The following is a 55,045-nucleotide window of genomic DNA, read 5'->3' as shown; positions in this document are numbered from 1 at the left end:
TTCAGCAACGCGGGCAACATGGGCGTGATCCGCCCGCTGGCGGCGTTTCCCGAGGACGAGTTCGACCGCGTCATGGCGGTCCATGTGAAGGGCGCCTTCCTGTGCTGCAAGCACGGCATCGCGGCGATGAACGATGGCGGGAGCGTGATCATCACTTCCAGCATCGTCGGTGTGCGCGGCGACCCGGGCGCCTACGCCTACATCACCGCCAAGCACGCGCAGGTGGGCCTGATGCGTTCGGTCGCCAAGGAGGCGGCGGCGCGCAACATCCGCGTCAACACGATCCACCCCGGCCCCATCGCCAACGATTTCCAGCGCGAGGTCGAGTCGGAACTGAGCGTGGTGATGCAGCGCGATGCCGGTGCCTTTTTCGACCAGATGATTCCATTGCGGCGGCATGGAAAGCCGGAGGAAATCGCGCGCTCCGTGCTGTACCTCGCTTCGGCGCAGAGCAGCTTCGTGACGGGCAGCCTGCTGATGGTCGACGGCGGCATGAGCGCCTGAGAAGGCGCCGAATTCAGGAGGGGGAGGACGCGGTGCGCCTGCCGCGGCGTGGCGGCGCCGGCTGCCGCTCGGGCCGGACATCGGCTTCGAAGGCCGCCCGCACGGCGTCCAGGCTCAATTGCGCGACGAGCAGGGCTTCGGCGAGGTCGGGGGCCGGCGCTCCCGGGATGTTGGAGGATGGATGAAGCACCTTGGCGAGTCGCTCGCAGGCGGTGTCCCACATGAGCCGTGCGCGTTGCTGGGCTTCGGATTTGGACATCGACCTCGTCTGTCTTGGCTGGGCCCTGCGGGCGTAGGCTTCCACTGTAGGGCGAGAAGGCCACGGTCGCAAGCGCATGAACATGGGAGCGGCTCTTTCCTCGCTTCCCCCGCCGCCCGCGTCCGCCGCGCGCCGACCGCGCCTCAGGCACATTCCATGCGCGTGATCACCTGCCCGTTGCGGGCTCCGGTGTGCGCTCCGTGCCGCCAGGTGATCGCGCCGTTGACGATCACGGTGTCGATGCCTTCGGCCGGCCGCGTCGGCGTCTCGTAGCTGGCCGCGTCGCGCACGGTCGCGGCGTCGAAGACGACGAGATCGGCATGGTGGCCCGGCTTCAGCGTGCCGCGCCCGTCCAGGCCAAAGTTGCGTGCCGTAAGCCCAGTCATCTTCCAGACCGCGGTTTCCAGCGGAAAGAGGCCGATGTCGCGGCTGTAGTGCCCCAGCACGCGCGGGAAGGTGCCCCACAGGCGCGGATGCGGGCTCTCGCCGACCGGGATGCCGTCCGAGCCGATCATGGTCTCGTCGAAGGCGAGGATGCGCTGCACGTCGTTCTCGTCCATCAGGAAGTAGATCGCGCTGCCGGGCTGCAGCCGGCGGGCGGCTTCGTCCTTGGCCACGCCCCATTCCTTCGCGATGTCGTCCAGGTCGCGGCCCGCACATTCGGGGTGCGGCTGGCTGGCGGCGATCAGCACGCGGCCTTCGAGCATGCCGCGGTCGGTGCGGATCATGGTCGAGCCCGCCGTGTAGGGGTAGCAGTCGAGCGACACGCACTGGTGCTTCATCGTCTCCCGGATGAAGGGCAGGGTGACTTTCGAGCGGCCGAAGTTCGGCGTGTTCTGCACCTTGTGGTGCGACACCACCACCGGCACGCCGAGTTCGCGGCCGATGCGGAAGGTCTCTTCCAGCGACTCCATCACCTTGTCCGATTCGTCGCGCATGTGCGTGACGTAGAGCGCCTTGCGCGCGCTCAGCGGCCGGCAGACCTCGATGATCTCCTCGGTCGTCGCCTTGGCCGCGGGCGGGTAGAAGGTGCCGGTCGACAGCCCGATGGCGCCCGCCTGCATGGCTTCCTCGACCAGCCCCTGCATGGCGGCGATCTCTTCGGCATTGGCCGGGCGGTCGAGCGCCGACATGGTGACCGCGCGCAGCGTCGAGTGCCCGACCATCGCCGCGACGTTGACCGAGGACGGGGTGGCGCGCAGCGCGTCCAGGTAGGCCGCGAAGGTGGTGAAGCGGCCTTCGGCGGGCGAGTCGATCAGGCTCAGCGGCATGGGCAGATCCATGTCGGGCCGCAGCGGCGCGGCGCTGATGCCGCAGTTGCCGGCGACCACGGTCGTCACGCCCTGCGAGACCTTGAAGGGCATCGCCGCCTGCGACAGCACGGCCTGGTCGTCGTGCGTGTGCGAGTCGATGAAGCCGGGCGCGACGATGCGGCCCGTGGCGTCCAGCGTCTGCGCGGCGGTGCAGGCGCAGAGGTCGCCGATGGCGGCGATGCGGCCGGCCGTGATGCCGACATCGGCATCGAAGCGCGGCGCCCTGGTGCCGTCGATGACGGTGCCGCCGCGGATGAGCAGGTCGAAGTGGGAGGGTGTCGGCGACATCGGGATCCTTTGTTGCGGCTATCGAAAATGGCAGGCCACCCACTGGCCGCCGGGCGAGGCCGTGGGCCGCTCGGTCAGGGCCGGCGCCTGTTCCTTGCACACCGGCTGCGCGAGCGGACAGCGGGTGTGGAAGCGGCAGCCCGAGGGCGGGTTGGCGGGGCTGGGCGGGTCGCCCTGCAGCAGGATTCGCCGGGCGGGCGTGCGCGGGTTGGGCACCGGCACGGCCGACAGCAGGATCTCGGTGTAGGGATGGCGCGGCGCCGAGAACAGCGTGTCGCGGTCCGCGAGCTCGACGATGTGGCCGAGGTACATCACGGCCACGCGATGGCTGATGTGGCGCACCACGGCGAGATCGTGCGCGACGAAGAGGTAGGCGATGCCCAGCTCGGCCTGCAGGTCCATCAGCAGGTTGACCACCTGCGCCTGCACCGACACGTCGAGCGCCGACACCGGCTCGTCGCAGACGATGAGCTTGGGATTGAGCGCGAGCGCGCGCGCGATGCCCAGGCGCTGGCGCTGCCCGCCCGAGAACTCGTGCGGAAACTTCTTCGCCGCCTCGGGCCGCAGGCCGACCTTGGAGAAGAGCCACTGCACGCGCTCCTGGCGCTGGGCGGCCGAGCGCATGCCGAAGTTCCTCAGCGGCTCGGCCACGATCTCACCGGCCGACAGGCGCGGGTTGAGCGAGGCGTAAGGGTCCTGGAAGATGATCTGCAGATCGCGCCTGCGCAGGCGCATCTCGCCGGCCGAAAGGCCCACCAGCTCCTGGCCTTCGAGCTTGACCGAACCGGAGGTGGGCTCGACCAGGCGCATCACCGATTTCGCGGTGGTGGTCTTGCCGCAGCCCGATTCGCCCACGAGCGCCAGCGTCTCGCCGCGCGCGACCGTGAAGGAGACCCCGTCCACCGCCTGGATCGCGGGCCTGGGCTTCGACAGCCAGCGCCGCGGCGAGAGGTAGTGCTTCCTGAGCTTGTCGACCTGCAGGAGCATGTCGGGAACAGGGGCGGGAACGACGGCGTTCATGCGGCCACCTCCTCCGGCCATTGGACACGGCCTTCTTCGACGGCGAAGCAGGCCACGGCATGCCCGCCGGCTTCCTCGACAAGTGCCGGCATCGCGGCCACGCAGCGCGCGTTGGCATGCGGGCAGCGCGCGGCAAAGGCGCAGCCGCGGCCCAGCGTGTGCGGCGATGGCACCATGCCCGGGATTTCGGCCAGCCGCGTGCCGGTGGAATTCATCGAGGGCATGGAGGCCATCAGCGCGCGCGTGTAGGGGTGCAGCGGCCGGTCGAAGAGTTCGATCACGTCCGCCTCCTCGACCTTGCGCCCGGCGTACATCACGATCACGCGGTCGCAGCTTTCGGCCACCACGCCGAGGTCGTGGGTGATCATGACGACGCCCATGCCCAGTTCCTTCCGCAGGCGCTTGATGAGGTCGAGGATCTGCGCCTGGATCGTCACGTCCAGGGCCGTGGTGGGTTCGTCGGCGATCAGTACCTCGGGGTTGCAGGCCAGGGCCAGGGCGATCATCACGCGCTGGCGCATGCCGCCCGAGAGCTGGTGTGGGTATTCGTTGACGCGGCGCTCGGGCTCGGGGATCTGCACCACGCGCAGCATCTCCACCGCGCGCGCCAGGGCGTCGTCGCGCTTGAGCTTCTGGTGCAGCCGCACGGTCTCCGCGATCTGCCGGCCCACGGTCAGCACCGGGTTCAGCGAGGTCATCGGCTCCTGGAAGATCATCGAGATGCGGTTGCCCCGGATCTGTCGCATCTCGCGCTCGCTCAGCTGGAGCAGGTCGGTGCCGCGCAGGCTGATGCTGCCGCGCAGGCGCGCCGGCGGCGAGGGCACCAGCCGCAGGATGGACAGGGCAGTCACGCTCTTGCCGCAGCCGGATTCGCCGACCACGCCGAGGGTCTGGCCGGCGCGCACCGTCAGCGAAACGCCGTCGACCGATCGCACGGTTCCGGCCAGGGTGTCGAAGTGCGTGCGCAGCTCGCGCACTTCGAGCAGCGGCTCGCCGGTGGGGAGGGAAACGCGGGACATCTTCATTGCGCGCTCACAGCTGGCGGGCCAGGCGGGGGTCGAGCGCATCGCGCAGCCCGTCGCCCAGCAGGTTGATGGCCAGCACCGTCAGGGCCAGCAGGATGCCGGGGTACAGGATGATGTGGAAGGCCACGGCCACGAAGTTGCGGCCCTCGGCCATCATGTTGCCCCAGCTGGGCGTCTGCGCCGGCACGCCGACGCCGAGGAAGGACAGCACCGCTTCCGTGAGCACCGCGGAGGCGGCGACGAAGGTGGCCTGCACGACCAGCGGCGCCACGATGTTGGGCAGCACATGGCGCAGCAGGATCACCGGCAGCCGCGTGCCGACGGCGTGCGCCGCTTCGACGAAGAGCTGCTCGCGCAGGGTGAGCGCCAGCGATCGCACCAGCCGTGCCACGCGCGGAATCTCGGGGATGGTGATGGCGACGATGACGGTCGTCAGGCTGGCCTGCGTCACCGCCATCAGCGCGATGGCGAGCAGGATGCCGGGGATCGCCATGAGGCCGTCCATCATGCGCATCACCGGGGTGTCGGCCCAGCGCACGAAGCCCGCCACCAGGCCCAGCAGCACGCCGAGCACGGTGGCGAGCAGCGCGACCGACAGGCCGACCACCAGCGACACGCGGCCGCCCCACACGGCACGGCTGAACACATCGCGGCCGAGCGCGTCGGTGCCGAAGAAGTGTTCGGCCGACACGGGCTGCATGCGCGCGATCGGGTCGATGTCCTGCGGGTCCTGGGTGGCGACCCAGGGCGCGGCGATCGACAGCACGGCGATCGCGATCAGCAGCAGCGCGCCGATGATGAGCGTGGGGTGCTTGCGCACCCATCGCCAGCGCGGCGGCACGAAGGGCGCGTCGTCTGCGGGCGGCGCGTCGTTCAGAGGCAAGGTGGTGGACATGATCGTTCAGTCGCGCCAACAGAGTTAAGCATTCCGTCCCCGCGCCCGAGCGCCATTCCAGGAACACCGCGGAACCGGCTCCGCCGGTCCGCCGGTGTTGCCCCCTGCAAGGGGGAGGGCGAAGCGACACGAAGTGCGCGCAGCCTGGGGGTGAGTCATAGGTGTATTCGGGGGTCGAACAGGCGATAGCTCAGGTCGATGAGCAGGTTGATCAGCACATAGACGCCGGCGGAGATCAGCAGCACGCTCTGGATCACCGGGTAGTCGTGACGCTGCACGGAGTCGATGACCAGCCGGCCGACGCCGGGAATGGCAAACACCGTCTCCGTCACCACCACGCCGCCGATCAGCAGCGCGATGCCGACGCCCATCGTGGTCGCGATCGGGATCGCCGCATTGCGCAGCGCGTGCATCAATACCGGCAGCACGCCCAGGCCCTTGGCGCGCGCGGTGCGGATGTAATCCTCATGCAGCACCTCGAGCACGGTGGCGCGCGTCATTCGGGTGATCAGCGCGATGTAGACCAGCGCCAGGTTCACGCTGGGCAGCACCAGGCAGCGCAGCCAGCCCATGGGATCTTCCGCGAAGCGCACATAGCCCTGCACCGGGAACCACGGCAGCCGGATCGCGAAGCTGTAGATCAGCAGGTAGCCCACCAGGAACACCGGCACGGAAAAGGCCAGCACCGCGAAGAGCATCACCAGCCGGTCGATCCAGCTTCCCGCGCGGTGGGCGGCCAGGGTACCCAGCGGCACCGCCACCACCAGCGTGATCAGCATCGTGAACGCGGCGATCGACAGCGTCGGCTCCAGCCGTTGCGCGAGCAGCTGCGACACCGGCACTTGCGTGAAGATCGAGGTGCCGAGGTCGCCGGTGGCGAGCTTGCCGAGCCACAGCATGAACTGCTGCCACAGCGGCAGGTTCAGCCCCAGCGCCAGGCGCAGATTCGCGATGTCCTCGCCGGTGGCGAGGTCGCCCGCGATCAGCGCGGCCGGATCGCCGGGCGACAGGTGGATGAGCATGAACACCACCACGGCCACCACCGCCATGACCGGGAGCGTCGAGAGCAGGCGTCGAAGGATGTAGCCCATGAGCGTGACGTGTGCGTGCGTGGCTTACTTGTCGAGTGCCCAGAAGACCGGCATGCCGGCCCACAGCTTGTCCAGGCCCTTCAGGCTGGCGCGCGCGGCGAAGGCGGCCGAGTACTGGCCCGCATTCACGTAGGGCACGGCCTCGTAGGCGCGCTTCTGGAAGGCGTCGAGCAGTTCCTTGCGTCGGGCCGGCACGGTCTCGCGGATCCAGGCGGTGCGCAGTTCGTCCAGCGGCTTGTCGCAGGGCCAGCCCGGCAGCGAGTTGCCGCAGGCCGCGCTCAGGTAGGCATTGGTGATGGGCGAGTTCACGTCGAACTCGCCGGCCACCGTGACATACATGTTCCAGCCGCCGGCCTCGGGCGCATCCTTCTTCGCGCGGCGCGCGCCGATCGAGGCCCAGTCCATGTTCTGCATGTCGACGTTCATGCCGATGCTGCGCATGGTCTGCGCGGCCATGAGCGCCTCGGCGTTGAGGTAGGTGATGTCGCTGGGCACCAGCAGCACGACCTTCTCGCCCTTGTAGCCGGCGTCGGCCAGCATCTGTTTGGCCTTGGCCACGTCGGCCTTGCGGTAAGGTTCCGCGCCGGCGGCCGTCTCGTTGGGCCTGCCGCAGATGAAGTAGGTCGCGCAGTAAGTCACGCGCATGTCCAGCGGGTAGCCCATGGCGGCGGTGAAGCGATCCTGGCTCACGGCCTGCAGCAGCGCCTGCCGCACCTTCGGGTTGTTGAAGGGCGGGAACATCTGGTTGAGCACCAGGAAGCCCTGATAGGCGCCGCCCGAGCCGACCTTGATGTCGGGGTCGGTGCGCAGCGGTGTGATGTAGTCCGGCGGAACCTGCTCGACCAGGTCGACCTCGCCGCGCTTGAGCGCCGCGATGGCGCTGTTGGCATCGGGCAGGTAGAGCCACTCGACGCGGTCGAAGTGGCTCTTCTTGCTGCCCGCCAGGCCGCTCGGCGGTTCGCTGCGCGCCACGTAGTTGGGGTTGCGCACGAAGACGGCCTTGTTGCCCGGCACCCATTCGTCGCGCTTGAAGATGTAGGGGCCCGAGCCGAGCACCTCGGTCAGCGGCGAGGCCGTCGGCATCCTGGCCAGGCGCTCGGGCAGGATCACCGGCGGAAAGCCCGAGGGCTTGGCCAGCGCATCCAGCACCATGCCGAAGGGCTCGTTGAGGCTCAGGCTGAAGCTTCGCTCGTCGACGGCCTTCCATTCGGCGCCGGCCGCGGCCATGGCGCGGCCGAGGCTGTCGCGCGAGCCCCAGCGCTGCAGGGACGCGACGGCGTCGGCCGAGGTGACGGGCGTGCCGTCGGAGAACTTCAGGCCCGGGCGCAGCGTGAAGCTCCACTGCTTGCCGTCCTTGGAGGTGCTGTACTTCTCCACCATCTGGGGCTGGGGCTTGCCGTTGGCGTCCTGCGCGAACAGGGTGTCGTAGACCATGTAGCCGAAGTTGCGCGAGATGTAGGCGGTGGTGAAGGTCGGGTCCAGGATCTTCACGTCGGCATGCGCGACGACCTTCAAGGTCTTGGTCTGCGCCAGCGCCGGCAGGCCGAAGCCGCCGAGGCCGAGGGCCAGTGCATTGGCGCCAAGGGCGGCGAAGGCGGCAAGCGTGCGTCGTTTCATCGTCGGGTTCTCCGGTGAGGTAGCTTCAGGAAAGAGTCGTCGGGCGTTCAGGCGGCCACCGCATCCAGGGGCCACTTGGGGCGCCGTGCCTTGCGATAGGGCAGGGTGGAAAGATCCAGCGTCACGGCGCCGGGCGCGCCCGCGTAGATCACATGCCTGGCCACCTTCGAGAAAGAGGCCTGGAAGTGCTGCGAGGACTTCACCACGATGATCTTCTTCGCCGCCAGGTCGCAGCCCAGCTGCGTGAAGACGTCGGTGCCCATCGCCTGGTTGCGCAGCGTGATGAGCACGATCTCGATGCCCTCGGCTTCGAGCAGGGCGCAGTCGCCCAGCGGCACCGGCGTGTTGGCCAGCCCGGTCATCACCATGTCGGCATGCAGGGCCTTCACGGTGCACATCAGGTCCAGCGGCTGGCCCGAGAGCGGGCTGATCTTGCCGCCGATGCGCATGGCCAGCCGTGCCCCCGCACCCGCCTCGAAGGCGATGCGTACCGCGATCGGGTCCCACATCGGGCCGATGGCGGCGTTGCCGATGCCGCGCTCGATCATGCGGCGCAGGATGAAGGTGGAGTCGCCCGCGGCGCCGCCGCCGGGGTTGTCGGCGCCATCGGCCAGCACCACGGGGCCGCCGTCGAAGGCCAGGGCCTCGTCGAGCGCGGCGTCGATGCCGGGGTAGCGCACGGCGAGCCGCTCGCGCATGCCGATCAGCTCGTTGGCGAGCTGGCGCGCGAGCGCATTCGCCTTGGCCGGATCACCGTCGGTGTAGACCAGGAGCTTGGTGCCCATCTCGGGCACGTCGCCCCAGGAGAAGCCATGGGAGACAGAGATGGAGAGCACGCCGTCCTTGCCTTCGAGCGCCTGCAGGCGGTCGACGAAGCCGCGCGCCGGCTCGCGCGAGGTGTGCATGGTGACGATCATCTCGCAGTCGACCACCGCGGCCACGGGCCTGATCTTCTTCTCGACCATCGCGGCGCACAGGTCGACCAGTTCGATGCCGCGTTCCAGCACGTCGGTGTGCGGATATTCCTTGAAGGCGATCAGCAGGTCGGCATTGGCGACCATCTCCGGCGTGAGGTGGTTGTGCGGATCGAGCTCGGCACCGACGACCACATCGGGCCCGACGATGGCGCGCACGCGCTGGAGCAGATCGCCTTCGCAGTCGTCGTAGCCGTCGGCCACCATCGCGCCGTGCAGGCCGAGCACGACCATGTCCACCGGCAGCGCGGCGCGCAGGTCGGCCAGCAGCTCCTCGCGCAGGCTTTCGTAGGCATGGCGCGTGGTCGTGCCGCTGGGCTGCGCGCCGGCCACCATGCCCTCGACCAGATCCCAGCCGCGCTCCTTGCCGCGCAGGCGCGCGGCCCACAGCGGGCCGGAGAAGAAGGTCATCTGGTCGGGATGCTTGCCGGCGGGGAAATAGCCGCGGTCCCGGAAGGAGGCGAGCCCGGTGGGCATCGGGCCGAAGGTGTTGGTTTCGGTGGCGAGGGATCCGCTGAAGACACGCACGGTGAGGCGCTCCTGGATGAATGAGAGGTGGGAAGAGATTCAGTTCGATGCGGCGGCGGCGGCCTTGCGCAGTCGCGCCGGCCCCAGCATCGCGGCCGTGATGCCGAAGGAGGCCGGATGCGCCGGCACCGGCAGGCCGCGCGCGAGCGCGGCGCAGGTCTCGCCCATCGCGGCCGAGGTCTGGATGCCGTAGCCGCCCTGCGCCGCGATCCAGAAGAAGCCGGGCACGGCGTCGTCGAAGCCGCCGACCAGGTCGCCGTCGGCCACGAAGGAGCGCAGGCCGGCCCAGGTGCGCGTGGGCCGCCGGATGGCGAGCGTGGTCGCTTCCTCGATGCGGTGGATGGCGATGGCGATGTCCATCTCCTCGGGTTGCACGTCCTGCGGCTCGACCGGGTCGGCATTGGCCGGCGAGCCCAGGAGCATGCCAGCGTCGGGCTTGATGTACCAGTCCTCCTCGGCGCCGAAGGCCATGGGCCAGCCCGCGACCTCCATGCCGACGGGCGGCGCGAAGATGAAGGCGGAACGGCGGCGCGGCTCGATGCCGATCGGCCGCACGCCGGCGAGCCGCGCGACGGCATCGACCCAGGCGCCGGCGGCGTTGAGGACGACCCGGGCCTCGTACACGATGCCGCCCGCCTGCACGCGCCAGCGCTCGGCGATCCGTTCCATGGCCGTGACTTCGGCATCGCACACCAGCTTGCCGCCGGCCTGCCGCATGCCGCGCAGGTAGCCCTGGTGGATGGCATGCACGTCCATGTCGGCGGCATCGGGCTCGTACACGGCGCCGATCACCTGTTCCGGCCGCAGCACGGGGACGAGCGCGCGGGCTTCATCGCCGCTCAGCCGCCGGGCGTTCGGCGACATGGCGCGCAGCACCTCCCAGTGCTCTTCGAGCTGCTCGAGCTGGCCCGGGCCCGCGACCATCATCGCCCCGCGCGGCGTGAGCAGCGGATGCTCGCTGAAGCCCGCCGGCGGGTGCTGCAGGAAGGCGCGGCTGGCCATGGTGAGGGCGCGCACCTGCGTCGTGCCATAGCTTTCCATGAAGAGGGCGGCCGAGCGGCCGGTCGAGTGGTAGCCGGGCTGCGCCTCGCGTTCGAGCACGGTCACGCGGGCATGCGGCGCAAGCCAGTGGGCCACCGACGCGCCGGCGATGCCGCCGCCGATGACGAGGAAATCGGTCTGCGCCGGTGCGGAAGAAGAAGTTGTCGTGGGGCTCATCGGAAACGGTTGCTGCCTGCGCGTTCGTGGTGCGTTCGGGGTTGGGAGTGCGGCGCAGTTTAGATAGAAATTTGCGGATACGCAAAACTATCCGCCAGTTCTCCGGGTAAGTCCCACTCTGGGGCGTCGAAAGAATTTGCGTTCATGCAATTTGCGGATACGCAACTTCCGGGCCAGAATAGTTGTCGCCCAGCGACGGCCCGGCTTCCGCGGCTGGCAGAATCCGGCTCCATATCCAGGAGGACCGCAGGCTTGAAAGAACACCCCGGAACACGGCAAGAGACCGAGCCCACCACGCTCGACCGCGAGACCTTCGGCAAGCGCCTGCGCACGGCGCGCAAGGAGTTCGGGTGGACGCTGGCGCAGCTCGCGGAGCTGTCGGGTGTCTCGATCACCACCATCTCGCGCGCCGAGCGCGGCCAGCTCGCGCTGGGCTACGAGAATTTCGCGGCGCTCGGCCGTGCGCTGCAGATGGACATGAACGCGATGTTTGCCGGCGCGGGCGTCAAGCCGGCGCAGCTCGACGGGCCGGTGGTGACGCGCGCGGGCAAGGGCGTGGTGTATCGCGGGCTGTCGTTCGCTTACGAGTTTCTCGGCACGACCGTGGCGGGCAAGCAAATGAGCCCGGTGGTGGGCACGGTGCATGCGCGGCGCATCCACGGACCCGAGGATTTCTCGCGGCACGCGGGCGAGGAATTCGCCTATGTACTGTCAGGAGAGATCGATGTGCACTTCGAGAACGGCGATGTGGTGCGCCTCGCGCGTGGCGATTCGCTGTACTTCGACAGCCGCATCGGCCATGCCTACGTGAGCGTGAGCCGCCAGCTCGCGAAGATCGTGGGCGTGACCTCGACCGAGAGCAGCTTCATGCAGTCGGCGCGTGAAGGGGAGCGGCGAGGAGTCGCGCGGGCCTCGGCTGAGGTGCCGGCGCCCAGGCGGGCGGCGGTGCGGCGCGCGCGATAGGGATCGCGCTCATGCGCGAAGCCGGGCCTCGCATGTGCCAGGCTCGGCTTCTTTCGGGATGGGAAAGCGCGGATGGGTTCGCCACCCGCGCATCCATGCGACTACCGAGCCGTTGTCACGGCTTGGTGGCGGCCGCGACCGCAGCGGCCGCGTCGACGATGCCGCTGCCGCAACCCTCGCAGGCAGCCGGGACGGCGCTCGCCGAGGCTTGCAGCTTGGTCTTCACCTGGGCGGGCGTGAGCTTGAGGTTCTTCGACAGCATCAAGGCCGCGACGCCCGACACTTGGGCGGCTGCGATGGAGGTGCCTTCGAATGCGCCGTAGCCGGTCGAGGAGTACCTGGCGTCCAGCGTATACATTATGTCGAACGCGCCCCCGGTGTACATCGTGGCCCAGTTGCCGCCGGGCGCGGCGATCGCGACGTTTCCGCCATAGTTCGAGTAGGCGGTTCTTCCGCCGTTTGTAGTGACCGCTGCGACCGAGATCACGCCAGCGCAATTCGCGGGTGCGAAGTTGGCCACCGTTTCCTGGTTACCGGCGCTGGCGACCACCACCGTCTTGCGCAGGCCCGCGGCCTTGATCGCATCCTGCAGGCTCGTCGAGCACACGCCGGAGTGGCCGTTGTTCAGCGACATGCTGATCACGCGAGCGGGCTTGGCGTTCACCGGGACGCCGGCCACCTTGCCGCCGGAAGCCCAGGTGATGGCATCGGCCAGGTCCGAGGTATAGCCACCGCACTTGCCGAGCACGCGCACGGGCTGGATCTTGGCGTTGAAGGCCACGCCCGCCAAGCCGACGCTGTTGTTGCCCACGGCGGCAATGGCGCCGGCCATGCGCGTGCCGTGCGCGCAGTTGCGCTGCATACGGCCCGCGCTATTGACGCACTCGCCGAGGGCGAAGCCATCACCCGGATCCGTGGCATCGGCGTCCCAGCCGTCGCCGTCGTTGGCTGCGAAGGTGTCGCTGACGAAGTCATAGCCCGGAACCACATTGGCGTTCAGGTCTTCGTGCGCGGTATGGCCCGTGTCGAGCACGGCCACGACCACGCCGGAGCCGGTCGACACATCCCACGCGGCAGGCAGCTTGATCAGTTCGGATTTAGCACTGGTGTAGGGGAAGTAGGGGTCATTGGGCAGGAAGTCCTGCCGCACCACCATGCGGTCGGCCTCAGCGTAGGACACCCCGGAAACGCTGGAGGCAATGTCCTTCGCCAGGGCTTCGAACTCGGCGTCACGCAGGTAGCGGTCGAGCTTGAGCACGTTGGCCTGGGTGCTGGTCGCGCGCAGGAGGCTGAGCTGCACGTTGTGGCGCGTTGCCACTTCCTGGAGCGCCAGCAGGCGGGGTTGCGTCGTCGTCTTGCTCAGGTTGTCCAGCGTCGAGAGGTCGCTGAACTTGACGATGATCCGGTTGGTCTGTTCGTTCTCCTTGGCGTCCGCGATGGTGGGCACGGTCAGGAATTCGGTGCGCATGCCTGCAGCGGCAATGGTCGAGATGCCTGCGCAGCATGCGACCAGCACGCCCATGGTGAACGGAATCCGCTTGCCCGCCGCCAAGCGCCTCAGCGCACTTTTCTTGATCTGTTTCACTTTGCTTTTCCTAAGCCATTCCGGCCTTGTTGAGGGGACGTAATTACAGCGGCGCGCGGATGCAGACGGGCGAATTGGCGACGATAGTTCAGGATTGAGATCTCCTCGATCCGAGGCGCCGGTGTTCCTCGCGCCGGGGCGATGCGGATGCCCTGACGGTTGTACTCATGAAGCATTCGTCGCAGGTCGGGATGCGCGTTCGGTTCCGCTTTTCGCTACCCTTGCACCATGACAGCCGCATCTGCTTCCGTGCGCGCCGGCGCGGGCACGCCCATCGGGCCGCCGCCGCCCACGCCTGACGTACCCATCGAAGTTCCGCCGGGGCCGCCACCGGCCCCGTCGCCCGAGGTCGATCCGCCGCCGGCCGATCCGCCCTTCACGGAGCCCGGCGCGCCGCCGCCCGTGACCGAGCCGCCACCCGCCATCGGCGCGCTCGGGCGCGTGCATGCGCGGCGGCTGCGCGCGATGTATCGCTCGGCCGGCTGGCCTTGCTGCGATGGCATCGAGGTCGACCTGCTGGCGGCCGGGCTGCTGGAGCGCGTGCGTTCCGCGCAGGGGCACGAGACCTTGCGCGTGACGGATGCCGGCATCGCCCACATCGCCGGCACGCTCGTGGTCAACCGCGCCGCGATGTCGAAGCACGAAGCGCTGGTGGAGCAGGTCGCGCGCGAGATGACGCGCGCCGGTCGCATCGCGTGGCGCGGGCTGAGCCTGCGCGCGCGGTTGCCCGCCGCGAGCGAGGGTGACAAGGCCCGCTGGTGTGTGGCGCGGCCGGATGTCTTCTCGATCCGCAACACCAGCGTCGAGGCCTATGCGCAGCCGATCGTCCACGAGGTCAAGGTCAACCGCGCCGACCTCCTGAGCGATCTGCGCAAGCCCGACAAGCGCGCCGCCTACCTCGACCTGGGGGGCGAGTGCTGGTATGTGCTGGGGTGCGACGCAAAGGGCCGGCCCATCGGCGAGCCCGACGAGATCCCGCAGGAATGCGGCGTGCTGGTCGCGCGGGAAGGGAGGCTCGTGGTCGCGCGCGCGGCGGCGCATCGCGCGCTGCCACGCATGCCCTTCGCGGTGTGGCTCGCTCTGGCCAAGGCCCAGCCGGTGCCGGGCTTCGACCACGAATCGCAGGAGCTGTTGCCCGGCCTCGACGGTTGAGGGCGCCGGCCGCGCCGATCAGGCGGCGGCGTGCCCCTCGAGCGTCCATTGGCGCTGCAGCCGGTCCTCGCGCAGGTGGTCGCGCACGCCGGGTTCCTCCATGGCGATGAAGACCTCGCTGCTCACCTGCCCGAGGGTCTTCAGCTCGCCATACGCGGGCGAGCGTTGCCAAACCGCGAGGTCCGCGGCCGACGACCAATGGGTGATGAGCGAGTAGGTGGGGCCCGAGAGGGCGGGAAAGATCTCCAGCGGCCCGACGAACTGCCAGGGCTGATTCTCGAAGTTGCCCGTGAGTGTCTCGAAGGGCCGGGCGCCGGCGGCCGAGAGTTCCTTGAAGAAGGGTTGCAGCGACTGGCGCCGCTCGTCGTCCAGCGCGGCGGCCGTCGTCAGCCGGGTCTCGCACATCAGGCGGCTGCCGAGTGTCTCGCCCGGCGCGGGGCTGCGCCACTTGCGGATGTACACGGCGGTCCACCACTTCGCGTACGCCATCTTCTGGACGGCCTGGTGCTGTTGCGTGTGGAACCAGGCGTCCATCTGCGCGGCGCTCTCGAAGCGCACGCCGAAGTACAGCCAGCTCGAATCGAGGATCGGCCCGCCGTAGACGGACACGAAGCCCGGCTGGCTCGCGCCGACGGGAACCATCTTGGCCTGCATGGACAGGAAGTCGGTTTCCTTGCCTGGAATGATCTTGAATCCGGCTTCCATCACGGTGAGGGTGCTTGCGGCTTTCTCGGGGGTCATGGCTCTTCTCCTGCGGGTGCATCGGGGTCCGTCGACGGCCGCTGGGGGCCGGATCGGCGGTGGCTGTGGAGCGCCGGGTCGTGGTCCGGCTGCTCCGTGGGCCATCGTGCGCGGCAAGTCCGGTGGGAGAAAGGACGATTCGCGAACGGCTGTCCGTTTCGCGAAGCCGCATGCCGGGGAGGGCGCAGGCGGCCCTAGTGTTGCCGGCCGCGGCGCAAGGTCATGACTGGCGTTTCGCCGAACGCGGCCTTGTAGGCGGCGCTGAAGCGGCCGACGTGCGTGAAGCCGATCCCCAGCGCCACGTCGGTCACCGACTGCGCCTGCGTGCCGGTGTTCAGCGCGCGGTGCGCGGCCTCGAGTCGCAGGGTGCGCAGGAAGGCCGAGGGCGTGGTGTCTCTCGACCGGCGGAATCCGAGCTGGAGGCTGCGCACGCTCACGCCCAACGCGCGCGCGACTTCGGTCACGGTGATGCCCGATGCCGCGCGCTCGCGAAAGATCTCTTCGGCCGCGAGCACCAGCCGGGGTGCCGCCGCGTCCACCGGCCGCGACAGCTCGGCCGAGAAATTGTGCGGATGCCCATGCAGGATCAGCGACAGCAGGAATTCGTCGAGCGAGTCGCACGCGCCGCGCGGGATCGCGGCGCCGGTGGCACCGAGGGTGGAAACCATGCGCATCGCCTCCTGCCAGACTTTCTCGAAGGACGCATCGAAAGGCTGCAGCCGGAACTGGATCGACCGCTCCAGGGGGTGCCCGAGCCACCGCGCGCACATGCGTTCGAGGCGTTCGATCTCCACGCGCAGGGAGGTCTGCGCGAATGCCCGGTCGAAATTCAGCACCGTGTCGCGGCCCGGCGAGAGCGGCATCGTCTGGCCCGCGCGCCAGGCGCAGGCACGATGGCCTTGCTCCACCCTGGCCGCGCCGGCACTGGCGGACATCATGAGAAGGAGGTCGGGAAAATGCCCCGCGTCGATCGTGACGGGTGTCGAGTAGCGCAGGTACACGATGGGCTGGCCGCCGATGCGGTTCACGGCGAGTTCGGCGTCGACGTTGCGCACCATGCCCTGGGGCATCACGCGATGCGGGCAGTAGACGCGCTCGACCGCGGCGATGGCCTCGTCGATATCGCGGGTTCGCACGATGTCCGTTTGCATGCGGACATCTTGGCACGCGCGCCGGATGGGGCGCAAGCGCGCGCGCCTACCAGGGCCAGGAAAGCCGCGTCCCCACGCCTTCGGCCGCCGCTCGGCGCGCGATCTCCCGCGCGGTGCTCAGGTCCTGCAGCGCCAGGCCCGTCATGTCGAAGACCGTGATGTCGTCGGCGCCGCGCACGAAGTCCGCGCTCGTGGCCAGCAATTCGCCGATCTCGGTGCACGGCAGTTCCGCCTCGCCCCACTGCAGTTCGCCGATGCTGCGCGACTGGGCTCGGTCGTCCACGAACAGGCGGGCGCGCTCGAACAGCGTGTCGGGCAGTTCGCGCTTGCCCTTGGTGTCGGTTCCCACGCTGTTGATGTGTGTGCCCGGCCGGACGGCCGAAGCGGAGAACAGCGGGCCCTGGCCCGGCGTGGCGGTGATCACGACGTCGCTGTCGGCCACGGTGGCGTCGGCGTCCGTCGCATGGCTCAGATCGCAGCGGCCCTTGAAGAGGGATTCGAACTCCGCGCTCGGGCGGCCGGTCGAGGTGAGATAGCGCACCCGGCGCAGCCCCGGTCGCACCTTGAGAGCGAATTCCAGCTGGATGCGCGCCTGCACGCCGCCGCCGAACACGCAAAGCCGCGTGCTGTCCGCGCGAGCGAGGAGGTCCAGGCCCCAGCCACCGGCCGCGCCGGTGCGCATGGTAGTGACCGCGTTGCCGTCGAGGATGCAGGTGGGGCGCCCGGTGGCCGGGTCGATCAGCACGATGGTCGCCTGGTGCGGTTCGGCGCCGATGGCGCGATTGGTCGGCCAGAAGCCCGCCGCCTTGAAGCCCAGCAGCGCCTGCGAGGCGACATCGCCGGCCTTGATGCCGAACACGCCGCCCGTGGCCAGGCGTTCGCGCACGACGGGAAAGACGCGGCCCCGCGCCTCGCTGTGCAGCACGAAGGCCTCGCGCACGGCGGCCATGGCCATGTCGGGGTCCAGCAGCTTCGCGACCTGGGAACCGTCGAGCAGCAGCAATTCGTCCTTGTTCGTCATGATCGAATTCTGCCCGAGCGCGTCATGGGTGGCGTGCGCGTTCGGGGGGCAATCGACGCGAGGTGCGCCCGAGCCTGGGCGCCGTCCATGTGCGGAGCGGCAACTCGATCTACTTCGACGACACGGCGCGGAAGATCGGACCCGAGCGTGGAGGCCGTGCGCGCGCAGTTGACGCACGAGCCGATCGGCATCTTCCACCTGATCCATCGCGACAGGCCTTATGAGGTCGAGCTGAAGGACTACGAGTTCTCGCGCGCCACCGTGGAAGATCACTGGACTGCCGGCGCGAGCGCCATGGGCATCACGCTGAGCCATCCGCAAGCCCCTCGCAGCGATGCGCGGCCCGACGGCGTCACCACGTTCGACCTCGGCGATGCCGAAGCCATCAAGGTCAAACGGCCAATCACACAGGAAGACCCTCGATGAACATTGCAGACGTCAAGCGCACGGCCTTCGCCATGCCCCTCACCAGCCCGGCCTTTCCGCCCGGACCGTACCGCTTCCTGCAGCGCGAATTCGTGGTCGTCACCTACCGCACCGACATGGACGCCCTGCGCGCGGTCGTGCCCGAACCGCTGGAAGTCATCGAGCCGCTGGTCAAGTATGAGTTCATCCGCATGCCGGACTCCACCGGCTTCGGCGACTACACCGAGTCGGGCCAGGTGATCCCCGTGCAATTGCGCACGGCCAGGGGCTTGGAGAAGGGCGCCTATGTGCACGCGATGTACCTCAACGACCATCCGCCCATCGCGGGCGGCCGCGAGCTGTGGGGCTTTCCGAAGAAGCTGGCCATGCCGGTCCTCGACTACGAGACCGACGTGGTGGTCGGCACCCTCGACTACGGGAAGATCTGCGTGGCCAAGGCCACGATGGGCTTCAAGCACCGCACGCTGGCGCATGAACCCATCCTGGCGGGCATCGCGCAGCCGAACTTCCTGCTCAAGATCATTCCGCACGTCGACGGCACGGCGCGCATCTGCGAACTGGTGCGCTACCACATGGTCGACGTCACCCTGCATGGCGCCTGGACCGGGCCGGCCTCGCTCGAACTGCATCCGCATGCGCTGGCGCCGGTGGCGGACCTGCCGGTGCTGAAGGTCGAATCGGCGGTGCACTACATCGCCGACATGACACTGGCCCTGGGGACGGTCGAATACGACTATTTGTCGTGAACGCCTTGTAAGTTAAGGAACATTTGTAAGCGCCTGGGAGTCAGACGCGCATGGGCCGGACATGGGACCGGCCGCGAGGAGCCGACCATGGCCAAACGTGTGTTGTTCGTCTACCAGGGCTACCACTTCCAGTGCAGCGCGGAGCGCGAGGGCCCCGGGCGCTACCGGCCGGTTCTCCTGCGCAAGCTGCCATGGCCCAGCGAGGAGCTGAGACCCCTCCTGAGCGACGCCGACACCTGCCGAACCGAAGCCGAGGCGTTGCGGCATGCCGAAGCGCAAGCCATGAGATGGGTCGACGCCCGGGCGACCCACGCGGTCCTGGGCTGAATCGAAGCTCGCTTCCCGCGTGTTCCTCCTCGGTCGATTGGCGACGTTGTCCGGCGTCACTCCGCCGAAATCCGGCGACAGTGATTCAAGTCAGCAAAAGGAGAAAGCCATGTCAGACGATCTCAGCAGCCCGAGCGAGCCGGAGCGCCCGCGGCCCGGCATCGGCGCGCAGGACGAGGCCCGCCACGCGGCGGATGCCGGCACCGTCGCGCTCCAGTACCAGGGCTGGAAGTTTCTCTGCAGCGCGCAGCGGGAAGGGCCGGGCGTCTTCAAGCCGGTGGTTTCCTATCGCATGCAGCCGACCGGCGAAGAGAAGTTCCTGCAGCAGGATTCCGAGCCCTACGGCACCGAGGCCGAGGCGCTTCGGCATGCCGAGCAGCAGGCGATCCGTTGGGTGCACGATCGCAGCGGGGACGGCCAGGGCCAGCAGTAGGGCGAGTAGGGCGCCTGCCCCTCAGGCGCGCGCCAGCCTGTAGAGGCCCACGTCGACCCGGCCGGCGCGGAAACCCGCCTCGCAGTAGCACAGGTAGTATTCCCAGAGGCGCCTGAACGAGGCGTCGAAGCCGAGGGCCTCGATGCGGGGCCACGCGCGCAGGAAGCGGCGCCGCCACTCGGCGAGCGTGGTGGCATAGCTCTCGCCGAAGGATTCGCACTTCTCGATCGTGAAACCGGCGCGCAGTGCCTGCTCGAACATCGCCGCCGACGACGGCAGCATGCCGCCCGGAAAGATGTAGCGCTGGATGAAATCGGCATTGCGCCGGTAATGGTCGAATTGCGCGTCCGCGATCGTGATGACCTGCAGCACCGCGACGCCCTCGGGCTTGAGCCGCTGGCGCAGCGTCTCGAAATACACCGGCCAGTAGCGCTCGCCCACGGCTTCGAGCATCTCGATGGAGACGATGCGGTCGTACTGCCCCTGCACGTCGCGGTAGTCCTGCAGCCGCAGATCGACCCGCGCTTCCAGCCCCTGCCCGGTGGCGCGCCCCTGGGCATGCGCGAGCTGCTGCGTCGACAAGGTGAGGCCCGTGACGCGCGCGCGGTGGCGCCCCGCCAGCGCCAGCGCGAGCGCGCCCCAGCCGCAGCCGATCTCCAGCACCGAGGCGTCGTCCTCGGGTTCGAGCAGCGCGATGATGCGTTCCAGCTTCGCTGCCTGGGCTTCTTCGAGCGATTCGTCGCCCGCGGCATAGAGCGCGCTCGAATAGATCAGCTCTGGGTCCAGCCACTGGGCGTAGAAGTCGTTGCCCAGGTCGTAGTGGAAGGCGATGTTCTGCCGGCTCCCCCTGCGCGTGTTGGCATGCGCGAGGTGAGAGAGGCGGCCCATCCAGCGTGCCGGCCGCGAGGCATCGAGCGCGCGGCTCCAGCCCGCTTCGTTGCGGATGCCGAACTCCAGCAGGGCCGCGAGGTCCGGGCTCGACCAGTCGCCATCGCGGTAGGACTCGGCCAGCCCGAGGTCGCCCTGGAGCAGCAGCCGCGCCAGCGGGCGCCAGCGATGCAGCCGGATGGCGGCATGCGGCCCGGCGACCGCGCCCCGCGCCTCGGCGCGGCCGCCGCCCGGCAGGTCGAGCACCAGGCTGCCGCAGTTCACGCCGCGCAGGAGCCGCGTGAGCAGGCGGCGCAGCGGCCAGCCCGCGCAGGCCGACAGCATGGCGGCCAAACCGCCGCGCGGGCGAAGATCCTGGAGGTCGTCCGAGGGAGAGGAGGAAGTGCTCATGGGTTCCTGGATTTGATGAAGGTCACCGCCCGGGACGGCGCCGGCGGGCGCGAATGCAGGCTCACGCCCTTGATCCACAGGCGCAGGGCCTCCCAGTGGATCGCGGCGACGACCTTCAGCGTGAGAAGCGGATGCGAGACGAACACCAGCGCCAGCGCCGAATCGCGCAGTGCATGGCGACGCGCGTCGAAGCGCGCCGTCAGCACGGCGCCCTGCGCGTCTTCGGCGCTGATGCCGATGGCGAGCCCCGGGCGCCGCGCGCTCGGCGGCTCGACGCGAAACCGGTATTGCATCGCCAGGCCCAGGAAGGGCGAGACGTGCAGTTCCTTGGGGCATGCCTGCGTGATGCGTTCGCTCTCGCGCTGGGACGCATCCACCTCGATCAGGTAGCTGTGCCGCTCGCCGAAGGTGTTGTTCACCTCGTAGAGCACGGCCTGCAAGGCGCCGGCCGGGTGGTGGCAGAAGTACACGCTCAGCGGATTGAAGGCATAGCCGAGGATGCGCGGCATGCTGAGCAGGCGGATCGCCCCGCCTGTGGCGAGCCCGGCCGCGCGCAACTGCTGATCCACATAGGTGCGCAGGCCGCGGCCGTCGCCCGCGCCGTAGTCGCGTTCGTGAAGACTGAAGAGATTGAAGCGATTGAGCGAGAACAAGCGCAGCCGGCCGGCAAGCTCGGGCAGTTCGTCCAGGTCGATCAGCAGCGAGAACACGCGGTAGCGCAGGCGGTGGCGCGCGGGCCGCAGCCGCTGGTGCGTCACGCTGCCGGCGTAGAGGGCGGACGGGCCGCTCACGAAGGCACCGCCACCCTGGGGCGCAGACGGATGCGCGAGGACTCGTTGGCCACCGACCATGGCCGGGGCACCCCGCCGAGCGCTTCGGCGACGGCCAGGCCGGCCTGCAGCCCGTCCTCATGGAAGCCCGAGCCGAAATAGGCGCCGCAGAACCAGGTGCGGCGCTGTCCCTGCAGCGACCAGAGTTCGTCCTGCGCGCGGATCGCGGCGGCGTCGAAGACCGGATGCTCGTAGTCCTGCGCGTGGATCAGGTGCCCGGCGCGCGGCTCGCGCATCGGGTTCAGGGTCAGGAACAGCGGCGTGTCCTCCGGGGTGCCCTGGAGGCGGTTCATCCAGTAGGTCACGCACAAGCCGTCCGCGCGGCGCCGATCGGCCAGGTAGTTCCAGCTCGACCACACGGCGCGGCGTTGCGGCATCAGCGCCGGGTCGCTGTGCAGCACGGCGCGGTTGAGGCTGTAGCCGAAGGCGCCCAGGAGCCGCGACTCGTCGGGGCTGGCATCGGGCAGGAGGCGCAGGGCCTGGTCGGCATGGGTCGCGATCACCACGTGGTCGAAGCGCTCCGCGGGCGCGCCGCCCGCCGTTCGAACCGAGGCGCCGCGCGCGTCGCGCCGGACTTCCACGGCGGCGCTGCCGAGGCGCAGGTTCTTGCCGAGCGCGCCGGCGAGTCTTTCGACATAGCGGCGGCTGCCCCCGCGCACCGTGCGCCAGGCTGTCCGATGGCCGAGCTTGAGCAGGTCGTGGTTCTCGCAGAAGCGCACGAAAGCTTCGGTGGGGTAGTCGCCGATGCGCGCGGCCGAGGTCGACCAGATCGCCGCCGCCATCGGGTAGAGATGGTCCTCGCGGAACGCGCGCCCGTAGCCGCGCTGGTCCAGGAAGTCGTCCAGCGGCATCAGGCCCGCGCCGCGGGCGTGGACCGGCGCCTCGCGGTAGAAGCGCACCAGGTCGCGCAGCATCGACCAGAAGCGCGGGCGCAGGAGATTGCCGCGCTGCGCGAACAGCCCCCCGAGGCCGGTGCCGGAATATTCCAGCGCGCCCTGGTCCAGGCTGACCGCGAAGGACATCTCCGAGGCCTGCGTCTCCACCCCGAGGTGGGCGAAGAGCGCGCTCAGGTTCGGGTAGGCGGCTTCGTTGTAGACGATGAAGCCCGTATCGACCGGAATCGCGCCGCCGGGCGCCGGCACGTCGACCGTGTGGCTGTGGCCGCCCGGGCGGGCATCGGCCTCGAAGAGCGTGACGCGGTGCCGTTTCGCCAGCAGCCAGGCGGCCGACAGGCCGGAAATGCCGCTGCCGACCACGGCGATGTCCAGGATGGGGGCGCCCCGCCCGCCGGGGCCGGGCGGGTGGGCGTCGAACGCGGGGGCGATTCTCATGCAGCTTGTACGCAGTCCGCCCGCATTTGGATTTGCCGCCGGATCGCTGTGATCTAATTCCCCGGACGGTACGTAAGAGCAGCATGGATACCGTCCGACACCCACCGACACCGGCCTCGCGACCCCCCGGGTCGCGGTCGTCGCTACTGTCGGTCGTGACACCGCAGCAAGGCCGGGGAGCGATGCCGACAAGCGAAGAACTGAACGAGCTGGCGCAGGCCATTGCGCTCACCGGTGACCGGCAGGCCTTCGCCATCCTGTTCAAGCACTTCGCGCCGCGCGTGAAGGCCTACCTGGTGCGCTCGGGCACGCCCGAAGGCCTGGCCGAAGAGCTCACCCAGGAGACGATGGTCAACGTCTGGCGCAAGGCCGCGAGCTTTTCGCCGGCGCGCGCCAGCGTCGCCACCTGGATCTTCACCATCGCGCGCAACCTGCGCGTGGATTACTTCCGCCGGCAGGCGCATCGCATGGCCGGCGCCGAGGACCCCGACGGCGAGCTGGTGCCCGACCCGGCGCCACGGCCCGACGAGCAGCTGCTGGCCCTGCAGCGCGAACGCGGCGTGCGCCGGGCCCTGACCCAGCTGTCGGAGGACCAGGCGCTCGTCCTTCGCCTGTCCTTCTTCGAAGAACTGCCCCATGCCCGGATCGCGAGCGAACTGGGCATTCCGCTGGGCACGGTCAAGTCGCGCGTGCGCCTCGCCGTGAACCATCTGCGTCGCCTGCTCGACGGGCTCGAACCATGATTCAACACCATCCAGCCGATGATCTCCTGCTGGCCCTCGCGGCCGGCAATCTGCCGAGCGGGCCCTCCGTGGTCGTGGCCAGCCATGTCGAGAGCTGCGCGCAATGCGGCGAGCGCATGCGGGTGCTGGAGGCGCTCGGCGGCGCGCTGCTGGAGGAGGTGACGCCGGCGCTGCTGCCGTCGCAGGCACTCGCGCGAACCCTGGCCGCCATCGATGCCCCGCCGCAGCCGCCCGCGCGCGTCGCGACGAGCGGCGCCCATCCGGCCCTGCCCCACGGCATGGACTGGCCCCGCGCGCTGTGGGGCTGCACCGCGACACCCTGGCGCTGGCTCGGCCCCGGCATGCGCTGGAGCCGCGTGACGCTGCCGCACGACAGCGCGGCCAACGTCTTCCTGCTGCGCATCGGCGCGGGCAAGAACCTGCCGATGCACACCCACAGCCGCAGCGAGCTCACTCAGGTGCTCTACGGTTCCTTCCACGATGGGCGCGCCTTGTTCGGACCCGGCGATTTCGACGAGGCCGACGGCAGCATCCTCCACCAGCCGGTGGTGCGCGCGGGCAGCGAGTGCATCTGCCTGGCCTGCGTCGAGGGCAAGGTGCTGTTCCAGGGCATGCTGGCGCGCACACTGGGCGCCATGATCGGCATGTGAGTCTCAGCGGCCCGGGATCGCGCCGGTCAAGGCCATGGTGATGCGGCAGCCCGCGGCCGCCGCCACCGCGGTGGCGACGGTGCCCCAGCAGAGATCGGCCAGGGTCAGGTGCCAGGGCCAGTCCTTGAGCGTGGCCTGGTTGGTGAGATCGTAGGTCGCGTAGGCCAGGAGGCCCAGCAGCGCGCCCAGCCCCAGGGCCGACTGCCAGCGCCGGCCGGCCAACGCCGGCGCGACCGCGAACACCACGACACCCGCGAGGTAGATCGCATAGAAGGCGAGCGCCGGGCCGAACGCGAAGCGCTCGCGCATCAGCTGCCCGATGGCGGGCCGGTAGAGGCGCTCGGCCATGGTGCTCAGCCAGACGGCATCGAGGGCGAGGAAGACCGCGGCGGTGGCCGCGTAGGCGATGAAGCTCTGCTTGCTGAACATGGGGTGCGTTTCCTGGTGGGCCGCTCGGGCCGGACATGACCCGCCTTGCTTACGCGTCGGCAGGGGCCCTGGATCACTTCAGCCGATAGCTGAGCGTGCGGCCCGCGCCGAGTGCCGAGTCCAGGCCCACCCATTCGCCTTGCGCCGAGTACCACACGTCGATCGGCGCGGCAGGACCGCTGATGCGCCACCGCGTCGCCATGACCGGGAGGCCGCGCACCTCGATCGCGGCGCTGCCCATCGGGCTCACGCGCACGTTCTCCGGCACACCTGTCTGCGCGTTGAGCAGCCGGGTCTTCGTCCGGAGCGCGGGGTTCCAGTAGGCGAAAGTCATCACGCAGCCAGGCAACGTGTTTTCCGCCGATGAAGTCACGACCTTGAGGCCGCCGCCGTCGACGCCGGCCCGCACCTCGCCGGACTTGCCGTCCTCGTCGGTCGTGGCGATGAGCCCCGTCAGGCAATCGCCGCGCCACTGCTCCACGGCCTTGTGCCGGTAGCGGTAAGCCGTGATGCCGAGGAGCTTGACGGTGAAGTTCGCCTCGCTCACGACCCTGCGCTCGTCGCCCGCGGCCGTGACGCTGAAGCGGTGCTCGCCGATCGGCGTCCCGTTGAGCGAAGCGGTGAAATCCCACTCGCCGGGCTCTGTCGCCGCCGCGAGCAGCGGCACGCCCGCGAGGAGGCACAGAAGACCCGGGCGCATCCTGCTCATCGCGGCGGCGCCTTGCGGGGCGGGCCCGGCACGAAGGCGTTGGTGCGCGCGATGTACTCGCGGTAGGCGGGGCGGCGCTCCGTGATGTCCTTTTCGAGCAGGCTGACGCCGGAGACCTTCAGCAGCAGCACGGTCATCAGCAGCGGCGACACGATGCTCCATGCGCCGCCCCAGCCCGCGCCCGCGATGGCCATGAGCCAGAAGCCCCACCAGACGCAGGCTTCCCCGAAATAGTTCGGATGCCGGCTGAAGCGCCAGAGGCCCCGGTCCATCACCGTTGCGCGCTGCGAGCCGTCCGCCCTGAAGCGAGACATCTGCGCATCGGCCACGGCCTCGAAGCCGATGCCGAAGAGCGCCAGCGCCATGCCCGCGAGATCGAGCCCGCCCAGCGGCGCGTCGGCCAGCGCGCCCGCGAGAAAGGGCGCGGAGACCACCCACGCGAGCAATGCCTGCAGCCCGAACACGAGGTAGAGGCTCTTCAGGCCGAAATTCGGCTGGTTGCGCGCGCGGATCTGCTGGTAGCGGCGGTCTTCGCCATGGCCCCAGTTGCGCCGCGTGATGAACAGGCTCAGGCGCAGCGCCCAGATCACGGCCAGCGCGACCATGCACGGGCCTCGCAAACCCGCGCCCGGCGAAAGCGCCACGTACACCAGCCCGGCGCCGAGGATGCAGAGCGACCAGACGCGGTCCACCAGGCTCGCATCGCGGCGCCAAAGGCTCGCCAGCCATGTCACTGCGCCCAGCGCCGCGATCGGCGCGAGGCCCGCGAGCGCGAGCCTCATGCGCGCTTCTCGAACAGATAGTGGCTGACCCACCATTGCTGCCCGGCGTCGAAGCCGAACAGCTCCGCCACCGACATGAAGAACAGGCGCCAGCGCATCCACCACAGGTCGGCATCCGCGCCGTAGGTGCGCCTGAACAGCGGCAGCAGCCCCTCGCGGTGCCGGTCCATGTTGCCGAGCCAGGCCTCCGACGTACGCTGGTAGTGCGTTCCGTCCCAGCGCCATCGCCGCAGCAGTCGCAGGTCGTCCTGGCAGTGCAGCGCGAGATCATCGCTGGGCATCATTCCGCCCGAGAAGAAATGCTTGCTCATCCAGTCGCTCGCATCGCGCTCGACGAAGGGGTAGGGCGCCTCGCGATGCGCGAACACGTGCATGAAGAAGCGCCCGCCCGGCTGCAGCCAGCGCGCCACGTTGGCGAAGGCGCGGGGCCAGTTGCGCAAGTGCTCGAACATCTCCACCGAGACCACCCGGTCGAAGCGCTGGGCCGTGTCGAACACGTTGATGTCGCGGGTGATGACGCGCAGGTTGCACAGGCCGCGCCGGCCTGCCTGTTCCTCGATGTATTCGCGCTGGGAGTGGGAGTTGGAAAGCGCGGTGATCTCGCTGGCGGGAAAGCGCTCGGCCATCCAGAGGCTCAGCGAACCCCAGCCGCAGCCCAGCTCCAGCACCTGTTGCCCGTCGCCGAGGCCGGCCCGCTCGCAGGTGATGTCGAGGGCCGCCGCCTCGGCCTGCGCCAAGGTATCGACGCCCTCCGGCCAGTAGCAGGCGCTGTACTTGCGGTGCTCGCCGAGCACGGCGGAGAAGAAGGCGGCCGGCAGCTCGTAGTGCTGCTCGTTGGCCTTCTCGGGCAGGGGCGCCAGTTCGGCCTGGCGCATGGCGTCGACGAAGGCCTGCGTCAGCCGCGCGCCCGCGACCGCGTCGCCGCTCTGCAGCTCGAGCAGCCGCTCCTTGAGCAGGCGGCGAATCCCGATCCGCACGACGCGGTCGGGCACGAGACCTTGCTCCACCCAATGGATGGCCGCGGCGTTCTGGGACATGTGCGTTCCTTGGTCGGCAGCACACGGAGCGTGTGCCTGCAGGACATACGCATTGCCGGCCCTGTTGGATCTGCATCGCGTTGCGCGGATGCAGGCCGGCGAGAGCGGGAGAGGGGAAGTGCGGGCTTAGCGCCCGACGACCGACCAGCCCGCCTTCTGGTTCGTCTTGTCGTTCTCGTATTCCCAGCGGGTGCCGCAGGCGTCGCAGCGGTAGCTGGTGATGTTGACGGTGTTGCCGTCGCTGCGAATTTCCTTGCGGGTGGACCCCTGCACGAGCTCGGCATGGCCCGGGGCCTTGCGCCAGTTGCGCTGGATGCCGGCGCAGCTGGCGCACAGCACCATGGCCTTCAATTCTTCCTGGCGGTTGGACTCGTTTGGCATGTGGTGGGCTGCGAACCCGCTGAACACGAGCTTCCCTGTAAGGATTCTGGAGCGGGTGAAGGGAATCGAACCCTCGTATGAAGCTTGGGAAGCTGCCGTTCTGCCATTGAACTACACCCGCGTGAGAGCGGGATTCTATCTCGCCCGATGGGCCGCGAGAGCCGGCCCATCGGGCTCAAGTTTCGGCGGAACCTGCCGATATCCCATGGGAACGGAAAGACCCCCCGGGCCCGCCGGCGTCGCATCGCGCGGGTGCATTCCGCGCATGACCTTCCCACCAGGAGACCGACAGACATGATCGAATCACGAGCCCTCGCGTTTGACCACGACCAGATCCTGGCCCGAATCAGGGATCTCGGCGACGCCGAACTCGATGCGATCGAATTCGGCGTCATCGGCTTCGACGCCGACGGCATCGTGCGGCGCTACAACGCCTGCGAGTCCCGGATGGCCGGGCTGTCGGTGCAGCGGGTGCTGGGCCATCCGCTGTTCACCGTGGTGGCGCCGTGCATGAACAACTACATGGTCGCGCAGCGATTTGAAGATGCAGCCGCCTGCGCCGGCACGCTCGACGACACGATCGACTATGTGCTCACGCTGCGCATGCGGCCGATCAAGGTCAGGCTGCGCCTGCTGGCCGATCCCGCTTCGGCGCTGCGCTTCCTCCTGGTCCACAGGCCCGCGTGAGCGCGCAGCCGGCGCTGGCCGAGGAGTACGAGGCGCTGCTCCAGTTCCTCTACATGGCCCCGATCGGCCTCGCCCAGACGCGCATCGACGGCGAGATCCTCATGATCAACCCCTTGTGCGCGCAGTTGCTCATGCCCCTGTCGCGCGATGGCGGGCTGGCCAACCTGTTCACCGCGCTCGAGACCATCGCGCCCGACCTGCGCCTGCGCGCCGGCGACTTCGAACCCGGCCACGGAAGGATCTGCGACGCGGTCCACCTGCAGATCGACTCCGGCCTCGCCGGAACCCGGGACCCGCAAGTGCTCTCGCTCACGCTGCTCAAGCTCGATCGGGACCGGCTGATGGCCGTCCTCGACGACGTGTCGCTCTCCGTCAAGCGCGAGCGCGAGCTGCGCCGCAGCCAGGCCTGGATCCACAGCATCGTCATCGGCATCACCGACTATGCGCTGCTGTCGCTCGACCAGCAGGGCCTCGTCCAGGAGTGGAACCGGGGGGTTCACCACGTGACCGGATTCGATGCCGCGTCGACGACCGGCCAGTCCTACGGCATCTTCTTTCCGGCCAGCGAGAGCTTGGGGCACCGCCTCGACGAGCGGCTGGAGGAGGCCGAGCTCAGCGGCTGGAGCCTGGAGGAAGGCTGGCTGCGGCGGGCGGACGGCGGGCGCTACTGGGGCAGCACCCTGATCGCGCCCTTGGGCGCGCGCGATGCCGAGCCGCCGGAGGAGCGCGGCTACAGCCTGATCGTTCGCGACATCAGCGACCGGCGCGAGGCCAACGAGGCCCTGCGGCGATCGGTCTTCTGCGACCACCTGACGGGCCTGGCCAACCGCCGCGCGTTCTTCGACTCGGCGGCGCTCTCGATGCAGAAATGCGCCGAGAGCGGCCATCCGGTGGCGCTCGCGCTCTTCGACGCGGATCATTTCAAGTCGATCAACGACGGCTTCGGCCACAGCGCGGGCGATGCGGTGCTGCGTCACCTGGCCGCCGGACTGGGCGCGTCGTTTCGCTCGACGGACCTGGTGGCGCGATTCGGCGGCGAGGAGTTCGTCGTGCTCATGCCGCGGACAACGATCGCCGAGGCGGAAGTCCTGGCCCGGCGCTTCTGCAAGGGCCTGGCCGCCAAGCCCGTGAAGGTGGACGGCGCGGCGATCCATTGCACGGCGAGCGGCGGTGTCGCGGCGATGGCGTCCGATGTGCTCGGCCTCGACGAACTGATCAAGCGAGCCGATGCGGCCATGTACGCCGCCAAGTCCAGGGGCCGCAACCGCGTCGAGACCTGGAGCGCCATCGGCCCGGAGCCGGGCGGCGGGCGCGCGCCACTCTGAGCGAGAGGCCGGGCGGCGCGTGGTTCATCGCGGCGGCACAATGCCCGCATGACCCACGTCAGCGAAGCGCGCGCTTCTCCCGGCCCGGATGCCGGCCCCGTCATCCACTTCGGTGCCGTGCCCCAGCGCGTGCTCGTCACCGGCGGCACCGGCTTCATCGGACAACTCCTCGTGCGCGCGCTTCTGCGCGACGGTTATTCGGTGCTCGTCTGGACGCGCGACGCGCGAGCGGCAAGCGCCCGGTTCGGCGGCGCGGTCCGCTGCGTCGAGCGGCTCGCCGACATACCCGACGCGTCCGGCTGCGACGTGGTGATCAACCTCGCCGGTGCGCGCATCGTCGGCCCGCCCTGGACCGAACATCGAAAGCAGGTGCTCATGCGCAGCCGCGTGGGCCTCACGCGCGCGCTGGTCGACTGGATCGGCGCGTCGGCGCGCAAGCCCTGGCTGATGCTGTCGGCCTCGGCCATCGGCTACTACGGGGTGCAGCCCCAGGGCGACGCGACGCAGCTCGATGAAGACGCGCCGCCGAAGGACATCTTCATGTCGAGGCTCTGCAGCGAGTGGGAGCAGGCGGCGCGCGCGGCGACAGGCCACGGCGTGCAAGTCGTCTGCATGCGCTTCGGCCTGGTGCTGGGTCACCAGGGCTCGCTGCCGCCCATGCTGATGCCGATCTCGCTCGGCCTGGGCGGACGGCTCGGCAGCGGACGCCAGTGGATGTCGTGGATCCATGTGCGGGACCTGCTTCGCGCCATGGCGCACGTGTGGGCCGTGGCGGCGCGGTCCTGCGATGCGCGCGTTGACGGAGAGGCGCCGTTCGAGGCCTGCAACTTCACCGCGCCGGGCGCGCTCACCCAGGAGGATTTCGCGCGCACCGCTGCCCGGGTGCTGCGTCGGCCATTCTGGCTGCCGGTGCCGGCCGCGCCGGTCCGCCTGCTGCTGGGCGAGCAGGCCGATCTCCTGCTCGAAGGCCAGCGCGTCATCCCGAGGCGATTGGACGAAACGGGCTTCCGCTTCGATTTCCCCGACGCGCGCTCGGCGCTGGAAGATCTCTGCGGACCGCGTCGGCCGAAGTCCCATTCCTGAGCCCTCGCTCGGGGCGCGCCGTCGCTCGTTACCATCGCCTTTCCGACCCTCCCTCAGGTTTTCATGGAATTTCTCCTTCCGATCGGCTTGATCGCGCTTGGCGCCTATCTGCTCAACACCCGCGTCCAGCGCCGGCGCATTGCCCTGCTGGCGAGCCATTTCAGCCCTTACCAGATCGAGAAGATGATGGAGAACCTCACCGAGGGCTATCTGCGCTGCCTCGGCGAGGACGATGCGGAGCGCCGCGCGCAGATCTGGCGCATGCTGGATCTGACCGAGGCCACGCTGGCCGATCAGTTCAAGCGCTTCGCGGCGGAGTTCTCCAAGGTCGAGGAAGGCGAGGCCCGGGTGAGCAGGTTGCCGCTGTCCATTCCCTATGCGGACAGGCTCTTCCCCGGCGCGAGCTTCGACGTGCGCAAGGCTTTCCAGGTGCATGCGACGGGTATCGCCGCCGTGGCGGCGAACAGCCGTGGACTCTCCGCCAGGGACAAGGCATTCACCATGTCGGCCGAGCTGTTCCTGATGCAGCACACCTGCCACTGGTATTGCAGGTCGAAGGCGATCGCCTCCGCGCGCATGCTGGCGCGGCACAAGACCTCCTATGCGCAACTGCTGGACTCCGTGTCGCCCGACACGCGCGCCGCATACCGGCAACTCGTCGGCACCTGAGCTTCGGCGCCCGCGGGGGGCCATTGTTTCCAGACGAGGAACACCGCGATGCCGATCGCCGTGGGTTTGCACGGCCTGACCGGCGCAAACTTCATCCCACAGACCAGCCAATGAGTTGATCTGGGTGAACAGGGCCCCGAGCGAGGTCGCCGTACCGAGACGGACGATGACCCACCCAAGACCGGTTCGAAATCATCCCCATTCGAAGGAACTCAAAATGAACACCGCTTCCAAGCTGCTCTCCGGCTTCGCCCTTGCCATCATTGCCGCCGCCGGCGTCCATGCCGAATCGTATGACGGCGTGCAGAAGGCAGTGTCGGCCAACAGCCGCGCCTCGGTCCGCACGCAAGGCGCCGTTGCCGCGCGCAGCGGCAACCCCTTCGGCGAAGTGGCCGGGCAAGGCGTCGTCTCGGTCGCCCATTCGATCGATCGCGCCGGCGTGCGCTCGGAAGCCTTCGTCGCCGCCCGCAGCGCGAACCCCTATGCCGAAGGCTTCGGCCAAGGCGCGGCGCGCGTGGGCGGCAGCGTGGACCGCTCCAGCATTCGTGCCGACGCGCGCGCTGCTGCGCGCGGCGATCAACTGCCGCTCTGAGCAGCCAGCCCGCATGAGCGAGGAAGCCGGGCTTGTCCCGGCTTTTTCATGGGACGGGCGTCAACGCGATGGGCGCGAAGCCCCGCGCGCATTCAGATACACCGCGTAGAGCGAGGTCGTCGCGCAAATGAAGAGCCGGTTGAGCTTGGGCCCGCCGAAGCACACGTTGGCGACGACCTCCGGCACCCTGATCTTGCCGATCAGGTCGCCGTCGGGGGCATAGCAGTGCACGCCGTCCCCGGCGCTGGTCCACACATGGCCCTGGGTGTCGACGCGGAAGCCATCGAAAAGCCCCTTGCCGCATTCGGCGAACACCTCGCCGCCCGAGAGGGTGCGGCCGTTGCCCTCGACCCTGAAGCGCCGGATGTGCCGCGGCCCGTCCTGCACATGCGTGGCGCCCGTGTCCGCCACGTACAGCAGGCTCTCGTCGGGGGAGAACGCGAGCCCGTTGGGCTGCACGAAGTCGCCGCCGACCCGGGTGACCGTGCCCAGGTCCGCCTCGATGCGGTAGACGCAGCGCTGCCCGATCTCGCTGGGGGCGGCGTCGCCTTCGTAGTCGCTGTCGATGCCGTAGCTCGGGTCGGAGAACCAGATGCTGCCGTCGGACTTCACCACCACGTCGTTCGGTGAATTCAGGCGCTTGCCCTCGAAGTGCGAGGCCAGCACCGTGCGCGTGCCGTCATGCTCGGTGCGCGACACGCAGCGGCCCCGGTGCTCGCAGGAAACCAGCCGTCCCTGCGGGTCGACCGTGTGGCCGTTGGCGTTCAGCGACGGCTGTCGGAACACCGAGACCGAGCCGTCGGTCTCGTCCCAGCGCAGCATGCGGTCGTTGGGAATGTCCGACCACACCAGGTATCGCCCGGCCGCGAACCATGCCGGCCCCTCGGCCCAGCGGCAGCCGGTGTAGAGCTTCTCGACGTGCACGTTCGCGAACGCCAGCTGGCGAAACCGGCGGTCGAGCACCTCGAAGCAGGGGTTGAGTTCAATGGGCATTCCAGACTCCTCCGCGTCCATTGTCGATTCAACTCGCATGTCGCCGCCCGCGCCCATACACCAGCAGCATCGCGATGATCACCACACCGTAGGTCACCTGCCGCCCCATCTCGGGAATCTGCATCACCGAGAGGATGGATTGCAGCAAGGTGATCAGCACCACGCCGACCACGGTGCCCAGATAGGAGCCCTGGCCGCCGAGGATGTTGGTGCCGCCCAGCACCACGGCCGCGATCGCCGGCAGCTGGTAGGCGTCGCCCATCGCCTGGTAGGCCTTGGTCGAGTAGCCCGTCAGCAATACGCCGGCCGCCGCCGAACAGGCGCCGGCGATCACGAAGCACAGCAGCATCACGCGGCGCGTGTCGATGCCCGACAGGTAGGCCGCGCGTTCGCGATTGCCCACCGCGTAGATCGCCCGGCCCAGCGTCGTGCGGTGGAGCATGAACATGGTGGCCGCGCCGACCACGATCCACACCAGCAGGGCATTGGGCAGGCCCAGCACCGAGCGGCCGGTGGCGATCAGGTGCATGGCGGGCGTGGCGCGGTCCTGGGGCGCGAAGCCGCCGGTCTGCACGACGATCAGCCCCTGCGCCACGGCGTTGATGCCGAGCGTGAAGATCATCGAAGGCACGCGAAGGTAGGCCACGCCAATGCCGTTGAGCAGCCCCAGCGCCGCGCCGCACAGGATGCCGAAGGGAATCGCGAGCATGGCGCCGGCATCGCCCCACCAGCCCGCGGCGGCGGCCGACATCATGCCGCCCACCGTCACGAGCCAGGGCACCGAGAGGTCGATGCCGCCCAGCAGGATGACCAGCATCGCGCCGCTGGCGACGACGCCGAGGAAGGACGCGATCTGCAGCTGCAGAAGCAGATAGTCGAGCGACAGGAAGTTCTTCGAATAGAGGCTTCCGACCAGCAGCAGGGCGAGCGTGCACAAGGCCGCGGCCATCACCGGCAGATGGGCGGACCTCTTCATGCGCAGCGCGAGGGTGGTCATGCGGGCATTCACCTGAAGAGTTCGAGCCGGTTGTTGACCTTGAGCAGGCGCAGCGATCCGAAGCTCACCGCGCTCAGCAGGATCACGCCCTGGAACAGGGGCTGCCACAGGGGTTCGAGGTCGAAGACGAAGAGCAGGTCGCCGATGGTGCGCAGCACGAAGGCACCGAAGATCGAGCCGATCGCGCTTCCCGCGCCGCCCGAGAGCACGGTGCCGCCGATCACCACCGCCGCGATCGAATTGAGCGTGTAGACGCCGCCGATGGCCGACGAGGCCTCGCCCGAGTAGGTCACGAAGGTCAGCAGCAGGCCGGCGATGGCCGACAGCAGCCCGGCGAGGGTGTAGGTGACGATCTTCGTGCGCCCGATCGCCACGCCCGACATGTAGCTTGCCGTCTCGGACGAGCCGATGGCAAGTGCCGCACGGCCGAGCCCCGAGCGGCGATAGGGCACCCAGACCAGCAGCACCACCGCCACCAGCACCACCAGCATCGCCGGAATGCCGCCGGGCAGCGCGCCGGTGAGCGCGTCGGCCAGGTCGGCCTGCACGTCGCCGCCCGGCACGGGACGCAGGCCCAGCGCGAGACCGAAGTAGATGATGCCGGTGGCCAGTGTCGTGATGATCGGCTGCAGGCGCCCGTAGACGATGATGGCGCCATTGATGCAGCCGCACAGCGCGCCGGTGGCCAGCACCGCCACCACGCCCAGGCCGGCCTGCAGCGGCGTGCCCACCACCAGGTGCGAGGCCAGGCAGTTGGCGAGCACGAACACCATGCCCACCGAGAGATCGATGCCGGCCGTGAGCACCGGCAGCGTCTGCGCCATGGCCACGATGGCCAGCAGCACGCCCTTGTTCGCCGCCGTGGTCAGGACCGCCGCGTTCCAGCCCACCGGATGCTTGGCGATGTAGAGCGCGAAGATCACGACGAACATCGCCGTGGTGGCGAAGGTCGCCCGGTGTTCGCGCAGATGGAAATGCCAGTCGGGACGCATCACGCCGCCTGCGTTTCGAGGTTCAGCGCGCTCGACACCAGTGCGCGCTCGGTGAGTCCGGCCCCGGCCAGCCAGCGCACGATGCGCCCGTCGAAGAACACCGCCACGCGGTCGCAGCAGCCGATCAGCTCGGCGTAGTCGGTCGAATAGAGCATCACCGCCGCGCCTTCGTCGGCCAGCGCGCGCACCAGGGCGTAGATCTCCTGCTTGGTGCCGACATCGATGCCGCGCGTCGGGTCGCTCAGCAGCAGGATGCGCGGCGCGTTCATCAGCCACTTGCCGATCACCACCTTCTGCTGGTTGCCGCCGGAGAGGTTGGCGACCGCGTCGCCGGTGTCGGCGACCTTGATCGACAGGCGCCGGACGATCTCGGCGACGGCCGCGCCTTCCTCGGCCGCGAGCAGCACGCCGGCGCGGCTGAAGCGGTCGAGGGCGGCCAGGCTGAGGTTGTCGTTGACCGACATCGGCAGCATCAGGCCGTCGGTCTTGCGATCTTCCGGAACCAGCGCGATGCCGGTGTCGGCGCGCTTGGCATGCTTCGGGTCGCGCACCTGCACCGGCCTGCCGCCGAGCAGGACTTCACCGGTCACGCCGCGCAGGACGCCGAACAGGGCCAGGAAGAGCTCGCGCTGGCCCTGTCCATCGAGTCCGCCCAGGCCGACGATCTCGCCCGGGCGCACCGCGATGTCGATGTCGTGCAGCCGCCCGTTCCACGACAGTCCGCGCGTCTCCAGGGCCGGCATGCCGGCGGACGCCGCCGAGGGCGGGGCGGGCTTCGGCGGGAAGGCGTGCGCGATGTCGCGCCCGATCATCATCTCGATGGTCTGCGCATCGCTGCGGGTGCCGGCCTCGAAGGTCGCCACATGGCTGCCGTTGCGAAACACCGAGCAGTCGTCGGCGAGCTCCGTGATCTCCTTCATGCGGTGCGAGATGTAGACGATCGCCATGCCTTCATTGCGCAGCCGCTTGAGCAGCGTGAAGACGCGCCGCACGTCGGCGGCGGTCAGCGCCGAGGTGGCTTCGTCGAGGATCAGGATCTTCGGATCGCGCGCCAGCGCCTTCGCGATCTCGACCATCTGCCGGCGCGACAGGCTCAGGCTCTCGACCGGCGCCAGCGGATGGATGTCTTCGGCACCGGCGCGCGCCAGTGCCGCTTCGGCGATGCGGCGCTGCGCCTTGCGGTCGATCAGGCCGAGGCGCCGTGGCGGGTTTGTGATGCAGATGTTGTCGGCCACGCTCAGGTCGGGCATGAGCGAGAGTTCCTGGAAGATGCAGGCGATGCCGGCGGACACGGCCTCCTGCGGGTGCGCGAAGCGGCGTTCCGCCCCCTCCAGCAGGATGCGGCCCTCATCGGGCCGCACCACCCCGGCCATGATCTTGATCAGCGTCGACTTGCCCGCGCCGTTCTCGCCGAGCAGCGCATGGATGCGCCCCGGCGCGCAGGCGAAGCTCGCGCGCTCGACCGCGCGCACCCCGCCATAGCGCTTGGAGACATCGACCAGCCGAAGGATCGGTTCCACCGTGGCCGGACCGTCAGTTGTTCTTCTCGTCCTTCGACATGATGTCGGTCGCCTTCAGGTTCACGCCGCAGGGCGGGAAGTCGTTGGTGGTGAAGAAGTTGTCCGTCAGGTCGGGGAAGTAGTTCTCGCCCGCCTTGAAGTTCGGATGCGTCGCCATCGGGATCGGCACCGAGATCATCTGCGGCATGACCTTGCCCTGCAGCGCAGCCACCGCGGCCTTCATCGAGATCGCCACCAGGCCGGGCGACTGGCCGAGCGAGGCGCACAGCAGGCCTTCCTTGGCGTGTTCCACACACAGCTTGCGGAAGCCGTTCTCCGCCTCGCCCGCCACCGGGATCATCTTGTGCTTCGCGTCGATCAGCGCGCGCACCGCGCCGGTGGAGCCGCCCTGCACGAACATGCCGTCGAAGTTCTTGTGCACAGCGACCGCATCGGCCACCGCCTTCTGGGCCGTGCCGTCATCCCAGTTGCCGACCACCTCGATCACCTCGAACTTGTTGCCCGGCGCCTCGACCACCTTGCGGAAGCCCAGGTGGCGGTCGCGGTCCACCGAATTGCCGGGCACGCCGCGTACCTCCAGCAGCTTGCCGCTCTTGGAAGGAATGTTCTTGACCACCCACTCGCCCGACTGCACGCCCATGGCGAGCTGGTCCTCGTTCACCATCATGACCTGGTCGGTGTCCAGTACGTTGTCGAAGGGCACCACCACCACGCCGGCGGCGTTGGCGCGCTTGATCACCGGCGCGAAGGCCGTCGGGTTCACGGCGATCGTGACGATGGCGTCGTAGCCCGAGTTGATGAAGTTGTCGATCGCCGCGATCTGCGCGGCCACGTCGGTGCCGGTGGAGACGATCTTGAATTCCTTAATCTGCGATTTCATCTCCGGAGTGGCCGCATAGGCCTTCGCCATCTTGATCATCTGGATGCGCCAGGTGTTGCCCACGAAGCCGTTGGCCAGCGCGATGCGGTACGGCCCCTTCTTGGCGGGCCACTGGAAGTACTTCGTGCTGGCGTCCCAGGGCTTGAAGCAGGCCGGGTTCTCACCGGGGCCGGACACCGTGGCGGGCCCGGCGGCGGTGGCTGCGGCCGATGCGACCAGGGCCGCGATCGCGGCGACGATGCGAATGCGAGAAATCATTGCTGTCTCCTGTTTGGATGGAGGGCTCGGTTGCAGGTGACCGGCCAGCGGACGAAACAATGCCAAGCCCACCTGCACATCGTCCGGGGAGCAGGTTGCCGGGTCATCATACAAATCTGCCGGTGCTCCACCGGCTTGGGACATACCCTTGCCGGGCGCCTCCGGCACTGGGCGAGCAGCCTCCCGGTCTTGCCGGCGATGCCTGGAGTCAGAGGGAGTGCCCGTGCCCGGCCTTCGGTTGCCCGGCGGCGGGCGCTTCGTCCGCCGTCCCGGCGCTTGCGGGCGCAAGCCACTCGCGCGCATGGCTGCGCAGCGCGTCGATCTGCAGCCACACGAGCGAGAGTTCGGCGCCGAAAAGGCGCGCTGCCGGATCGGCCTCGGCCTCGGCAAGACCCGCGCCGGCGAGCGCGGCGCGCGCGGCTGATTCGGCGGGCGACGCGCGCGTCTCGTCGATCGAAGCGCCGGCCAGCCCGGCTGCCAGCGCTTCGAGCGCCGCCGCCGCGCTCTCGGCGGCGCTGCGCAGCACGGCCGCGCGCGCCGGCTGGGGCAGCGCGCTGCGATGCGCGCCCAGCGCGGAGAGGTAGCTCAACAGCGTGTGCGAGCGGATCAGGAAGCGCAGCGCGATGCCCGCGCGCGGCCGCACGAAGCCCGGCTCCCGGAACATGTCGACCACCGCCGTCGACAGCGCCGCATCCGCGTTGTGGTCGTTGCGCCGAGCGAGCCGGTAGTCGAGGTCATCGCGGGCGCCGCGACGGTATTGCTCGACGATCTGGCGCAGGTAGGCCGCGTGGCTTCGCATCGCCGCCGCGGCGAGCTCATGGATGTGACGTGCCTGCCAATGCGGCAGCACCAGCAACACCGCGAGGCCGGCGATGGCGCTGCCGATGGCGGTGTCGACCAGGCGCGGAACGATCAGCGTGTCGCTGTCGCCCACCTGGTTGAAGCACATGAGCACCAGCAGGGTCATCGCCGCCGTGGCCAGCAGGTAGCGCGTGCCGCGCGTGGCGAAGAAGAGCATGCCGGCCAGGACCGCCAGCACCGACTGCACCGGCGGTTGAGGAAACAGCGCCAGCAGCGCCCAAGCGATCACCACCCCCACGGCCGTACCGGCGATGCGCTGGCCCATGCGCGAGATGGTCTCGCCGTAGGTCTGCTGGCAGACGAAGAGGGTGGTCAGCAGGATCCAGTAGCCCTGCGCCGGGTGGATCAGCCGCATCACGCCGTAGCCCGCGGCCAGCGCAATGGCCAGCCGCAGCGCGTGCCGGAACAGCGCCGAGCGTGGCGTGAGCTGCCGCCGCACGCGCTGCGCCACGTCGCGCCAGGAGCGCGGCGAACGGTCGAACAAGCCCATCTCCGTGCGCCCGGCCCGGGCCGACGGCTCGCTCGCGCCGGCGAGCTGGCCGGCGAGCTGGCCGTCGAGCTGGGCCAGGTTTCGCGCGAGCGCCTCGACCGAAGCGAGCAGCGCCAGGCGCTCGGGGGTGGTCGCCCGGTCGCGTTCGTGCGCGATCGCGCCGCGCAGGTCGGCCAGCGCGTGCACCGTCTCGCCGCCGGCCTCGAAGGGCTCGCGGCGCGCGATCGATGCGGCGAGCTGCTGGCAGGCCATGCCTTGCAATGCGAGCACGCGCTGGCAGCGGTAGAGGAGGTCGCTGTGGAAGAAGGCATCGGCCAGCGCGTTGTAGTCGTCGTGCGACGAACTGGCGCGTTCATGCACATCCTGAGCGATCAGGTAGAGCCCCCGGTAGCGCGCGATGCGCCCCGTCGGCGCGCGCGCGCCGATGCGGCGGAAGATGCTCTCCTTGGCCGCGTTCAACTCGGCCACCACCTCGGCGTTGAGCTGTGCGAGCGAAAGTCGCTTGCGCTCGATGTCGACGCCGCGCAGCGGCTCGAACAGCGAGGCCTTGAAGCGCACGAATCTGCCGAGCACCTCGAAGAGCCTGACCAGCTGCGCCTGCACCGGCTGCGCCGGAAAGGCCGCGCACCAGGCCACCGAGAACACGCCATACCAGGCGGCGCCGGCCACCAGCAACAGCGGCCCGCGCACGCCATCGGTGCCCTGCGCGGCCTGATGGTCGATGCCGAGCGTCGTGTACATCGCGAGGATCAGCGTGGCATGCGCGATGGCCTTGTAGCGCGCTTCGACCGCGCCCAGCATGGTCAGCCAGAAGGCGGCCAGCGCCAGCCCGGCGATGAAGAGCAGCGGCATGCCGAACAGTGCCTCGACCGAGAGGGACACCGCCGCGAAGCAGACCAGCGTGACGAGCTGCGCGCGCAGCCGGCCGCGCCAGCTGTCGTCCGTTTCGGCAAGGGCGCTCGCGATGGCGCCGAGGAAGAGCGGGATCTCGGCTTCCGGATGCCCGGTGAAGGCGCAGAACGCCATCAGGCTGCCCAGCGTGAGCAGCACCCGCAGCGGCTGCGCGCGGGCCGCGAGAGCCCGCAGGCGCTGTCGAAGCGCGTCGGTGGAGGAGGGGGGCATGTCCTGGACGCTGCACATTGCGTGCCACCGCGCCCCGGCGGTCGCAGACGATTGCAAATTTGGACGTGACAATTTCACTGTATACATATACAGTATTCCCATGGAACGCGACGACTGGATTGCTGTTTGCGCCCACCAGCTTCAAAGGCAATGGCGCACCGTGGACCCGGACCAGCTCGACGAGGTGGCGGGGGATTTGTGGCGGGACGAGCGGCTTCGGCAGATGGCCCCCGCGCAGGCGGCGGTGGAGTGGCTGAGGCCGATTGCGTCTGGAGATGCGCTGCCGGCGGCGCCTCGAAGGCCGGCTTCCTGAAGCAACTCGCTCATCGAGATCGCCAAGGCCGCGGTGATGAAGCAATGTCGGCAGCAGCGGCCGCGAGCCCGCACCCGATCGAACACGCATTTTCAATGCCAGCGGAACCCCGTGCATCCCGCCTCGTCCTATGTGAATATGTCGATCGAGGAGGACGAGCACATGGAAAGTGAACGGACGGCACGGTGGACCACCGAGGACCTGGACTTCTCGCGCATCGAGGTCGATCAGGTGCGGGCGGACGAAAACCTGTTCTATCTCGCGACATGCGCTTCCTTCGTTGAAAGCGGCTCGGATCTCTATGCGCACAACCTGACGGATTTCTTCCACGGCGACGACGAGGTCGCTGCGTGGCTGGGCAACCATTGGGAGCCCGAAGAGCTGGAGCACGGCCGTGCGCTGCGCGCCTACGTCCGTCACGTCTGGCCGGAGTTCGACTGGGACGGCGCCTATCGCGGCTTTCTGGAGGAGTACGCGACCTACTGCAAGGTCGAACTGCTGGCACCCACCCGGGCGCTGGAACTGGCGGCGCGCTGCGTGGTGGAGACCGGCACCGCGACCCTGTACGGCGCGCTTTCGCGCAGCAGCGCCGAGCCCGTGTTCAAGGGCCTGGCGGCGCGCATCGCGGCCGACGAGATCAGCCACTACAAGCACTTCTATCGCTTCTTCCGCCGTTACCGCGACGAGGAAGGCCTCGGCCGGGCCCGCGTGCTGGGCGTCATCGCCCGGCGCACGATGGAAATGAAGAGCGAGGACACCGAGTGCGCCGTGCGCCACGTCGCGAAGATGCGCGAGCCCGACCGCGCGGGTGAAGCGGGAGACTCGCCCTATGTCCGGCGCGTGAGCGCGCGCATGAACGATACCGTGCGCACACATCTGTCGGCGCGAACCACGCTCAAGATGCTGATGCGCCCGCTCGATCTGCCCGCGCGCTTGCAGGCCGTGGTCCGGTACCCCGTGCAGCAGTTCATGGAGCACGTCTTTCTGCGCTGAAGCGATGCCTCCGTGCGTCCGCGGCGCCGCGGGCACCCTCGGGTGCGTTGCGTGCGTTCTTGCCGGATGACAGGCCTTTTCCGGACAGTGTTTCACGAGGGCTGCGGCAGAATGCGGCGATGAAGAAATCAACGATCGATGCAAGCCTGCTTCTCGTCGACGATGACCCCGCGATCATTCAAGTCCTGAGCCGGATACTTTCGGATTACTCCACGGTCCGATTCGCGACCAGCGGCGCCGATGCGCTGCTGCTCTGCAGGGAATCGCTGCCCGATCTGATCCTGCTCGATGCGCAGATGGGCGATATGAGCGGGCTCCAGGTCTGCGAAGCCTTGAAGGCCGACCCCGCGCTCGCCGACATCCCCGTGATCTTCGTGAGCAGCCACCAGGAAGCCGAGCTGGAGGTCGCGGTGCTCGAACTGGGCGCGGTCGACTTCATTCGCAAGCCCTTCAACGCGTCGCAGGTGACGGCGCGCGTGAACACGCAGCTCAAGCTCAAGCGCCTCGCGGACGATCTGCGCCGGCTCTCGCGCGTCGATGGTCTGACGGGCCTGGCCAACGAGCGCGCCTACGCCGAGACCCTGCGGCGCGAAACGCTGCGCGCGGCGGAGGCCGGCGAGGCCATTTCGCTGGTGATGGTCGAGGTCGATTTCTTCGAATCCTTCGAGGCGCTCTACGACCGCAAGGCCGCGGACGCGTGCATCGCATCGGTGGCCGAGGCGGTGCGCCGCACCCTTCGCCGGCCTGGCGACTTCGCCGCCTTCCTGGGCCGCGATCGCTTCGCGCTGATTCTTCCGGACACGGCGGCCGATGGCGGCCTCCAGGTCGCCCACCGGGTGCTGGGCGCGGTCGAGGCGCTCGACATCGGGCATCAGGGATCGCCGGTGTCGCGTCACGTGACGTGCAGCGCCGGTGTCGCATGCCTGGATGTGGGCGACAACGTCGTCGATGGCCGCCCGGAGGCCCCGCAGGACACGCTCCAACTCGCCGCCAGCACCGGGCTGCGCCGGGCGAGGCAGGCCGGCAGGGCCCAGGCGCTCCTGGTGCGCGCGGACGCCGCCGCGGGCCCCGACGAGGCTTCGGCCTGATCGTGGTCACGGGCTCGCGGCAGTTGCCATGGCGCGCGCTGGCTTGCCTGGTCGCCGGCTTGTGCGCGGCGGGCGGCGCGGCGCTGTGGCAGTCCAACGAGAACGAGCAGTTCGCCGCGGAGCGCTTCGAGGCCTTGTCCAAGGGCGCCGTCGACCAGGTCTCCGATCGCATGCAGGCCTACGAATACGGCCTGCGGGGCGCGCGCGGCGCGGTGATCGCGGCCGGCGGTGACGCCGGCATCACGCGGCAGCGCTTTGCGCAGTACAGCGCGGCGCGCGACCTCGAGCGGGAGTTTCCCGGCTCGCGTGGCTTCGGCTTCATTCGCCGGGTGCCGGTGGCGCAGGAGGCCGCATTCCTCGCCGCGGCGAGGGCCGACGGCCGGCCCGATTTCAGGATCCACCAGCTCGGCGTCAACGACGGCGAGCGCTATGTGATCCAGTACCTCGAGCCCATCGAGCGCGCCAACACCGCCATCGGCCTGGATATCGCTTCGGAGCCCAAGCGGCGCGCCGCCGCCGATCACGCGATGCTGACCGGCGAGGCCACGCTGACGGCACCCATCTCGCTGGTGTATTCGGGAAGCGGGCAGATGTCCTTCCTGCTGCTGCTGCCGATCTATACGGTCGAGGCGCAGATCGGGCGGGCGCGCCACCGGCCGCCTGGCGCCATGCCGCCGCGGATGGCACGCGAGGAGACGGTGGGCTGGATCTATTCGCCGCTGATCATCGACGAGGTGCTGAAGGGGCTCGATCTGCAGGACAGCCAGTTTTCGCTGACGCTGGTGGATACCACCGTGCCCGACCAGCCTGAGCGCTTCTACGTGTCGCCGGGCCCCGTGCCCGCCGGCGCCGACGCGCGCACGGGCGCCTTGCCGTTGCGTCTCTTCGGGCGCGTCTGGCGGGTGGAACTCACGGCGCGCCCGCTCTTCACTCGGCAGCTGAATCTGCGCAGTCCCTGGGTCGTGTTTCTCACGGGCGCGATGCTGGCCGTGTTGCTGGCGCTGCTGTCGTACGTCCAGCAGACGACACGGCGCCGCGCCGCGCAGGCGGACGTGCAGCGCTCGCGGCTCGCGGCGATCGTGACGAGTTCCAACGACGCGATCATCGGCCACCGCGTGGATGGAACCATTACCGACTGGAACGACGGGGCGGTCAAGATCTTCGGCTATACGGCGGAGCAGGCGCTCGGCCACCCGCTGCAGGCGCTGCTGCTGGCGCCGGCGCAGCTGCCGGAGGAGCAGGAGCTGATCCGCCATATCGCGCGGGGCACCTCGGTGGCGGCCTTCGAGACCTTCAGGCGCCACCGGGACGGCAGGCTGGTGCCCGTCTCGGTGGCGGCGGCGCCGATCCGCGGCGCGGACGGGCAGGTGGTCGGCGCCGCGCAGACGGTGCGCGACATCACGCACGAGCGCGCGACCAAGGCGCACATCCTCGAACTGAACGCCTCGCTGGAGGGGCAGGTGAGCGAGCGCAGCGCGCAGCTCGCCGCGCTGTCGACGCGCGAGCGGGCGATTCTGGCCGGCGCGGCGAGCGCCATCATCGCGACCGACGTCAATGGCGTGGTGACGCTGTTCAATCCGGCGGCCGAGGATCTGCTGGGCTATTCGGCCGATGAGGTGGTGGAGCGCGTCGAGATGAACCGCTTCCACGACGCGTTCGAAGTCCACAGCCGCGCGATGGCGCTCACGACCGAGCTGGGCCGTCCGCTCGAGGTGTGCGAAGTGTTCGCGCCCGCGCCGGGCACGGGCCGGGCCCGGCCGAGGGAGTGGACCTATGTGCGCAAGGACGGCAGCCGGGTGGCGGTGCACCTCAACGTGAGTCCGCTGCGTGCCCCGGACGGCAAGGTGGTCGGCTTCATCGCCATCGCGACCGACCTGTCGGAGCGCAAGCTGGCGGAAGAGCGGGCGCGCAGCAACGAACGCATCATGCGCATCGTGACGGACAACATCCCCGGCGTGGTCGCCTACTGGACGCTGGACATGGTCTGCACGTTCGCGAACAGCGCGCATGAGCGCTGGGTGGGCCTGACGGCCGAGCAGATGATCGGGGTCACGCACATGGACATGCTCGGTCCGGCGCAGTTCAGGGCGAATGTGCCCTACATCCGCGCCGCGCTGGCCGGGCGCGCGCAGCGCATCGCGCGCAGCCGCACCATCTCCGACGGGACGACGCTGCACTATTGGCTGCACTACATCGCCGACCGCGACGAGAACGGCGAGGTCAAGGGCTTCATCTCGGTGGCGGTGGACATCACGGACATGAGGCAGGCGCAGGACCAGCTCGAGACGCTCAACGTGGCGCTGAAGGAGCGCAGTGCCCAGGCCGAATCCGCCAGCAAGGCCAAGAGCGAGTTCCTCGCCAACATGAGCCACGAGATCCGCTCGCCGCTCAACACGGTCATCGGCCTGGCCTACCTGCTGCGGCAGACGACGCTGGACGGCGTGCAGCGCGCCTTCCTGGAGAAGATCGACACGGCCAGCAACGCGCTGCTCGGCGTCATCAACGACATCCTCGACATCTCGAAGATCGAGGCCGGCGGCATGGTGCTGGACGAAGCCGCGTTCGGGCTGCGCGAACTGCTGGACGACGTGGTGGCGATGATGACCGTCAGCGCCGAGCTCAAGGGCATCGGCTTGCTGCTGGAGCCGCAGAGTGATCTTCCCGGGCAGTTGATCGGCGACATGACGCGCATCCGCCAGATCCTCGTCAATCTGCTGAACAATGCGATCAAGTTCACCGCCGAGGGCCTGGTGCGGCTGCGCGTGCGAGCCGAGGAGCGGGCGGGGAATCGGCTGCGGCTGCGCCTGGAGGTGATCGATACCGGCATCGGCATCGAGCCCGAGGTCCTCGGGCGCCTGTTCAAGCCCTTCACGCAGGCCGATACGTCGACGACGCGGCGCTTCGGCGGCACGGGGCTCGGCCTGTCGATCGTGAAGCAGCTGGTCGATCTGATGGGCGGGGAGTTCGGGGTGCGGAGCACGCCGGGCGCGGGCAGCGAGTTCTGGGTGATCCTGCCGCTGGACATCAGCAGCGAAGGCGGCGTGTCGCCGACGCGCTCGGCGCCCTGGGGGAGCCTGCCGGCATCGGCCGCGCAGGGCGCACAGGCGCAGCGGCGGCTGTCGGAGATGCGCGTGCTGGTGGTGGACGACAGCCCGGTCAATCTGGAAGTCTGCCGGCACATCCTGGAGCGCGAAGGCGCCCAGGTCGGCACGGCCAAGGATGGGCGCGAGGCGGTCGAGCGCCTGCGCGCGGCGCCCGAGGCTTTCGACATCGTGCTGATGGACGTGCACATGCCCAGGCTGGATGGCAACGAGGCGGCACGCGCGATTCGCGCGGAGCTCGGTCTTGCGGCCCTGCCGGTGATCGCGCTGACCGCGAGCGCGGTCGTGGAGGAACGCGAGCGCGCGCTGGAGGCGGGAATGAACGATTTCATCAGCAAGCCCTTCGACGCGGAGGTCCTGATTCGCACGGTGCGCCGCTACGTCGAGCGGGCGCAGGGCCGGCTGGTCGCTCCCGTGCGGGAGCGGGAGCCCGGCCAGGCACGGGTGCCGGGGGGCTGGCCGCAGATCGACGGCGTGGATGCCGTCGACGCCTTTCACCGGCTCGGGGGCGACGCCGAACTTCTGCTGAGCGTGCTGCGGCGCCTGCTGGCGGAGTTCGGTGACCTGGCGCGCGCCGACGTGGCGGTCCCCACGGGCCCGGCGTCGGTGGCTCTCGCGTCGCGGCTGCACAAGCTGCGGGGGAGCGCGGGCGTGATCGGCGTCGCGGTCGTTCGGCAGTTCGCGGCCGAGGCGGAAGCCGCGCTCAAGGAAGGCGATGCGCCGGGCGCGCAGCGCGCGCTGGAGGCCTTGGGCGCCGCGTTGAGAGCGTTGCAGGCCTCGGCGCGGCCTTTCTTCGATGCGGCGGATGCCGCGTGGGAGGCTGGCGCGACCGCCGCGGTGCCCGTCGACGCGCAAGAGCTCGCGCTTCTCCTCGATGCGCTGCGCCGGCAAAGCGTGGACGCGATGTCTCTCTACGACGACCTCGGGCTGCCGCTCAGGGCCTCGCTCGGCCGCGAGCGCTTCCTGGCGCTGGACGAGGCGATGCAGGGACTTGAGTTCAAGCGCGCGCTCGAGATCCTGCAGAGCGAGGCGTCGGTCTAGGCGTGGCGGGCGCCGCTGAGGATCGCGCCCGGGCGGCGGCGTCAGCTTCGTTTCGTGCGCCGCGCGCGGATCAGCAAGGCGTACACGCCCAGGTTGAGCACCGCGACGAACACGCCCAGGCCGATCTGCACGCCGCGCGTGAGGCCGGCCGGGTAGATCACTGCCAGCAGGTAGTGTTCGACGAAGCCGCCGCCATAGCCAGGCTGGCCGGCCGCATGGCGCAAGGCATTCTCGAGCGGCGTGAGGGGGCAGATCCAGCCGACGCACGCGACCCACGCCGCCCAGGCGACGGCCGGCAAGTGCAGCCAGGCAAGGCGCGGCCAGCGCCACACCAGAGCGCCGCCGCCCAGGACGAAGAGGATGAAGAGGCCATGCAGGACGAGCAGGGCATCGGCCAGCGCGCGGTCGCTCATGGAGTGGCGGTGGCAAAGGGTGGAAGGGGAGGCTTGTCCATCGGGTCGGAGCGCAGGCACGCGGCATGTTTGCACGGGCCGCCGGGGTGGGCCAAACCTATAATCGATTGTTCAAGCAAATCAAGCAGTTAGGTGGGTTCGATGCAGCGGCTGCCCGCAGCCGGCCGCCTCTGCAGAAGCCAAATCCAAGATGAGCCAGCCCACCGTCACCGTCGCCGACATCCGCAAGACCTTCCTCGATTTCTTCGCGACCAAGGGGCACACGGTCGTGCCTTCGAGTTCGCTCGTGCCGGCCAACGACCCGACCCTGATGTTCACCAACTCCGGCATGGTGCAGTTCAAGGACGTGTTCCTCGGCACCRACAAGCGCCCCTACGTGCGCGCCGCCTCGGTGCAGGCCTGCCTGCGGGCCGGCGGCAAGCACAACGACCTGGAGAACGTCGGCTACACCGCGCGCCACCATACCTTCTTCGAGATGCTGGGCAACTGGAGCTTCGGTGACTACTTCAAGCGCGAGTCGCTCAAGTGGGCCTTCGAACTGCTGACAGAGGTCTACAAGCTGCCGGCCGAGAAGCTCTGGGCCACGGTCTACATCGAGGACGACGAGGCCTACGACATCTGGACCCGGGAGATCGGCCTGCCGCCCGAGCGCGTGGTGCGAATCGGCGACAACAAGGGCGGGCGCTACATGTCCGACAACTTCTGGATGATGGCCGACACCGGCCCCTGCGGCCCTTGCAGCGAGATCTTCTACGACCACGGCCCGGAAATCGCCGGCGGTCCGCCCGGCAGCCCGGACGAGGACGGCGACCGCTACATCGAGATCTGGAACAACGTGTTCATGCAGTTCGACATGCAGCCCGACGGCAGCGTGAAGCCGCTGCCCGCGCCCTGCGTCGACACCGGCATGGGGCTGGAGCGGCTGGCCGCGATCCTGCAGCACGTGCACAGCAACTACGAGATCGATATCTTCGCGGCCCTGATCAAGGCCGCTTCGCGCGAGACGGGCGAGAAGGACATCGAGAACAAGAGCCTGCGCGTGATCGCCGACCACATCCGCGCCACGGCCTTCCTGGTGGCCGACGGCGTGATCCCGTCGAACGAGGGCCGCGGCTACGTGCAGCGGCGCATCGTGCGCCGCGCGATCCGCCACGGCTACAAGCTGGGCCAGAAGAAGCCCTTCTTCCACAAGCTGGTGCCCGACCTCGTGGCGCTGATGGGCGATGCCTACCCGAAGCTGCGAGCCGACGAGAAGCGCATCACCGAGACGCTGAAGGCGGAGGAGGAGCGCTTCTTCGAGACGCTGGCCAACGGCATGGAAATCCTCGATGCGGCACTGGCCGGCGGCGCCAAGGTGCTGCCGGGCGACGTGGCCTTCAAGCTGCACGACACCTATGGCTTTCCGCTCGACCTGTCGGCCGACGTCTGCCGCGAACGCGGGGTGGCGGTCGACGAGGCCGGCTTCCACGTCGCGATGGAAAGGCAGAAGGCCGCCGGCCGCGCCGCGGGCAAGTTCAAGATGGACCGCGCCGTGGAGTACACGGGCGCCGGCAATCTCTTCACCGGCTATGAGCGCCTGGAAGAGCAGGCGCGCGTCACGGCGCTGTACTTCGAGGGCGCGCCGGTGCGGCAGCTCGCCGAGGGGCAGCCCGGCATCGTCGTGCTGGACACCACGCCCTTCTATTCCGAGAGCGGCGGCCAGGTCGGCGACCAGGGCGTGCTGGTCGCCGAAGGCGTGCAGTTCGGTGTCGAGGACACGCAGAAGATCAAGGCCGACGTGTTCGGCCACCACGGCACGCAGACGCAGGGCACGCTGAAGATCGGCGACGTCGTGACTGCGCGCGTCGACACCGAGCGCCGCGCCGCGACCATGCGCAACCACAGCGTCACCCACCTGATGCACAAGGCCTTGCGTGAGGTGCTGGGCGAGCATGTGCAGCAGAAGGGTTCGCTGGTCGACGCCGACAAGACGCGCTTCGACTTCGCGAACAACACGGCCGTCACGCCCGCGCAGATCCTCGAGATCGAGCGGCGCGTGAACGCCGAGATCCTCGCCAACCAGGCGACGCAGGCGCGCGTGATGGACATGGAGTCGGCGCAGAAGACCGGCGCAATGATGCTGTTCGGCGAGAAGTACGGCGAGACCGTGCGCGTGCTCGACATCGGCTCCAGTCGCGAGCTCTGCGGCGGCACGCACGTGGCGCGCACCGGCGACATCGGGCTCTTCAAGATAGTGAGCGAAGGCGGCGTGGCGGCCGGTGTCCGCCGCATCGAGGCCGTGACCGGCGCCAACGCCCTGGCCTATCTGCAGCAGCTGGAAGCCACGGTCAACAGCGTGGCCGCCACGTTGAAGACGCCGGCCTCCGAACTGCAAGGGCGCCTCACGCAGGTGCTCGAACAGGTGCGCGCGCTGGAGCGCGAGGTGGGGTCGCTCAAGGGCAAGCTCGCTTCTTCCAAGGGCGACGAGCTGCTGGCGCAGGCGGTCGATGTCAACGGCGTGAAGGTGCTGGCGGCCAAGCTCGACGGGGCCGACGCGAAGACGCTGCGCGACACCATGGACAAGCTCAAGGACAAGCTCAAGACCGCGGCCATCGTGCTTGCTGCCGTCGAGGGCGGCAAGGTGCAGATCGCGGCCGGCGTCACGGCCGACACCATGGGCAAGCTGAAGGCGGGCGAACTCGTCAACTTCGTGGCCCAGCAGGTGGGCGGCAAGGGCGGCGGCAAGGCCGACATGGCAATGGCCGGCGGCACCGATGCCGCGGGCTTGCCGGCGGCGCTCCAATCGGTACGGGGCTGGGTCGCCGAGCGGACCTAGACGCGCGCGATGACCGATGCCGAAGCCGTCGACGTGCTCGTGATGGGCGCCGGCGCGATCGGCTGCTTCATCGGCGGCAGCCTCGCGGCGACGGGCGTGCGGGTGGCGCTCGTGGGGCGGCCGCGCGTCCTGAGGGCGGTGGCGCTGCACGGGCTCAAGCTCACGGATATCGACGGCGTCGAGCGCCGCGTGTCGCCGGGCTTGTTGCATCTGTCGGAAGAGGTGCCCACCGGGATCAAGCCGGCACTGGTGCTGCTGACGGTCAAGAGCGGCGCGACGGCCCGGGCCGCGGCCCAGCTCTCGGCGGCGCTGCCCCCCGGGACGGTGGTGGTGTCGATGCAGAACGGCATCTCCAATGCGGCGACCGCATCGCATGTCGCGCCCTCGCTTCATGTGCTGCCCGGGATGGTGCCCTACAACGTGGCGGAGCTCGGGCCCGGCGTCTTCCACCGCGGCACCACCGGGCGGCTGGCCGCGCAGGACCATCCGATGTTGCGGCGCTGGACCTCGGTGTTCGCGCGTGCCAGGGTACCGATGGATCTCTACCGGGATCTCACGCCGATCCAGTGGGGCAAGCTGCTGCTCAATCTCAACAACCCGGTCAATGCCCTGTCGGGTCTGCCCCTGCGCGAGGAACTGATGGACCGCGGCTACCGGCGCTGCCTCGCCGCGCTGATGGACGAGGCGCTCGAGGCGCTGTCGTGGGCGGGCATCAAGCCGGCCCAGCTCGCCGCCGTGCCGGCGCATCGCCTGCCCGCCATCCTGCGGCTGCCGACGCCCTTGTTCCGGGTGATCGCGGCGCGCATGCTGCGCATCGACGCCAAGGCGCGCTCGAGCATGGCGGACGACCTCGCGCTCGGGCGCCGCACCGAGATCGACGCGTTCTGCGGCGAGGTGGTGCGCCTCGCGGCTGCCAACGGCGCGACGGCGCCGTGTAATGCGAAGATGGTCGAGTTGCTGGAGGCCTGGCCCCAGCGGCACGAGCACTTGTCATCGCAGCGGTTGCAGGCCGAGCTGGGCTTGCTGGCAAGCGACGCACGATCCGGGGCATAGGGCGCGCATCCCGATCGGCAAGGCCTGATTCCGGGGCTGGGCGCGCGTCGATTTCGCGCGCAGCTCTCGCGCGCTACGCCCGAGCGCCTGCCGCGGGCGCCACGATGGCGCCTTCGATGCGGTGGCGCGCGAGCGAGTCGCGCACGAAGCCGCTGGTCTTCATCTCCTCGACGAATGCCGACAGCACCGCCGCCGCTTCGGCGCCGCGGGAGGTCGGCGTGCCCATCGCCTGCTGGATCACCATGAAACGCCCGGGCAGCAGGCGCAGCCCGCCGGTTCGCGCGGCGTCCATTTCGAGCTGTTGCTTCACGCCTGCCGCGACGTCGGCGTTCTCCGTGAGGAAGGCCTGCACGACGGCGGGCGAGGTCGGCGCGCGCATGATCTGCGCGGACTTGAGTTCGCGCGTCAGGTACAGGTCGTAGGCGCTGCCCTTGCCGACCATGATGCGGCGCCCGGGCTGGTCGACCTCTGCGTTGTCCTTCAGCGGCGAGTCCTGGCGCACGAGATACGCGCCTTCGATGAGCACGTAGGGCGCGGTGAAGCGGATGCCCTCGCCGCGCAGCGGGTCGATGGCGAAGAAGCCGATGTCCGCCTGCTCGGCCTTCACCGCATCCACCGACTTGCCGGCCGCATCGAAGACCACCAGTTCGACCTCCACCCCGAGCCGCTGCGCGAAGGCGCGCGCGAGATCGATGGACACGCCCACCGGCTGGCCCGTCGCCGGGTCCTTGTTGGCAAGGATCGGATTGCCGAGGTTGATGGAGGCGCGCAGCTTGCCGGTGGGGGCGAGGGCGGAGACGACGGAGGGCGGGATCTTTGGCGTCATGGTGCAGGCGGTGGTCAGCAAGGCCGAGCCCGCCAGGGATGCCAGCAGGCCGCGGCGGGTGATGGGCAGCGGCCCGCCAGTATGCCGGAGCATCCTCAGTTCCTGTAGCTGGCGTCGACCCTGTCGAGCTTGCGGATCAGCGAGGGCCAGACGAAGGCGCCGCCGAGGCCGCCGGTCTGCACCTTCAGCGCCTGGCTCACGCCATCGATGATCTGCGGATGCACCTGGGTCAGTTCGCCGCCGCCGGACTGCGCCGCGATCTGGATCTGGCAGGTGTTCTCGAAGGTGTACATCGAGAGAAAGGCGTCGGCGATGGTCTTGCCCACGGTGAGCAGGCCGTGGTTGCGCAGCATGAGGAAGTTGGCGCTGCCCATGTCGGCCTGCAGGCGCGGCTTCTCCTCGTCGCGGAAGGCGACGCCTTCGTAGTCGTGATAGGCGAGCGAGGCCAGCACGAAGGTCGACTGCTGGCTGATCGGGAGCACGCCGTTCTTCTGCGCGCTGACCGCGATGCCGGCGCGCGTGTGGGTGTGCAGCACGCATTGCACGTCTTCGCGCGCCGCGTGCACGGCGCTGTGGATCACGAAGCCCGCCGGATTGACCGGGTAGGGCGAATCGATCACCTTGTTGCAGTCCTTGTCGACCTTGATCAGGCTCGATGCGGTGATCTCGTCGAACATCAGGCCGTAGGGATTGATGAGGAAGTGGTGCTCGGGGCCGGGCACGCGCGCGCTGATGTGGGTGAAGACCAGGTCGCTCCAGCCGTACAGCGCGACCAGCCGGTAGCAGGCGGCGAGGTCGAGGCGCAGCTGCCATTCCTCGGCGCTGACGAGTTTCCTGATTTCGCTTTCGGTGCTGGCGTTCATGGGTTTGTCTCCTGGGGGGTGGGCACGGGGAATTCGCCTGCCACTGTAGACCGTCGCCCGGTTTGCCGCTGTCAGGCAGCGGACAGCTCAGCGCAGAACCCGGCCGTCCGCGGTGATGCTGATGAGGTCGATGCTGCGCGCCGAATCGCGCAGGCCGGGGCGCAGGTTGATACGGAAGCCGCCGACGTCGTAGTCGGTCATGCCCGCCATGACACGCTGCAAAGTCGCGGGCGTGAAGCTGCGGCCGGCGCGGCGGATGGCTTCGCCCGCGGCCTTGGTCGCGATGAAGCCCTCCAGGCCTTCGTAGGAGGCTGTCTGGTCGGAGTTGTCGACGGCAGCCAGGTATTCCTTGACGATGGGGATGGCCGATGGGCGCGGCGAAGGCACGACCTGCGAGATCACGATGCCGCCGATGTCCTTGCCCAGCGCGACGTAGAGCGGATCGATGCCGACGATGGAAAAAGCCATGAAGCTGCCGGCATAGCCGCCCTTGCGCAGCTTGCGGATCACATTGGCCGTGGCGCCGGAGAGCGACACCAGGATGATCGCCTGCGGTGCCTGCTTCTTCACGGCCGCGAGTGCCGCATCGACCTTGTCGCCAGCTTCGGGCACCAGCGCGGAGGCCACCAGCGGATCGAGCTTGAGTTCGGCCACGGCCTGCTGCACCGCCGCCAGGCCGGCGCGGCCCATGGCGTCGTCGTCACCGATCAAGGCGATGCGCGTCTGGCCGACGGTGGCGCACTGGCGCACGATCTTGAAGGCCTCGTCGGCCATGCTGGGCCGGACGTGGAAGACGTTCGGGTGCCCCGGGCCGCGAAGTTCGTCGGAGGCGGCGAAGGGCGCGAACAGCAGCGCGCCCTGCTGGGCTGCAACCGCTGCGCCGGCGTCGCTGCTCGCGGTCCCGACGAAGCCGAACAGCATGTCCGCCTTGTCGGTGCCGAGGAGGGTGCGTGCGTTGGCCGTGGCCTTGGCGGCGTCATAGCTGTCGTCGAGCTGGATCAGCTTCAGCTGGATTCCCGCGACGGCGTTGCTTTCGTTGAACTGCGTGGCGTAGAGCCGGCAGCCCGCCGCGAAGGCAAGGCCGATCTCGCTGGCCGCTCCGGTCAGGGGGACCGATTGGCCGAGGATCACGGTGCGCGCGCCGGGTGCGGCGGCGGGGGTGCGCGTGCCTTGCGCATGGCTGGGCCGGCTCGCGCAGAGTCCACTGCCCAGCAGAAGGGCGGCGCCCGCCGTGCCCATCCATTGCCTGCGTGACCGATCCATTTGGAAACCTTTCGCTACGAAAGCAAAAAAATGTATCAAGTTCACTGTTACAGACAAAGGTCGTAAGTCACATTCCGCTCGTCTTAAATAATGTGAACTTTTGTATTGCTAATGTGGCTTTTTGCACGCGGCGAAAGCGGCCGGCAATGTCAATATCCGCGGCTGATTTCCGGATCCCGTGACGGACCCCACCCATGAAAAAAAAGCCATCCGACGCCGCACTGCTTGAAACCGCCCTCGCCACCATCGAACAGGTGCTGGCGCGCGCCGACAGCGAAATGCAGGGCACGCCCTATCTGGGGCCCACCGTGAACATGACCCTCGAAGGCCTGGAGTCCCCAGGACCGATGGGCGAGGGCCGCTTCCACGCGAGCGCGGCGCAGTCGGCCCTCAACATCTGCCTGAGCTCGGCGGCCGCTCTGGTGGACGTGAGCAAGACGCTGATGCATCGCCCGGCATTGAGCCGCGCGGCGCCCGAACTCGATCGCGAGTGGAGGGCACTGGTCGCCTACACGAAGACGGCGAGCCGCTCGGCCTACCGTGCGGCGCTCATCCTGGCGGCGCAGCAGAACGTCCGCGCGGCCCAGAGCGGCGCGCCGTCGGATGACGGGCTGCGCCTGAGCAACTACTAAGAAACTCATGCCATCGAACGCCGAATTTGACTGTGACCCCGGTTTCATGCCCCGGGGTCAGGCCTGCCTGATGGCGAACTACTGAGCCCGGGGTTCAGACGCGCTCGAACACCACGTCCCACACGCCGTGGCCCAGCTTGAGGCCTCGGTTCTCGAACTTGGTGAGCGGCCGGTACGCGGGCTTGGGCGCATAGTCCTGCGCCGTGTTGCGCAGCAGGGGTTCCTGCGAGAGAACTTCGAGCATCTGCTCGGCATAGGGCTGCCAGTCGGTCGCGCAATGCAGGTAGCCGCCGCTGGCCAGCCGGTCCGCGAGCTTGCGCACGAAGGGCGCCTGGATCAGCCGGCGCTTGTTGTGCCGCGTCTTGTGCCACGGATCCGGAAAGAACACATGCACGCCGGCCAGTGACGCGGGCGGCAGCATGTGGTCGATCACGTCGACGGCGTCGTGGGCGCAGATGCGGATGTTCTGCAGCTTCTGCGCGCCGATGCGCTTGAGCAGCGCGCCGACGCCCGGCTCGTGGACCTCGCAACACAGGAAGTTCTTCTCGGGCATCAGCGCCGCGATGTGCGCGGTGGCTTCGCCCATGCCGAAACCGATCTCGAGCACGGTGGGTGCGTCACGGCCGAAGGCGGTCTCGAAGTCGAGCGGCTCCTCGCGATAGGGCAGCAGGAAGCGGGGGCCGAACTCTTCATAGGCGCGCGCCTGGCCGTCGGTCGTGCGGCCCGCG

General features: G+C 69.1%; 53 protein-coding genes and 1 tRNA gene (2 of these 54 running past the window's edge). 21 read left to right on the top strand and 33 right to left on the bottom strand.

The window, feature by feature from the left end:
• Nucleotides 1-504, top strand: the 3' portion of a protein-coding gene (locus AC1DNF_RS07550; protein ID WP_478147951.1) for an SDR family NAD(P)-dependent oxidoreductase. The gene continues 264 nt to the left of window position 1, outside the view; 504 of the gene's 768 nt are visible here — the last part of the coding sequence; its start codon lies off the left edge, out of view; it ends in the stop codon at nucleotides 502-504.
• 13 nt (nucleotides 505-517) lie between these two features.
• Here the strand turns inward: AC1DNF_RS07550 and AC1DNF_RS07545 are convergent, their stop codons facing one another.
• The 9 genes from AC1DNF_RS07545 to AC1DNF_RS07505 all read right to left on the bottom strand — a co-directional run bounded on the left by AC1DNF_RS07545 (nucleotide 518) and on the right by AC1DNF_RS07505 (nucleotide 10,732).
• Complete coding sequence (locus AC1DNF_RS07545) at nucleotides 518-763, bottom strand: hypothetical protein (protein WP_478147950.1); 246 nt, start codon at nucleotides 761-763, stop codon at nucleotides 518-520.
• A 143-nt stretch (nucleotides 764-906) separates the two neighbouring features.
• A complete protein-coding gene (locus AC1DNF_RS07540; RefSeq protein WP_478147949.1) occupies nucleotides 907-2,364 on the bottom strand; it encodes an N-acyl-D-amino-acid deacylase family protein in 1,458 nt (485 codons plus the stop codon).
• A gap of 18 nt (nucleotides 2,365-2,382) precedes the next feature.
• Nucleotides 2,383-3,384 (bottom strand): ABC transporter ATP-binding protein, encoded by a 1,002-nt coding sequence (locus AC1DNF_RS07535; protein ID WP_478147948.1) that lies wholly within the window; start codon nucleotides 3,382-3,384, stop codon nucleotides 2,383-2,385.
• On the bottom strand, nucleotides 3,381-4,409 hold the full coding sequence (locus AC1DNF_RS07530; protein WP_478147947.1) for an ABC transporter ATP-binding protein: 1,029 nt from the start codon (nucleotides 4,407-4,409) through the stop codon (nucleotides 3,381-3,383). Before AC1DNF_RS07530 ends, AC1DNF_RS07535 begins: the two co-directional genes overlap by 4 nt.
• A 7-nt stretch (nucleotides 4,410-4,416) precedes the next feature.
• Complete coding sequence (locus AC1DNF_RS07525; protein WP_478147946.1) at nucleotides 4,417-5,304, bottom strand: ABC transporter permease; 888 nt, start codon at nucleotides 5,302-5,304, stop codon at nucleotides 4,417-4,419.
• Nucleotides 5,305-5,459: 155 nt separating this feature from the next.
• Entirely contained in the window at nucleotides 5,460-6,395 is a 936-nt protein-coding gene (locus AC1DNF_RS07520; RefSeq protein ID WP_478147945.1) for an ABC transporter permease, read from the bottom strand.
• Nucleotides 6,396-6,419: 24 nt separating this feature from the next.
• Nucleotides 6,420-8,012 (bottom strand): ABC transporter substrate-binding protein, encoded by a 1,593-nt coding sequence (locus AC1DNF_RS07515; RefSeq protein WP_478147944.1) that lies wholly within the window; start codon nucleotides 8,010-8,012, stop codon nucleotides 6,420-6,422.
• 47 nt (nucleotides 8,013-8,059) lie between these two features.
• Nucleotides 8,060-9,514, bottom strand: coding sequence for a M81 family metallopeptidase (locus AC1DNF_RS07510; protein ID WP_478147943.1), 1,455 nt, complete (start codon nucleotides 9,512-9,514; stop codon nucleotides 8,060-8,062).
• Between the two features lie 39 nt (nucleotides 9,515-9,553).
• Entirely contained in the window at nucleotides 9,554-10,732 is a 1,179-nt protein-coding gene (locus AC1DNF_RS07505) for an NAD(P)/FAD-dependent oxidoreductase (RefSeq protein WP_478147942.1), read from the bottom strand.
• Between the two features lie 252 nt (nucleotides 10,733-10,984).
• Between AC1DNF_RS07505 and AC1DNF_RS07500 the strand changes: the two genes are divergently transcribed.
• Nucleotides 10,985-11,695, top strand: a complete 711-nt coding sequence (locus tag AC1DNF_RS07500; RefSeq protein WP_478147941.1) for a helix-turn-helix domain-containing protein — start codon at nucleotides 10,985-10,987, stop codon at nucleotides 11,693-11,695.
• A 115-nt stretch (nucleotides 11,696-11,810) separates the two neighbouring features.
• Here AC1DNF_RS07500 and AC1DNF_RS07495 read toward each other — a convergent pair whose 3' ends face one another.
• A complete protein-coding gene (locus AC1DNF_RS07495) occupies nucleotides 11,811-13,280 on the bottom strand; it encodes a S8 family peptidase (protein ID WP_478147940.1) in 1,470 nt (489 codons plus the stop codon).
• 228 nt (nucleotides 13,281-13,508) lie between these two features.
• Here AC1DNF_RS07495 and AC1DNF_RS07490 point away from each other — a divergent pair, with 228 nt between their 5' ends.
• Nucleotides 13,509-14,432, top strand: a complete 924-nt coding sequence (locus AC1DNF_RS07490; protein ID WP_478147939.1) for a hypothetical protein — start codon at nucleotides 13,509-13,511, stop codon at nucleotides 14,430-14,432.
• An 18-nt stretch (nucleotides 14,433-14,450) separates the two neighbouring features.
• On the opposite strand, the gene AC1DNF_RS07485 is transcribed toward AC1DNF_RS07490, so the two are convergent.
• The 3 genes from AC1DNF_RS07485 to AC1DNF_RS07475 form a co-directional block, all read right to left on the bottom strand.
• Complete coding sequence (locus AC1DNF_RS07485; RefSeq protein WP_478147938.1) at nucleotides 14,451-15,173, bottom strand: antibiotic biosynthesis monooxygenase family protein; 723 nt, start codon at nucleotides 15,171-15,173, stop codon at nucleotides 14,451-14,453.
• Between the two features lie 194 nt (nucleotides 15,174-15,367).
• Nucleotides 15,368-16,324 (bottom strand): AraC family transcriptional regulator, encoded by a 957-nt coding sequence (locus tag AC1DNF_RS07480; protein ID WP_478147937.1) that lies wholly within the window; start codon nucleotides 16,322-16,324, stop codon nucleotides 15,368-15,370.
• A 46-nt stretch (nucleotides 16,325-16,370) separates the two neighbouring features.
• A complete protein-coding gene (locus tag AC1DNF_RS07475) occupies nucleotides 16,371-17,345 on the bottom strand; it encodes an ornithine cyclodeaminase family protein (protein ID WP_478147936.1) in 975 nt (324 codons plus the stop codon).
• A 147-nt stretch (nucleotides 17,346-17,492) separates the two neighbouring features.
• On the opposite strand from AC1DNF_RS07475, the gene AC1DNF_RS07470 reads away from it, so the two are divergent.
• The 4 genes from AC1DNF_RS07470 (at nucleotide 17,493) to AC1DNF_RS07455 (ending at nucleotide 19,277) form a co-directional block, all read left to right on the top strand.
• On the top strand, nucleotides 17,493-17,771 hold the full coding sequence (locus AC1DNF_RS07470; protein ID WP_478147935.1) for a DUF3734 domain-containing protein: 279 nt from the start codon (nucleotides 17,493-17,495) through the stop codon (nucleotides 17,769-17,771).
• Complete coding sequence (locus AC1DNF_RS07465) at nucleotides 17,768-18,517, top strand: acetoacetate decarboxylase (RefSeq protein ID WP_478147934.1); 750 nt, start codon at nucleotides 17,768-17,770, stop codon at nucleotides 18,515-18,517. The genes AC1DNF_RS07470 and AC1DNF_RS07465 overlap by 4 nt, the downstream gene beginning before the upstream one ends.
• Before the next feature lie 87 nt (nucleotides 18,518-18,604).
• Nucleotides 18,605-18,844 carry a hypothetical protein gene (locus tag AC1DNF_RS07460; RefSeq protein WP_478147933.1) on the top strand — a complete coding sequence of 80 codons (240 nt, stop codon included), beginning with the start codon at nucleotides 18,605-18,607 and terminating at the stop codon, nucleotides 18,842-18,844.
• A gap of 109 nt (nucleotides 18,845-18,953) precedes the next feature.
• Nucleotides 18,954-19,277, top strand: coding sequence for a hypothetical protein (locus AC1DNF_RS07455; protein WP_478147932.1), 324 nt, complete (start codon nucleotides 18,954-18,956; stop codon nucleotides 19,275-19,277).
• Between the two features lie 21 nt (nucleotides 19,278-19,298).
• On the opposite strand, the gene AC1DNF_RS07450 is transcribed toward AC1DNF_RS07455, so the two are convergent.
• Genes AC1DNF_RS07450 through AC1DNF_RS07440 form a run of 3 tightly spaced genes read right to left on the bottom strand, consistent with a single transcriptional unit; the run spans nucleotide 19,299 to nucleotide 22,716 of the window.
• Entirely contained in the window at nucleotides 19,299-20,555 is a 1,257-nt protein-coding gene (locus AC1DNF_RS07450) for a class I SAM-dependent methyltransferase (protein WP_478147931.1), read from the bottom strand.
• Nucleotides 20,552-21,346: a DUF1365 domain-containing protein gene (locus tag AC1DNF_RS07445; RefSeq protein ID WP_478147930.1), complete on the bottom strand. Its 795-nt coding sequence runs from the start codon at nucleotides 21,344-21,346 to the stop codon at nucleotides 20,552-20,554. Before AC1DNF_RS07445 ends, AC1DNF_RS07450 begins: the two co-directional genes overlap by 4 nt.
• Entirely contained in the window at nucleotides 21,343-22,716 is a 1,374-nt protein-coding gene (locus tag AC1DNF_RS07440) for an NAD(P)/FAD-dependent oxidoreductase (protein WP_478147929.1), read from the bottom strand. Before AC1DNF_RS07440 ends, AC1DNF_RS07445 begins: the two co-directional genes overlap by 4 nt.
• Before the next feature lie 182 nt (nucleotides 22,717-22,898).
• On the opposite strand from AC1DNF_RS07440, the gene AC1DNF_RS07435 reads away from it, so the two are divergent.
• Entirely contained in the window at nucleotides 22,899-23,459 is a 561-nt protein-coding gene (locus tag AC1DNF_RS07435) for a sigma-70 family RNA polymerase sigma factor (RefSeq protein ID WP_478147928.1), read from the top strand.
• A complete protein-coding gene (locus AC1DNF_RS07430; RefSeq protein WP_478147927.1) occupies nucleotides 23,456-24,109 on the top strand; it encodes a ChrR family anti-sigma-E factor in 654 nt (217 codons plus the stop codon). Before AC1DNF_RS07435 ends, AC1DNF_RS07430 begins: the two co-directional genes overlap by 4 nt.
• A gap of 3 nt (nucleotides 24,110-24,112) precedes the next feature.
• Here the strand turns inward: AC1DNF_RS07430 and AC1DNF_RS07425 are convergent, their stop codons facing one another.
• The 6 genes from AC1DNF_RS07425 to AC1DNF_RS07400 form a co-directional block, all read right to left on the bottom strand.
• Nucleotides 24,113-24,538 (bottom strand): DUF2177 family protein, encoded by a 426-nt coding sequence (locus tag AC1DNF_RS07425; RefSeq protein ID WP_478147926.1) that lies wholly within the window; start codon nucleotides 24,536-24,538, stop codon nucleotides 24,113-24,115.
• 73 nt (nucleotides 24,539-24,611) lie between these two features.
• Nucleotides 24,612-25,247, bottom strand: coding sequence for a DUF6134 family protein (locus AC1DNF_RS07420; protein WP_478147925.1), 636 nt, complete (start codon nucleotides 25,245-25,247; stop codon nucleotides 24,612-24,614).
• Complete coding sequence (locus AC1DNF_RS07415) at nucleotides 25,244-26,029, bottom strand: DUF1295 domain-containing protein (RefSeq protein WP_478147924.1); 786 nt, start codon at nucleotides 26,027-26,029, stop codon at nucleotides 25,244-25,246. The genes AC1DNF_RS07420 and AC1DNF_RS07415 overlap by 4 nt, the downstream gene beginning before the upstream one ends.
• The gene (locus tag AC1DNF_RS07410; RefSeq protein ID WP_478147923.1) at nucleotides 26,026-27,066 is read right to left on the bottom strand and encodes an SAM-dependent methyltransferase; all 1,041 of its coding nucleotides are present in this window, start codon (nucleotides 27,064-27,066) and stop codon (nucleotides 26,026-26,028) included. The genes AC1DNF_RS07415 and AC1DNF_RS07410 overlap by 4 nt, the downstream gene beginning before the upstream one ends.
• 126 nt (nucleotides 27,067-27,192) lie before the next feature.
• Nucleotides 27,193-27,447, bottom strand: coding sequence for a hypothetical protein (locus tag AC1DNF_RS07405; RefSeq protein ID WP_478147922.1), 255 nt, complete (start codon nucleotides 27,445-27,447; stop codon nucleotides 27,193-27,195).
• A gap of 47 nt (nucleotides 27,448-27,494) precedes the next feature.
• A tRNA-Gly gene (locus AC1DNF_RS07400) sits at nucleotides 27,495-27,568 on the bottom strand.
• A gap of 173 nt (nucleotides 27,569-27,741) precedes the next feature.
• Here AC1DNF_RS07400 and AC1DNF_RS07395 point away from each other — a divergent pair.
• The 5 genes from AC1DNF_RS07395 (at nucleotide 27,742) to AC1DNF_RS07375 (ending at nucleotide 31,803) form a co-directional block, all read left to right on the top strand.
• On the top strand, nucleotides 27,742-28,134 hold the full coding sequence (locus tag AC1DNF_RS07395) for a PAS domain-containing protein (protein WP_478147921.1): 393 nt from the start codon (nucleotides 27,742-27,744) through the stop codon (nucleotides 28,132-28,134).
• Entirely contained in the window at nucleotides 28,131-29,459 is a 1,329-nt protein-coding gene (locus AC1DNF_RS07390) for a sensor domain-containing diguanylate cyclase (RefSeq protein WP_478147920.1), read from the top strand. Before AC1DNF_RS07395 ends, AC1DNF_RS07390 begins: the two co-directional genes overlap by 4 nt.
• A 48-nt stretch (nucleotides 29,460-29,507) precedes the next feature.
• Complete coding sequence (locus AC1DNF_RS07385; protein ID WP_478147919.1) at nucleotides 29,508-30,542, top strand: TIGR01777 family oxidoreductase; 1,035 nt, start codon at nucleotides 29,508-29,510, stop codon at nucleotides 30,540-30,542.
• A 63-nt stretch (nucleotides 30,543-30,605) separates the two neighbouring features.
• A complete protein-coding gene (locus AC1DNF_RS07380) occupies nucleotides 30,606-31,211 on the top strand; it encodes a hypothetical protein (protein WP_478147918.1) in 606 nt (201 codons plus the stop codon).
• A gap of 217 nt (nucleotides 31,212-31,428) precedes the next feature.
• A complete protein-coding gene (locus AC1DNF_RS07375; RefSeq protein WP_478147917.1) occupies nucleotides 31,429-31,803 on the top strand; it encodes a helicase SNF2 in 375 nt (124 codons plus the stop codon).
• A gap of 60 nt (nucleotides 31,804-31,863) precedes the next feature.
• On the opposite strand, the gene AC1DNF_RS07370 is transcribed toward AC1DNF_RS07375, so the two are convergent.
• The 6 genes from AC1DNF_RS07370 to yccS all read right to left on the bottom strand — a co-directional run bounded on the left by AC1DNF_RS07370 (nucleotide 31,864) and on the right by yccS (nucleotide 39,916).
• Nucleotides 31,864-32,796: an SMP-30/gluconolactonase/LRE family protein gene (locus AC1DNF_RS07370; protein WP_478147916.1), complete on the bottom strand. Its 933-nt coding sequence runs from the start codon at nucleotides 32,794-32,796 to the stop codon at nucleotides 31,864-31,866.
• Nucleotides 32,797-32,824: 28 nt separating this feature from the next.
• Nucleotides 32,825-33,793, bottom strand: coding sequence for an ABC transporter permease (locus AC1DNF_RS07365; protein WP_478147915.1), 969 nt, complete (start codon nucleotides 33,791-33,793; stop codon nucleotides 32,825-32,827).
• Between the two features lie 8 nt (nucleotides 33,794-33,801).
• A complete protein-coding gene (locus AC1DNF_RS07360; RefSeq protein WP_478147914.1) occupies nucleotides 33,802-34,785 on the bottom strand; it encodes an ABC transporter permease in 984 nt (327 codons plus the stop codon).
• Entirely contained in the window at nucleotides 34,785-36,305 is a 1,521-nt protein-coding gene (locus AC1DNF_RS07355) for a sugar ABC transporter ATP-binding protein (protein WP_478147913.1), read from the bottom strand. The genes AC1DNF_RS07360 and AC1DNF_RS07355 overlap by 1 nt, the downstream gene beginning before the upstream one ends.
• 13 nt (nucleotides 36,306-36,318) lie before the next feature.
• Nucleotides 36,319-37,443, bottom strand: a complete 1,125-nt coding sequence (locus tag AC1DNF_RS07350) for a sugar ABC transporter substrate-binding protein (protein WP_478147912.1) — start codon at nucleotides 37,441-37,443, stop codon at nucleotides 36,319-36,321.
• Between the two features lie 208 nt (nucleotides 37,444-37,651).
• Nucleotides 37,652-39,916: a YccS family putative transporter gene (gene yccS / locus AC1DNF_RS07345; protein WP_478147911.1), complete on the bottom strand. Its 2,265-nt coding sequence runs from the start codon at nucleotides 39,914-39,916 to the stop codon at nucleotides 37,652-37,654.
• 100 nt (nucleotides 39,917-40,016) lie between these two features.
• On the opposite strand from yccS, the gene AC1DNF_RS07340 reads away from it, so the two are divergent.
• The 4 genes from AC1DNF_RS07340 to AC1DNF_RS07325 all read left to right on the top strand — a co-directional run bounded on the left by AC1DNF_RS07340 (nucleotide 40,017) and on the right by AC1DNF_RS07325 (nucleotide 46,452).
• Entirely contained in the window at nucleotides 40,017-40,229 is a 213-nt protein-coding gene (locus tag AC1DNF_RS07340) for a hypothetical protein (RefSeq protein WP_478147910.1), read from the top strand.
• Between the two features lie 162 nt (nucleotides 40,230-40,391).
• The gene (locus AC1DNF_RS07335) at nucleotides 40,392-41,222 is read left to right on the top strand and encodes a ferritin-like domain-containing protein (RefSeq protein WP_478147909.1); all 831 of its coding nucleotides are present in this window, start codon (nucleotides 40,392-40,394) and stop codon (nucleotides 41,220-41,222) included.
• A 119-nt stretch (nucleotides 41,223-41,341) separates the two neighbouring features.
• Complete coding sequence (locus AC1DNF_RS07330) at nucleotides 41,342-42,310, top strand: response regulator (RefSeq protein ID WP_478147908.1); 969 nt, start codon at nucleotides 41,342-41,344, stop codon at nucleotides 42,308-42,310.
• A 2-nt stretch (nucleotides 42,311-42,312) separates the two neighbouring features.
• Nucleotides 42,313-46,452: a PAS domain S-box protein gene (locus AC1DNF_RS07325; RefSeq protein WP_478147907.1), complete on the top strand. Its 4,140-nt coding sequence runs from the start codon at nucleotides 42,313-42,315 to the stop codon at nucleotides 46,450-46,452.
• Between the two features lie 41 nt (nucleotides 46,453-46,493).
• On the opposite strand, the gene AC1DNF_RS07320 is transcribed toward AC1DNF_RS07325, so the two are convergent.
• Complete coding sequence (locus AC1DNF_RS07320) at nucleotides 46,494-46,865, bottom strand: DUF2784 domain-containing protein (protein WP_478147906.1); 372 nt, start codon at nucleotides 46,863-46,865, stop codon at nucleotides 46,494-46,496.
• A gap of 190 nt (nucleotides 46,866-47,055) precedes the next feature.
• Between AC1DNF_RS07320 and alaS the strand changes: the two genes are divergently transcribed.
• Nucleotides 47,056-49,680 carry an alanine--tRNA ligase gene (gene alaS, locus AC1DNF_RS07315; protein ID WP_478147905.1) on the top strand — a complete coding sequence of 875 codons (2,625 nt, stop codon included), beginning with the start codon at nucleotides 47,056-47,058 and terminating at the stop codon, nucleotides 49,678-49,680.
• A gap of 9 nt (nucleotides 49,681-49,689) precedes the next feature.
• On the top strand, nucleotides 49,690-50,733 hold the full coding sequence (locus AC1DNF_RS07310) for a 2-dehydropantoate 2-reductase (protein ID WP_478147904.1): 1,044 nt from the start codon (nucleotides 49,690-49,692) through the stop codon (nucleotides 50,731-50,733).
• Nucleotides 50,734-50,806: 73 nt separating this feature from the next.
• On the opposite strand, the gene AC1DNF_RS07305 is transcribed toward AC1DNF_RS07310, so the two are convergent.
• From AC1DNF_RS07305 to AC1DNF_RS07295, 3 genes are all read right to left on the bottom strand, one after another.
• Nucleotides 50,807-51,559 carry an ABC transporter substrate-binding protein gene (locus AC1DNF_RS07305; RefSeq protein ID WP_478147984.1) on the bottom strand — a complete coding sequence of 251 codons (753 nt, stop codon included), beginning with the start codon at nucleotides 51,557-51,559 and terminating at the stop codon, nucleotides 50,807-50,809.
• Nucleotides 51,560-51,654: 95 nt separating this feature from the next.
• Nucleotides 51,655-52,422, bottom strand: coding sequence for a class II aldolase/adducin family protein (locus AC1DNF_RS07300; protein ID WP_478147903.1), 768 nt, complete (start codon nucleotides 52,420-52,422; stop codon nucleotides 51,655-51,657).
• Nucleotides 52,423-52,509: 87 nt separating this feature from the next.
• Entirely contained in the window at nucleotides 52,510-53,685 is a 1,176-nt protein-coding gene (locus tag AC1DNF_RS07295) for an ABC transporter substrate-binding protein (protein ID WP_478147902.1), read from the bottom strand.
• Between the two features lie 194 nt (nucleotides 53,686-53,879).
• On the opposite strand from AC1DNF_RS07295, the gene AC1DNF_RS07290 reads away from it, so the two are divergent.
• Nucleotides 53,880-54,317, top strand: coding sequence for a hypothetical protein (locus AC1DNF_RS07290; protein WP_478147901.1), 438 nt, complete (start codon nucleotides 53,880-53,882; stop codon nucleotides 54,315-54,317).
• Nucleotides 54,318-54,411: 94 nt separating this feature from the next.
• On the opposite strand, the gene trmB is transcribed toward AC1DNF_RS07290, so the two are convergent.
• A protein-coding gene (trmB, locus tag AC1DNF_RS07285; protein WP_478147900.1) for a tRNA (guanosine(46)-N7)-methyltransferase TrmB crosses the window boundary here: on the bottom strand, nucleotides 54,412-55,045 show its 3' portion. It continues 107 nt past the right edge of the window; 634 of the gene's 741 nt are visible here — the last part of the coding sequence; its start codon lies beyond the right edge, outside the window; it ends in the stop codon at nucleotides 54,412-54,414.

The sequence above is a fragment of the Variovorax sp. 01T432 genome (assembly GCF_056398605.1).
This window is presented reverse-complemented; position numbering and strand designations above follow the sequence as displayed.

Bases quoted from the DNA above. Each gene is read 5' to 3' on its own strand.
- AC1DNF_RS07545 (WP_478147950.1), bottom strand. From the start codon at position 763: ATGTCCAAATCCGAAGCCCAGCAACGCGCACGGCTCATGTGGGACACC.
- AC1DNF_RS07540 (WP_478147949.1), bottom strand. From the start codon at position 2,364: ATGTCGCCGACACCCTCCCACTTCGACCTGCTCATCCGCGGCGGCACC.
- AC1DNF_RS07535 (WP_478147948.1), bottom strand. From the start codon at position 3,384: ATGAACGCCGTCGTTCCCGCCCCTGTTCCCGACATGCTCCTGCAGGTC.
- AC1DNF_RS07530 (WP_478147947.1), bottom strand. From the start codon at position 4,409: ATGAAGATGTCCCGCGTTTCCCTCCCCACCGGCGAGCCGCTGCTCGAA.
- AC1DNF_RS07525 (WP_478147946.1), bottom strand. From the start codon at position 5,304: ATGTCCACCACCTTGCCTCTGAACGACGCGCCGCCCGCAGACGACGCG.
- AC1DNF_RS07520 (WP_478147945.1), bottom strand. From the start codon at position 6,395: ATGGGCTACATCCTTCGACGCCTGCTCTCGACGCTCCCGGTCATGGCG.
- AC1DNF_RS07515 (WP_478147944.1), bottom strand. From the start codon at position 8,012: ATGAAACGACGCACGCTTGCCGCCTTCGCCGCCCTTGGCGCCAATGCA.
- AC1DNF_RS07505 (WP_478147942.1), bottom strand. From the start codon at position 10,732: ATGAGCCCCACGACAACTTCTTCTTCCGCACCGGCGCAGACCGATTTC.
- AC1DNF_RS07490 (WP_478147939.1), top strand. From the start codon at position 13,509: ATGACAGCCGCATCTGCTTCCGTGCGCGCCGGCGCGGGCACGCCCATC.
- AC1DNF_RS07485 (WP_478147938.1), bottom strand. From the start codon at position 15,173: ATGACCCCCGAGAAAGCCGCAAGCACCCTCACCGTGATGGAAGCCGGA.
- AC1DNF_RS07480 (WP_478147937.1), bottom strand. From the start codon at position 16,324: ATGCAAACGGACATCGTGCGAACCCGCGATATCGACGAGGCCATCGCC.
- AC1DNF_RS07475 (WP_478147936.1), bottom strand. From the start codon at position 17,345: ATGACGAACAAGGACGAATTGCTGCTGCTCGACGGTTCCCAGGTCGCG.
- AC1DNF_RS07465 (WP_478147934.1), top strand. From the start codon at position 17,768: ATGAACATTGCAGACGTCAAGCGCACGGCCTTCGCCATGCCCCTCACC.
- AC1DNF_RS07460 (WP_478147933.1), top strand. From the start codon at position 18,605: ATGGCCAAACGTGTGTTGTTCGTCTACCAGGGCTACCACTTCCAGTGC.
- AC1DNF_RS07455 (WP_478147932.1), top strand. From the start codon at position 18,954: ATGTCAGACGATCTCAGCAGCCCGAGCGAGCCGGAGCGCCCGCGGCCC.
- AC1DNF_RS07450 (WP_478147931.1), bottom strand. From the start codon at position 20,555: ATGAGCACTTCCTCCTCTCCCTCGGACGACCTCCAGGATCTTCGCCCG.
- AC1DNF_RS07440 (WP_478147929.1), bottom strand. From the start codon at position 22,716: ATGAGAATCGCCCCCGCGTTCGACGCCCACCCGCCCGGCCCCGGCGGG.
- AC1DNF_RS07435 (WP_478147928.1), top strand. From the start codon at position 22,899: ATGCCGACAAGCGAAGAACTGAACGAGCTGGCGCAGGCCATTGCGCTC.
- AC1DNF_RS07430 (WP_478147927.1), top strand. From the start codon at position 23,456: ATGATTCAACACCATCCAGCCGATGATCTCCTGCTGGCCCTCGCGGCC.
- AC1DNF_RS07425 (WP_478147926.1), bottom strand. From the start codon at position 24,538: ATGTTCAGCAAGCAGAGCTTCATCGCCTACGCGGCCACCGCCGCGGTC.
- AC1DNF_RS07420 (WP_478147925.1), bottom strand. From the start codon at position 25,247: ATGAGCAGGATGCGCCCGGGTCTTCTGTGCCTCCTCGCGGGCGTGCCG.
- AC1DNF_RS07415 (WP_478147924.1), bottom strand. From the start codon at position 26,029: ATGAGGCTCGCGCTCGCGGGCCTCGCGCCGATCGCGGCGCTGGGCGCA.
- AC1DNF_RS07410 (WP_478147923.1), bottom strand. From the start codon at position 27,066: ATGTCCCAGAACGCCGCGGCCATCCATTGGGTGGAGCAAGGTCTCGTG.
- AC1DNF_RS07405 (WP_478147922.1), bottom strand. From the start codon at position 27,447: ATGCCAAACGAGTCCAACCGCCAGGAAGAATTGAAGGCCATGGTGCTG.
- AC1DNF_RS07395 (WP_478147921.1), top strand. From the start codon at position 27,742: ATGATCGAATCACGAGCCCTCGCGTTTGACCACGACCAGATCCTGGCC.
- AC1DNF_RS07385 (WP_478147919.1), top strand. From the start codon at position 29,508: ATGACCCACGTCAGCGAAGCGCGCGCTTCTCCCGGCCCGGATGCCGGC.
- AC1DNF_RS07380 (WP_478147918.1), top strand. From the start codon at position 30,606: ATGGAATTTCTCCTTCCGATCGGCTTGATCGCGCTTGGCGCCTATCTG.
- AC1DNF_RS07375 (WP_478147917.1), top strand. From the start codon at position 31,429: ATGAACACCGCTTCCAAGCTGCTCTCCGGCTTCGCCCTTGCCATCATT.
- AC1DNF_RS07370 (WP_478147916.1), bottom strand. From the start codon at position 32,796: ATGCCCATTGAACTCAACCCCTGCTTCGAGGTGCTCGACCGCCGGTTT.
- AC1DNF_RS07365 (WP_478147915.1), bottom strand. From the start codon at position 33,793: ATGACCACCCTCGCGCTGCGCATGAAGAGGTCCGCCCATCTGCCGGTG.
- AC1DNF_RS07360 (WP_478147914.1), bottom strand. From the start codon at position 34,785: ATGCGTCCCGACTGGCATTTCCATCTGCGCGAACACCGGGCGACCTTC.
- AC1DNF_RS07350 (WP_478147912.1), bottom strand. From the start codon at position 37,443: ATGATTTCTCGCATTCGCATCGTCGCCGCGATCGCGGCCCTGGTCGCA.
- yccS (WP_478147911.1), bottom strand. From the start codon at position 39,916: ATGCCCCCCTCCTCCACCGACGCGCTTCGACAGCGCCTGCGGGCTCTC.
- AC1DNF_RS07340 (WP_478147910.1), top strand. From the start codon at position 40,017: ATGGAACGCGACGACTGGATTGCTGTTTGCGCCCACCAGCTTCAAAGG.
- AC1DNF_RS07335 (WP_478147909.1), top strand. From the start codon at position 40,392: ATGGAAAGTGAACGGACGGCACGGTGGACCACCGAGGACCTGGACTTC.
- AC1DNF_RS07330 (WP_478147908.1), top strand. From the start codon at position 41,342: ATGAAGAAATCAACGATCGATGCAAGCCTGCTTCTCGTCGACGATGAC.
- AC1DNF_RS07320 (WP_478147906.1), bottom strand. From the start codon at position 46,865: ATGAGCGACCGCGCGCTGGCCGATGCCCTGCTCGTCCTGCATGGCCTC.
- AC1DNF_RS07310 (WP_478147904.1), top strand. From the start codon at position 49,690: ATGACCGATGCCGAAGCCGTCGACGTGCTCGTGATGGGCGCCGGCGCG.
- AC1DNF_RS07305 (WP_478147984.1), bottom strand. From the start codon at position 51,559: ATGACGCCAAAGATCCCGCCCTCCGTCGTCTCCGCCCTCGCCCCCACC.
- AC1DNF_RS07300 (WP_478147903.1), bottom strand. From the start codon at position 52,422: ATGAACGCCAGCACCGAAAGCGAAATCAGGAAACTCGTCAGCGCCGAG.
- AC1DNF_RS07295 (WP_478147902.1), bottom strand. From the start codon at position 53,685: ATGGATCGGTCACGCAGGCAATGGATGGGCACGGCGGGCGCCGCCCTT.
- AC1DNF_RS07290 (WP_478147901.1), top strand. From the start codon at position 53,880: ATGAAAAAAAAGCCATCCGACGCCGCACTGCTTGAAACCGCCCTCGCC.